At 68.4% G+C, this 42,299-nt stretch carries 46 protein-coding genes and 1 tRNA gene; 27 read left to right on the forward strand and 20 right to left on the reverse strand.

Features of this window, described 5'->3' with window-relative positions:
- The first annotated feature begins 560 nt into the window (after positions 1 to 560).
- From KME78_RS59905 to KME78_RS59920, 3 genes are all read left to right on the forward strand, one after another.
- Positions 561 to 968: a hypothetical protein gene (locus KME78_RS59905; protein ID WP_219539255.1), complete on the forward strand. Its 408-nt coding sequence runs from the start codon at positions 561 to 563 to the stop codon at positions 966 to 968.
- 240 nt (positions 969 to 1,208) lie between these two features.
- Positions 1,209 to 2,006, forward strand: coding sequence for a putative protein N(5)-glutamine methyltransferase (locus KME78_RS59910; RefSeq protein WP_219539256.1), 798 nt, complete (start codon positions 1,209 to 1,211; stop codon positions 2,004 to 2,006).
- A 301-nt stretch (positions 2,007 to 2,307) separates the two neighbouring features.
- Entirely contained in the window at positions 2,308 to 2,526 is a 219-nt protein-coding gene (locus tag KME78_RS59920; protein ID WP_219539258.1) for a hypothetical protein, read from the forward strand.
- A gap of 3 nt (positions 2,527 to 2,529) precedes the next feature.
- Here KME78_RS59920 and KME78_RS59925 read toward each other — a convergent pair whose 3' ends face one another.
- The 3 genes from KME78_RS59925 to KME78_RS59935 are packed head-to-tail and all read right to left on the reverse strand — an operon-like array spanning position 2,530 to position 5,199.
- The gene (locus KME78_RS59925; RefSeq protein WP_219539259.1) at positions 2,530 to 3,198 is read right to left on the reverse strand and encodes a response regulator; all 669 of its coding nucleotides are present in this window, start codon (positions 3,196 to 3,198) and stop codon (positions 2,530 to 2,532) included.
- The gene (locus tag KME78_RS59930; RefSeq protein WP_219539260.1) at positions 3,195 to 4,673 is read right to left on the reverse strand and encodes a sensor histidine kinase; all 1,479 of its coding nucleotides are present in this window, start codon (positions 4,671 to 4,673) and stop codon (positions 3,195 to 3,197) included. The genes KME78_RS59925 and KME78_RS59930 overlap by 4 nt, the downstream gene beginning before the upstream one ends.
- A 58-nt stretch (positions 4,674 to 4,731) precedes the next feature.
- The gene (locus KME78_RS59935; RefSeq protein ID WP_219539261.1) at positions 4,732 to 5,199 is read right to left on the reverse strand and encodes a group II truncated hemoglobin; all 468 of its coding nucleotides are present in this window, start codon (positions 5,197 to 5,199) and stop codon (positions 4,732 to 4,734) included.
- A gap of 162 nt (positions 5,200 to 5,361) precedes the next feature.
- On the opposite strand from KME78_RS59935, the gene KME78_RS59940 reads away from it, so the two are divergent.
- The 3 genes from KME78_RS59940 (at position 5,362) to KME78_RS59950 (ending at position 7,937) form a co-directional block, all read left to right on the forward strand.
- Positions 5,362 to 6,411, forward strand: coding sequence for a cellulose binding domain-containing protein (locus tag KME78_RS59940; protein ID WP_219539262.1), 1,050 nt, complete (start codon positions 5,362 to 5,364; stop codon positions 6,409 to 6,411).
- A gap of 63 nt (positions 6,412 to 6,474) precedes the next feature.
- Positions 6,475 to 7,098 carry a TetR/AcrR family transcriptional regulator gene (locus KME78_RS59945; protein WP_219539263.1) on the forward strand — a complete coding sequence of 208 codons (624 nt, stop codon included), beginning with the start codon at positions 6,475 to 6,477 and terminating at the stop codon, positions 7,096 to 7,098.
- On the forward strand, positions 7,098 to 7,937 hold the full coding sequence (locus KME78_RS59950) for an NAD(P)H-binding protein (RefSeq protein WP_219539264.1): 840 nt from the start codon (positions 7,098 to 7,100) through the stop codon (positions 7,935 to 7,937). The genes KME78_RS59945 and KME78_RS59950 overlap by 1 nt, the downstream gene beginning before the upstream one ends.
- Before the next feature lie 3 nt (positions 7,938 to 7,940).
- On the opposite strand, the gene KME78_RS59955 is transcribed toward KME78_RS59950, so the two are convergent.
- Genes KME78_RS59955 through KME78_RS59965 form a run of 3 tightly spaced genes read right to left on the reverse strand, consistent with a single transcriptional unit; the run spans position 7,941 to position 9,804 of the window.
- A complete protein-coding gene (locus tag KME78_RS59955) occupies positions 7,941 to 8,600 on the reverse strand; it encodes a class I SAM-dependent methyltransferase (RefSeq protein WP_219539265.1) in 660 nt (219 codons plus the stop codon).
- Positions 8,601 to 8,626: 26 nt separating this feature from the next.
- Positions 8,627 to 8,821 carry a hypothetical protein gene (locus KME78_RS59960; protein ID WP_219539266.1) on the reverse strand — a complete coding sequence of 65 codons (195 nt, stop codon included), beginning with the start codon at positions 8,819 to 8,821 and terminating at the stop codon, positions 8,627 to 8,629.
- A 44-nt stretch (positions 8,822 to 8,865) separates the two neighbouring features.
- Positions 8,866 to 9,804: an LLM class flavin-dependent oxidoreductase gene (locus tag KME78_RS59965; protein WP_219539267.1), complete on the reverse strand. Its 939-nt coding sequence runs from the start codon at positions 9,802 to 9,804 to the stop codon at positions 8,866 to 8,868.
- 195 nt (positions 9,805 to 9,999) lie between these two features.
- On the opposite strand from KME78_RS59965, the gene KME78_RS59970 reads away from it, so the two are divergent.
- From KME78_RS59970 to KME78_RS60015, 10 genes are all read left to right on the forward strand, one after another.
- Positions 10,000 to 10,575 (forward strand): helix-turn-helix domain-containing protein, encoded by a 576-nt coding sequence (locus KME78_RS59970; RefSeq protein ID WP_281429205.1) that lies wholly within the window; start codon positions 10,000 to 10,002, stop codon positions 10,573 to 10,575.
- A gap of 31 nt (positions 10,576 to 10,606) precedes the next feature.
- Positions 10,607 to 11,725 (forward strand): ABC transporter substrate-binding protein, encoded by a 1,119-nt coding sequence (locus tag KME78_RS59975; protein ID WP_219539269.1) that lies wholly within the window; start codon positions 10,607 to 10,609, stop codon positions 11,723 to 11,725.
- A 27-nt stretch (positions 11,726 to 11,752) separates the two neighbouring features.
- The gene (locus KME78_RS59980; RefSeq protein ID WP_308127571.1) at positions 11,753 to 12,604 is read left to right on the forward strand and encodes an ABC transporter permease; all 852 of its coding nucleotides are present in this window, start codon (positions 11,753 to 11,755) and stop codon (positions 12,602 to 12,604) included.
- Positions 12,601 to 13,398: an ABC transporter permease gene (locus KME78_RS59985; protein ID WP_219539271.1), complete on the forward strand. Its 798-nt coding sequence runs from the start codon at positions 12,601 to 12,603 to the stop codon at positions 13,396 to 13,398. The genes KME78_RS59980 and KME78_RS59985 overlap by 4 nt, the downstream gene beginning before the upstream one ends.
- Positions 13,382 to 14,494: an ABC transporter ATP-binding protein gene (locus tag KME78_RS59990; RefSeq protein ID WP_308127572.1), complete on the forward strand. Its 1,113-nt coding sequence runs from the start codon at positions 13,382 to 13,384 to the stop codon at positions 14,492 to 14,494. The genes KME78_RS59985 and KME78_RS59990 overlap by 17 nt, the downstream gene beginning before the upstream one ends.
- Positions 14,491 to 15,909, forward strand: coding sequence for an NAD(P)/FAD-dependent oxidoreductase (locus KME78_RS59995; protein WP_219539272.1), 1,419 nt, complete (start codon positions 14,491 to 14,493; stop codon positions 15,907 to 15,909). Before KME78_RS59990 ends, KME78_RS59995 begins: the two co-directional genes overlap by 4 nt.
- 30 nt (positions 15,910 to 15,939) lie before the next feature.
- Positions 15,940 to 16,290, forward strand: coding sequence for a cupin domain-containing protein (locus tag KME78_RS60000; protein WP_219539273.1), 351 nt, complete (start codon positions 15,940 to 15,942; stop codon positions 16,288 to 16,290).
- A 37-nt stretch (positions 16,291 to 16,327) separates the two neighbouring features.
- Entirely contained in the window at positions 16,328 to 17,170 is an 843-nt protein-coding gene (locus tag KME78_RS60005) for a hypothetical protein (RefSeq protein ID WP_219539274.1), read from the forward strand.
- A gap of 79 nt (positions 17,171 to 17,249) precedes the next feature.
- The gene (locus tag KME78_RS60010) at positions 17,250 to 17,765 is read left to right on the forward strand and encodes a SigE family RNA polymerase sigma factor (RefSeq protein WP_219539275.1); all 516 of its coding nucleotides are present in this window, start codon (positions 17,250 to 17,252) and stop codon (positions 17,763 to 17,765) included.
- A complete protein-coding gene (locus KME78_RS60015; RefSeq protein ID WP_219539276.1) occupies positions 17,762 to 18,964 on the forward strand; it encodes a TolB-like translocation protein in 1,203 nt (400 codons plus the stop codon). The genes KME78_RS60010 and KME78_RS60015 overlap by 4 nt, the downstream gene beginning before the upstream one ends.
- Before the next feature lie 118 nt (positions 18,965 to 19,082).
- Here KME78_RS60015 and KME78_RS60020 read toward each other — a convergent pair whose 3' ends face one another.
- Positions 19,083 to 19,616: an ATP-binding protein gene (locus KME78_RS60020; RefSeq protein ID WP_219539277.1), complete on the reverse strand. Its 534-nt coding sequence runs from the start codon at positions 19,614 to 19,616 to the stop codon at positions 19,083 to 19,085.
- Between the two features lie 106 nt (positions 19,617 to 19,722).
- Entirely contained in the window at positions 19,723 to 20,115 is a 393-nt protein-coding gene (locus KME78_RS60025; RefSeq protein ID WP_219539278.1) for a hypothetical protein, read from the reverse strand.
- A 150-nt stretch (positions 20,116 to 20,265) separates the two neighbouring features.
- On the opposite strand from KME78_RS60025, the gene KME78_RS60030 reads away from it, so the two are divergent.
- Together KME78_RS60030 and KME78_RS60035 are read left to right on the forward strand one after the other, a co-directional pair.
- A complete protein-coding gene (locus KME78_RS60030) occupies positions 20,266 to 21,087 on the forward strand; it encodes a helix-turn-helix domain-containing protein (RefSeq protein ID WP_219539279.1) in 822 nt (273 codons plus the stop codon).
- Positions 21,074 to 21,295: a DUF397 domain-containing protein gene (locus KME78_RS60035; protein ID WP_219539280.1), complete on the forward strand. Its 222-nt coding sequence runs from the start codon at positions 21,074 to 21,076 to the stop codon at positions 21,293 to 21,295. The genes KME78_RS60030 and KME78_RS60035 overlap by 14 nt, the downstream gene beginning before the upstream one ends.
- 500 nt (positions 21,296 to 21,795) lie before the next feature.
- Here KME78_RS60035 and KME78_RS60040 read toward each other — a convergent pair.
- The 5 genes from KME78_RS60040 to KME78_RS60060 all read right to left on the reverse strand — a co-directional run bounded on the left by KME78_RS60040 (position 21,796) and on the right by KME78_RS60060 (position 27,605).
- Positions 21,796 to 21,872 (reverse strand) — tRNA-Met (locus KME78_RS60040).
- 54 nt (positions 21,873 to 21,926) lie between these two features.
- Positions 21,927 to 24,899, reverse strand: coding sequence for a UPF0182 family membrane protein (locus KME78_RS60045; RefSeq protein WP_219539281.1), 2,973 nt, complete (start codon positions 24,897 to 24,899; stop codon positions 21,927 to 21,929).
- Between the two features lie 132 nt (positions 24,900 to 25,031).
- The gene (locus tag KME78_RS60050) at positions 25,032 to 26,078 is read right to left on the reverse strand and encodes a YlbL family protein (RefSeq protein WP_219539282.1); all 1,047 of its coding nucleotides are present in this window, start codon (positions 26,076 to 26,078) and stop codon (positions 25,032 to 25,034) included.
- A gap of 10 nt (positions 26,079 to 26,088) precedes the next feature.
- Positions 26,089 to 26,514 carry a molybdenum cofactor biosynthesis protein MoaE gene (locus KME78_RS60055; protein WP_219539283.1) on the reverse strand — a complete coding sequence of 142 codons (426 nt, stop codon included), beginning with the start codon at positions 26,512 to 26,514 and terminating at the stop codon, positions 26,089 to 26,091.
- A gap of 17 nt (positions 26,515 to 26,531) precedes the next feature.
- Positions 26,532 to 27,605: an NAD-dependent epimerase/dehydratase family protein gene (locus KME78_RS60060; RefSeq protein ID WP_219539298.1), complete on the reverse strand. Its 1,074-nt coding sequence runs from the start codon at positions 27,603 to 27,605 to the stop codon at positions 26,532 to 26,534.
- A gap of 79 nt (positions 27,606 to 27,684) precedes the next feature.
- On the opposite strand from KME78_RS60060, the gene KME78_RS60065 reads away from it, so the two are divergent.
- The 3 genes from KME78_RS60065 to KME78_RS60075 are packed head-to-tail and all read left to right on the forward strand — an operon-like array spanning position 27,685 to position 30,527.
- Complete coding sequence (locus tag KME78_RS60065; RefSeq protein WP_308127573.1) at positions 27,685 to 28,938, forward strand: zinc-dependent metalloprotease; 1,254 nt, start codon at positions 27,685 to 27,687, stop codon at positions 28,936 to 28,938.
- Positions 28,935 to 29,495: an NUDIX hydrolase gene (locus tag KME78_RS60070; RefSeq protein ID WP_219539284.1), complete on the forward strand. Its 561-nt coding sequence runs from the start codon at positions 28,935 to 28,937 to the stop codon at positions 29,493 to 29,495. Before KME78_RS60065 ends, KME78_RS60070 begins: the two co-directional genes overlap by 4 nt.
- 36 nt (positions 29,496 to 29,531) lie before the next feature.
- A complete protein-coding gene (locus KME78_RS60075; protein WP_219539285.1) occupies positions 29,532 to 30,527 on the forward strand; it encodes an endonuclease/exonuclease/phosphatase family protein in 996 nt (331 codons plus the stop codon).
- Here the strand turns inward: KME78_RS60075 and KME78_RS60080 are convergent.
- The 3 genes from KME78_RS60080 to KME78_RS60090 form a co-directional block, all read right to left on the reverse strand.
- Positions 30,514 to 31,101 carry a DUF2064 domain-containing protein gene (locus KME78_RS60080; protein WP_246654907.1) on the reverse strand — a complete coding sequence of 196 codons (588 nt, stop codon included), beginning with the start codon at positions 31,099 to 31,101 and terminating at the stop codon, positions 30,514 to 30,516. The two genes, KME78_RS60075 and KME78_RS60080, sit on opposite strands and share 14 nt — an antisense overlap.
- On the reverse strand, positions 31,095 to 31,610 hold the full coding sequence (locus tag KME78_RS60085) for a M48 metallopeptidase family protein (protein WP_219539286.1): 516 nt from the start codon (positions 31,608 to 31,610) through the stop codon (positions 31,095 to 31,097). Before KME78_RS60085 ends, KME78_RS60080 begins: the two co-directional genes overlap by 7 nt.
- A 68-nt stretch (positions 31,611 to 31,678) precedes the next feature.
- Positions 31,679 to 32,458, reverse strand: coding sequence for an enoyl-CoA hydratase/isomerase family protein (locus KME78_RS60090; RefSeq protein WP_219539287.1), 780 nt, complete (start codon positions 32,456 to 32,458; stop codon positions 31,679 to 31,681).
- Between the two features lie 97 nt (positions 32,459 to 32,555).
- Here KME78_RS60090 and KME78_RS60095 point away from each other — a divergent pair, with 97 nt between their 5' ends.
- The 3 genes from KME78_RS60095 (at position 32,556) to KME78_RS60105 (ending at position 35,349) form a co-directional block, all read left to right on the forward strand.
- Positions 32,556 to 33,698 (forward strand): ThiF family adenylyltransferase, encoded by a 1,143-nt coding sequence (locus KME78_RS60095; RefSeq protein WP_308127574.1) that lies wholly within the window; start codon positions 32,556 to 32,558, stop codon positions 33,696 to 33,698.
- 63 nt (positions 33,699 to 33,761) lie between these two features.
- On the forward strand, positions 33,762 to 35,096 hold the full coding sequence (locus KME78_RS60100) for an ABC1 kinase family protein (protein ID WP_219539289.1): 1,335 nt from the start codon (positions 33,762 to 33,764) through the stop codon (positions 35,094 to 35,096).
- Between the two features lie 10 nt (positions 35,097 to 35,106).
- Positions 35,107 to 35,349: an FCD domain-containing protein gene (locus KME78_RS60105; protein ID WP_219539290.1), complete on the forward strand. Its 243-nt coding sequence runs from the start codon at positions 35,107 to 35,109 to the stop codon at positions 35,347 to 35,349.
- 111 nt (positions 35,350 to 35,460) lie between these two features.
- Here the strand turns inward: KME78_RS60105 and KME78_RS60110 are convergent, their stop codons facing one another.
- A complete protein-coding gene (locus KME78_RS60110) occupies positions 35,461 to 36,108 on the reverse strand; it encodes a TetR/AcrR family transcriptional regulator (RefSeq protein ID WP_219539291.1) in 648 nt (215 codons plus the stop codon).
- 69 nt (positions 36,109 to 36,177) lie between these two features.
- Between KME78_RS60110 and KME78_RS60115 the strand changes: the two genes are divergently transcribed.
- Positions 36,178 to 36,777 (forward strand): hypothetical protein, encoded by a 600-nt coding sequence (locus KME78_RS60115; RefSeq protein ID WP_219539292.1) that lies wholly within the window; start codon positions 36,178 to 36,180, stop codon positions 36,775 to 36,777.
- Positions 36,778 to 36,868: 91 nt separating this feature from the next.
- On the opposite strand, the gene KME78_RS60120 is transcribed toward KME78_RS60115, so the two are convergent.
- Positions 36,869 to 39,100 (reverse strand): alpha/beta fold hydrolase, encoded by a 2,232-nt coding sequence (locus KME78_RS60120; RefSeq protein ID WP_219539301.1) that lies wholly within the window; start codon positions 39,098 to 39,100, stop codon positions 36,869 to 36,871.
- Positions 39,100 to 40,005, reverse strand: coding sequence for an ABC transporter ATP-binding protein (locus KME78_RS60125; protein ID WP_219539293.1), 906 nt, complete (start codon positions 40,003 to 40,005; stop codon positions 39,100 to 39,102). The genes KME78_RS60120 and KME78_RS60125 overlap by 1 nt, the downstream gene beginning before the upstream one ends.
- Before the next feature lie 156 nt (positions 40,006 to 40,161).
- On the opposite strand from KME78_RS60125, the gene KME78_RS60130 reads away from it, so the two are divergent.
- Together KME78_RS60130 and KME78_RS60135 are read left to right on the forward strand one after the other, a co-directional pair.
- A complete protein-coding gene (locus KME78_RS60130) occupies positions 40,162 to 41,322 on the forward strand; it encodes a sensor histidine kinase (RefSeq protein ID WP_219539294.1) in 1,161 nt (386 codons plus the stop codon).
- Positions 41,286 to 41,939: a response regulator transcription factor gene (locus KME78_RS60135; RefSeq protein ID WP_219539295.1), complete on the forward strand. Its 654-nt coding sequence runs from the start codon at positions 41,286 to 41,288 to the stop codon at positions 41,937 to 41,939. The genes KME78_RS60130 and KME78_RS60135 overlap by 37 nt, the downstream gene beginning before the upstream one ends.
- Before the next feature lie 10 nt (positions 41,940 to 41,949).
- Here the strand turns inward: KME78_RS60135 and KME78_RS60140 are convergent.
- The coding region (locus tag KME78_RS60140) for a hypothetical protein (RefSeq protein WP_219539296.1) at positions 41,950 to 42,299 on the reverse strand (350 nt) is incomplete at its 5' end.

Raw genomic sequence — 42,299 nt, forward strand, 5'->3', positions numbered from 1 at the left:
CGTCATCCACACCCGAAAGCATGGACATGACGGGGTTGTGCATCATGCACTGGCTTTTAACACACTGTTGAGTTCTCAAGAAACGGACGCGTACTCCCCAACCTGCGAGAGGCGCACATTTCGTTTTTCGTTCATTTCGTTGTGTCTTTATTCTTTCAGCCGCCCGATCCGGTGTCAAATTGACCCGATTCGCATCGACCTTCTGGAATAAACACCGCCCCGTTTCCGGGACAACCCCTCTAACTTACCAGCCCATCCGGATGGTACGAACCATCTGGATGAACCAGGAGGAAGTTGGGATGTGCTGAGCATCGTCCGGGGTTCCGTGAACCCCCGCGCCGCCCTGCCTGAGCAACTCTAGCAGCCGTCTCCGGCTGCTTCGTGCCGTACAGGTAATCATGAGGTCCTTCCCTGCCCACAAGATGCTCAAACCTGCCGATCTCGGACCGGCCCCGGGGCGGGCGGCCGACATGGCGGAGACAAGCCGAAAGCAAGTCATCCGCAATCGCCCCTGTGTACGAAGTAGCTACGAGCAATCTGCGTCCCTGGAGGTGTCCGCAATGACCCGCTCGGAGTTCGATGACATCCGTGCCTTCCTTGCCGACGACGCGACTCACGCTGGGGACCTCCTCCAAGTCGCCCGGACGCTGATCGACGACCTCGAGCACGCGCGTATGCGTGAGGCCGTCCTGCGGACGTACTACTTGCGGCTGCTCACCGCTGCCCGGGCCACCGTGGCGGCCGAGGCGGTGGACGCGCCCGACCCGCTGGCCTTCCTCAAGCACGAGCTCGCCGAACGCGGCCAGCTTCCCGAGAACGGTGAGGCCGTGCAGCGCATCCTGGCCGACGCCCGCGCGGCGGCCGCCTTGCTGGCGTGCCTGGAGCAGCAGCAGCCGGCTCAGGTGCGGCCGGCAAGAGGCATGCGGCAGCGCCGCTGCATCGGCACCGCCCGTACGCTGCCCCGCTGAACGCCTTCCCGTACGAGCCCATACGAGCAGCGAAGCGTCCGGTGCAAAAAGGCGGACGAGACCGGCCGTTGGCGTGCGGAACAGGACGTCCGGTAATGTTGCCGTCTCCAGCGATGGACCCGACCGAGGAGGTGAGACCCATTACCGCTGTAGCAGGCTGGGTGCTCCCGTCTCATGGTTGTGCGGTCCACCTGACGTAGGTGGCCTAGGGAGCGCTCATAGGCTTTCCGAAAGGCGCTCATGTCGGTTTTTCCGTCATCTGTCCACCAATCCGCCATCGTCATCAGGCTCCGGGCCGCCGGCTGTGTCTTCGCCGAGGACGAGGCGGAGCTGCTCATCTCCACGGCGAGGACGCCGGACGAGCTCACCACCATGGTCGACCAGCGGGTCGCCGGTCTCCCTCTTGAGCACGTTCTCGGCTGGGCGGAGTTCTGCGGGCTGCGGGTCGCGGTGGATCCCGAGGTGTTCGTGCCGCGCCGGCGTACGGAGTTCCTCATCAGCCAGGCCGCCGCGCTGGGCGGCCGGTCGGCCACCGTCGTCGTCGACCTGTGCTGTGGAACGGGCGCGATGGGTGCCGCGCTGGCCGCGGTCCTGGACGGGGTCGAGTTGCACGCCGCCGACCTGCACCCCGCCGCGGTACGGTGCGCGCGCCGCAACCTGGCGCCCATCGGTGGCCACGTGTACGAGGGCGACCTCTACGAGCCGTTGCCCGACACGCTGCGGGGTCGCGTCGACATCCTGATCGCCAGCCCACCGTACGTGCCCACCGAGGCGATCCGGCTGTTGCCCTCGGAGGCCCGCGTCCACGAGCCGCTGGTGGCGCTCGACGGTGGCGCGGACGGGCTCGACGTCGTGCGGCGGGTGATCGCGGAGGCGCCGCCGTGGCTGGCACCGGGCGGTCATCTGCTGGTCGAGACGAGCGAGGGCCAGGCGGCGCGGACGGCCGACGCCATGGCCGCCTGCGGGCTGACCTCGCGCGTGGCCCGCTCCGATGAGCTGTACGCCACCGTCGTCATCGGCACCAAACCCACCGAGTAGGGAGCGACCGTGCGTGCCGGCCGACCGGCACGCACGGAGAGCCCAGGTGACCAGAAGACGACCACTCACTTACCCAGCCTTGGTCGACCGGCTGTAAGACTGCGCATATGTGGCAGCGATGGTTCAACTGGGCAGCAATCGTCCTAGTCGGCGGTTTCAGCCTCGTGTGGCTAGGTGTCGTGATTTATGTGAACGACGGCTCCACCTTCTGGATGCGTGTCTTCCAGCTGGCCTTCGGTGTCGCGCTGGCCGCATGGACCGTACGCAAGACAACTCTGATGATCACCAAGGCGTGAGTCCCATGAGCGATCAACTTTACGAAATCAGTCACGACATGGGCGATGACGTACAGCTGTCCGCCACCGCCATGTACATGGACAGGCTCCCGCAACGTCACAGAATCGTCGAGATCGATGACGAGGCCGCGCGAAGCATCTCCAGATGGGTGAACGAGGAGGACCCCCGCGAGTCCGATGCGTTCGCGGACCCGTTGGAGGACACGTACTTCCCGCCGGAGTAGTGGCTACGGCTGGAAGCGGTAGCCCATTCCCGGCTCTGTCAGCAGGTGTACGGGATGCCCCGGATCGCGCTCCAGCTTGCGGCGTAGCTGAGCCATGTACTGCCGCAGGTAGTGGGTCTCCTTCACATACGAAGTCCCCCACACCTCTCTCAGCAACTGGCGCTGGCTGATCAGCTTTCCGGGACTGCGTACCAGCAGCTCCAGGAAATGCCACTCCGTTGGCGTCAGCCGTACCCCGCCAGACACCGTTTTCCTGGCGAAATCGATCTGGTGCTCACCCACACGCACGGCCGCGGGCTCGTCGGGAGCCGCCCCCATGCGGCGCGTCACCGCGCGGATGCGCGCGAGCAGTTCGTCGATGCCGAACGGCTTGGTCACGTAGTCGTCGGCTCCCGCGTCGAGCGCGTCCACTTTGTCGGGGCTGCCGGCCCGCCCCGAGAGCACGATGATCGGCACGCTCGTCCAGCCGCGCAGCCCGTGGATGACGTCCACTCCGTCCAGGTCCGGCAGCCCGAGGTCGAGGATGATCACGTCGGGGTGCCAGTCGGCGGCCTGGCGCAGCGCGGCGGTGCCGTCCGGCGCGACGGCCACCTCGTAGTTCCTGGCGGCCAGGTTTATGCGCAGCGCCCGCAGGATCTGCGGTTCGTCGTCCACCACGAGCACGCGGGTCAATGAGCCCTCCGCAGCGAAACGGTCATGGTCAAGCCCCCTCCAGGCGTCCGTTCCGGTGTGAGCGTCCCGCCCATGGCCTCCGTCAGCCCGCGGGACAGCGCCAGCCCGAGGCCCAGCCCTACGCCTTGCCGATCGCCCAGGCGCTGGAACGGCATGAACACCCGCTCCTGGGCCTCCGCCGGAATGCCGGGTCCCCGGTCGATGACGCGGAACTCGACGTGTTCGCCGTACGAGCTCGCGGAGATCACGACCTTGCGATCGGGTGGGTTGAAGCGGACGGCGTTGGACATCAGGTTGACCAGCACCCGCTCCAGCAGCGCCGCGTCGGCCATGAACTCCGGAACCTCACCGCTGAACCCGTCGTGGACGCGGTCGCGCAGCGGTCCGAGATCGGCGATCGCCTGGGGGACGACGTCCTCGACCGCCAGCGGCTCCAGCGTGACGCCGAGCACGCCGGCCTGCAGGCGGCTCATGTCGAGGAGGTTCGACACCAGCCGGTCGAGCTTGATGAGCGACTCGCCCGCCGTGGCCAGGAGTTCAGCGCGGTCCTCGGGGGTCCAGTCGACCTCTGTCCCACGCAGGCTGTCGACCGCCGCCCTGGCCGCGGCGAGCGGGTTGCGCAGGTCGTGGCTGACGGCCGCGAGCAGCGCGGTGCGCATCTTGTCGGCCTCGGCCAGCGGCTTGGCCCGCTCGGCCTCCTCGCGCAGGCGTTCCTGGCGCAGCGCCACCGCCGATTCGGCGGCGAACGCCTCGAGCACCTGCCGGTCCGCCTCGTCGAGCGGCCTCCCCCGTACGGCCAGCACCAGGTCGTCGTCGATGGGCACGTCGGTGTCGGCATGGCCCGGCGAGGTGGACGGCGGCCCTCCTGCCGTGGCCACGACCCGCCAGGAGTCGCCGTCGCGCTCCAGCAGCGTGACGGACTCCAGCCCGTACACCTCCTTGAGCCTGGCCAGCAGGGACGGCAGCGCCGCGTCGCCGCGCAGGACGTGGCCGGCGAGCGTGGACAGCACCTCGGCGTCGGCGCGCGCTCGGGTGGCCTCCCTGCTGCGGCGGGCCGCCTGGTCGACGACCGTGCTGACCATCGCGGCGACCAGGACGAAGGTGGTCAGCGCGAACAGGTTCTCCGGCGCGGAGATCGCCAGCGTGTGCAGCGGCGGCGTGAAGAACCAGTTGAGCAGCGCGAAGCCGAGCACCGCCGCGGTGAGCGCCGGCCACCTGCCGCCCACCAGGGCGACGGCGACCACCAGCAGCAGGAAGAAGAGGATCTCGCTCGGCAGCGTGAGCTGCTCGGCGAAGGCCAGCATGACGGCCGTGAGCAGCGGCAGCCCGAGCAGCGCCAGCGCCCAGCCGGCGATCCGCCGGTCTCGGGTGAGCGCGGCGGGCGGGCGGGCGGAGCGGTGCGCGGGCGGCGGCGGCGCGTTCGCGGCAACGCCGGGGGCCGCGCCTAGGTCGATGCGCAGCCGCCCGCGTGTCATGCCCCGCTCCTGGTGGTTTTGTCGGTGACCTCCAGGCTACGACCAGGGGTGTGCTGTCCTACGGCTGGTACGGCGGGGCGACGCCCCAGCCCCAGTGCGGCACCGGAGCCTTGGTCGGGGGCTTCGCGCCGGGCTGCGAGTTGTGCACGGCCAGCCGGGTGCCCCACTCGATGTAGCCGGCGAAGGCGGCCCGGAACTCGGGGTCGTCGGGCAGTCCCACGTCGTCGGCGGCGTCCATCAGCAGGTTGACCCACCTGCGCCGCTGCGGCTCGGTGATGCCCTTGCCGAGGTGCTGGGAGAGCATGTGGGGGTAGCCGCCACGCTCCTTGGTGTAGTGGTCGGGGCCGCCGAACACCTCACCGAGCCACATCGCCACGTATCGCGGATGGCCGGGATCCATGTGCGCGAACAGCGGCCCGATCAGGTCGTCCTTGCGTACCTGCTGGTAGAACGCCTCGGTGAGCCGCTCCAGCGCCTCTGCCCCGCCCGCCCATTCATATAAGGTCGGCACTGCCTCGTTATCCATGTAATCATGTAATCAGGTGCCAGGTTGGTCGGCAAGTTCTGAAAGTTACACGCCGTTCCGGGCAACGGCGCAGGTCGGAAGACTCGCCAGGACCGGCCGCCTTTCCGCCGCCCCGACGCGCTCCTACGCTCTCGGCAGACCCACGATCTTCGGGAGCTGACGATGTCGCGGACGAGCGCCTTGCTGATGGCCGTGCTGACCCTGATCGCAACGGTACTCTTCCTGACCACGACACCGGCCAGCGCCGCCGCCACCAGGATCATGCCTCTCGGCGACTCGATCACCGGCTCGCCCGGCTGCTGGCGGGCCCTGCTGTGGAACCGGCTGCAGAGCACCGGCTACACCAACATCGACTTCGTCGGCACGCTGCCGCCGCAGGGCTGCTCGGTGTCGTACGACGGCGACAACGAGGGCCACGGCGGCTTCCTGGCGACGAACGTGGCCAACCAGAACCAGCTCCCCGGCTGGCTGGCGGCCACCAGGCCCGACATCGTGGTGATGCACTTCGGCACCAACGACGTGTGGAGCAACATCGCGCCCGCGACGATCCTCAGCGCGTTCACCACGCTGGTGAACCAGATGCGGGCCAGCAACCCCGCGATGAAGATCCTGGTCGCGAAGATCATCCCGATGAACCCCGCCAACTGCGCCGACTGCGGGCAGCGCGCCGTCACCTTCAACAACGCCATCCCCGCCTGGGCCGCCGCCACCACAACCCAGCAGTCACCGATCGTCGTCGTCGACCAGTGGACGGGGTTCAGCACGAGCGCGGACACCTACGACGGAGTGCACCCGAACGCCTCGGGCGACCAGAAGATGTCCGACCGCTGGTACCCGGCGCTGGTGAACTTCCTCACCCCGGGCGGGTCCACGCCGACGCCCACCCCCACTCCCACCGTGACACCGGCGGGCGGTTGCACGGCGACGTTCAAGAACGTCGGGCAGTGGACGGGCGGCTTCCAGGGCGAGGTCACGGTCAAGAACACCAGTGCCGCCACAACGAACGCCTGGACGGTCGGCTGGACGTTCGCCAACGGCCAGCAGATCACGCAGATCTGGGGCGGCACGCTCACCGCGAACGGAGCCGCCGTGAGCGTGCGGAACCTCAGCTGGAACGGCACCCTGGCCACCGGAGCCACGACCACCTTCGGGTTCCTGGGCTCCTGGAACGGCACCAACACCGCGCCCGTCCCCACCTGTTCTCCCGCCTGATCTTCTTCAATCGTTCGAGTGACAGTTGTCATCCAACCGATTGAAGAACTACGCTCTCCAGGCATGGGAGCACGGCGGGCACCGCGCCCAGAAGATCGCGGCCAGGCGGCGGAGCAGACACGGGAGCGGATTCTGACCGCCGCCGTGGCCGAGTTCGGGGCGAAGGGCTACGCGGGTGCCCGCACGGCCGGCATCGCCGCCCGCGCCGGCGTCAACCAGCAGCTGATCTCGTACTACTTCGGCGGCAAGCAGGGGCTGCTCGACGAGCTGCGCCGGCGCTGGCAGGAGCTCGAGGCCGGCCTGGTCACGCCGGACACCTCGTTCGCGGACTCGATCGGCGCGCATCTGGACGCGACGCTCGACAATCCCGACTGGGCCCGGCTGACCGTCTGGCAGGCCCTTGGCGACTGCCCGTTCACCGATGAGGCGGACGGGCGGCAGTACGCGGATCGTCAGCGGGCCAAAATGGCGGACTCGGTGGAGAAGATCCGCCAACGGCAGGAGAACGGCGAGGTCACCGATGAGGTGGACGCCAGGTTCGCGCTCCTGACCGCCTACGCGGTGGTCTTCGCCCCGATCACGATGCCGCACTTCGTACGGGCCCTGTTCGGCGACGACCCTTTGTCACCCGAAACCCGTACCGAGCTCCGCAACCAGCTGATCAAACTTCTCGGGAGGTCCTCCTAATGGTCACTGTCGTCTTCGGCGCCCGGGGCAATGTAGGCCGCCATGTCGCCGCCGGACTGCGCGCGGCGGGCATACCGATCCGCGCGACGGGCCGGGATCCGCATGCGCCGGGGTTCCCGCCGGACACACCGGTCGTAGCAGCCGATCTCGACTCTCCCGAGACGCTGCCCGCCGCTCTGGAGGGTGCCGAGAAAGTCTTCCTGTACACCAAACCGGATGGCATCGAGGGATTTGTGAAGGCGGCGCGATCCGCCGGCGTACGACACGTGGTGCTGCTGTCGTCGGCGTCCGTCGTTCTCCCCAGCGCCGAACTCAATCCGATCGCCAAGTTGCATCGCGTCGTCGAAGCGGCCCTCGAGGGCTCCGGCATCGACTGGACGTTCATCCGGCCGGGGATGTTCGCCACGAACACCCTGTGGTGGTGGGCCCAGTCGATCCGAACCGACAACACCGTCCGTACGGGGTATCCCGATGCGCAGCTCTCCTCCATCCACGAGAAGGACATGGCCGCGCTCGCCGTCACCGCCCTCACCGAACCCGGCCACGCTCAGCGGGCCTACACGCTCTACGGCCCCGAGTCGCTCACCATCAGGCAGCACGTCGAGCACATCGGCGAGGCCATCGGCCGCAAGATCACGCTTGACGTGACCTCCGAAGAGGAGGCCCGGTCGGATCTGGCCAAGACCATGCCTCCGATCGGGGTGGACGGCATCATGCGCATGCTGGCAGCAAGTACCGAGCGCCCCGCTCCTACCTCGACGGTCGTCGAGGAGGTCACCGGCCGTCCCGCGCACACCTTCGCCCAGTGGGCCCAGGACCACGCCGACGACTTCCGGTAGGGCTCAGCGCGCGTACGCCCTGACGGCCAGGCGGTTGGGAATCGGCTGCTCGCCCGGTTCGTACACCCGCTCGATGGCGAGTCCCGCGTCGATGAACGCGTTGATCAGGTCCGGGAGCGGCACCTGGCTCATCCCCACCCGCTCCCGGACCCCGCCCTTGCGCCACCATGGTCCGCTCCGGTGCCAGCCCTTGACGCGGTACGTGGGATGGATGATCAGCGCACCATCCTCGCGGTTCTCGATGTGCGGGCCGTTGAAGCACGGGTGCGCCCCGTAGAACAGCAGCAGCCCGCCCGGGCGCAGCACCCGGGCGGCCTCCTTCAGCAGTCCGGGAAAGTCGCCGATGTCGGTCGACACCCAGAACGCGGCGACGGTGCCGAACACCCCTGCGGCGAACGGCAGCGCCGTGCCGTCACCCTGGAGCAGCGGCGCGTCGTCCCGGCGGCGGGCCAGGCGTAACTGGTCGCCGGACCGGTCGAGGCCCACCACGGTCCTGCCGGTGGCGCGGATCGCGTCGAGGTAGAGGCCGGTGCCGCAGCCCAGGTCCAGGCATGGTCCGTCGCCCGGTCCCAGCAGCTCGGCCACGTCCGACCGGTTCTCGGCGGCGGCGGGGGTGTTGAACTCGTCGTACCACTCGGCCTGGCCGTCATAGCGTGCGGTCATGATCCATCAATACCGCCTATTGCCAGCTATTGACCTTGTCGCTGACGTATTCCGAGGAATGCGAGCGCACCGCCGATGATGAGGACGACAGGGCCGATGATGGCCCACATGGTGACGCCGCTCATCACGCTACCGCCGACGATGCCCAGCCCCTGAAGCGTCCACAGGCCGCCGACCAGGATCAGGAGCACACCGAGTACGAGGAAGATCCATGCTTTCACTGCATTTCTCGTTTCTTGTCCTGGAGGGGGTAGGGAAAGCGCCTTCAGGATGACATGACCGCCCGGCCGAGGGCGATCAGCTGGTCGAGCTGTGTGTCGATGGTGGGGGCGGCGATACGGCAGACGATGTGCCGCGCGCCCGCCTCCGCGTAGCGGGCGAGCGTCTCCGCCACCTGTCCGGCCGGTCCTGCGGCCATCGCCTGGATCGTCCGTACGGTCTCGGACGGCAGCCCGTACGTGGCCCGGCAGTAGGCATCGAGCTCCCGCTCCCCCTGTTCCGCGTCGTCGCTGATCAGCACGGTGACGAACAGCGCCGGCGTGATCGCGTCCGGGAGACGGCCCGCGGCCGTCGCGGCCTGGCTCACGGACTTGAGGCCCGCCCGGTAGTCGGCGACGTCCGGCGGGTAAGGCAGCCACCCGTCGTAGAGCCGGCCGGTGCGCTCAAGCGCCGACGGGCTGCCTCCCGCGAGCCAGATCGGCGGGCCGCCCGGCCGGTAGGACGGCGTGGACTCCGGCAGGTCGTCATGGCGCAACACCTCGCTATGGAACGTACGCTCCCCCGCCCACAGCGCCCGCCACAGCGAGACCGTGTCGTCCAGTCGCCGGAACCGTCGCTCCCACGGCACCTCCGACACCGCGTACTCGATCTCGGACCGGCCGGGGAAGCCCGCGCCCACGGCCACGACGAGCCGTCCGGCTGACAGGTGGTCGATGGAGGCCAGCTCCTGCGCGGCCGTGACCGGCCGGCGGAAGGCGGGCAGCAGAGCCGCGGTGCCGAGCGTGACGCGTTCGGTGGCGGGGGCGAGGGCGGCGAGCATGGCCAGCGGCTCGATCCGCGCGCCGAGAAGGGTGTCGTTGGCCCAGACGGAGTCGTACCCGAGCCGCTCGGCCCGGACGGCGAAGTCGACCAGGTGCCGGGCGTCGTTCCACTGGGTGCGGTTGGTGGGGAGCAGGACTCCCAGCCGCGCACGAGTATCGGTCACTGCTTCTCCTTGGTACGCGTTTGACCTTGAGAAGCATCGAAGAAGGGCTGCGGCCGGGCAATTCCTCGGAAGGTATGCCGCCACCCTCGGTAACCCATTTGTTACATGCTGCCCCTTGCTGGGATTTCTTGTGCTATGTACGGTCCTTTCATTGCCACTTAACAACCTGTTCAGTGCAACCGATCAAGGGGTTCGATGACGGAGCCGGAGACCGCACACTTGGGTGAACGCATCCGGGCCTACCGGAACATGCGCCAAATGACCGTGCGCGGCCTTGCCGGCCAGGCCAAGGCGAGCGCCAGCTTCATCAGCCAGCTGGAGCGAGGACAGACCAGCGCGAGCATCGGGATGCTGCGGCGGATCGCCGGAGCCCTCGGGATCACGGTGGCCGACCTGTTCAACGAACAGGACGAGGTCGGACACCGGGTCGTACGCCGCGCCGAACGTCCGGCATTACCCACGAAATCCGGCACCCGCAAGTACCTGATCTCCCAACGTCCCCTGCAGAACCTGGAGATGTACGCCGGGGAATTAGACCCGGGTGCGTCCACCGGGGACGAGCCGTACACCCACGGCGACTCCCAGGAGATCTTCCTCATCCTGCGCGGCCAGGTCACGCTCTGGCTCGGGCCCGCCGATTCGGCCGCCCCGCACGTCCTCGGGCCGGGCGACAGCGTGGAATACCGCACGTCGATGCCCCACCGCGTCGTCAACGACGGCGACGAGACGGCCGAGGTGCTCTGGACGATCAGCCCGCCCACGCCCGCCTGACTTACCCCACCCTTATCAAGGGGGTTCAACCATGCCGACCTATCCCAAACGACTGCCCGGTATGGCCGCGATAGCGGCTTCGCTACTGCTCTCCGCCGCATGTGGCGCCGGCTCCGCGGCGCCCGCGAGCATCGATCTCGGCTCCGGCCCCGCCAAGTCCGGCACCGTCAAGAAGGACGCGCTCAGCGGCCTGAACATGACGTTCGTCTCCTACGGCGGCGCGTACCAGGAGGGCCAGCAGAAGGCGGCGGTCGATCCCTTCGCCCAGGAGTCGGGCGCGAAGATCCTCGAGGACGGCCCGACCGACTACGCCAAGATCAAGGCCCAGGTCGACTCCTCGAACGTCACCTGGGACGTGATCGACACCGACTCGATCTGGGCCGAGGCGCAGTGCGGCAAGCTGCTGCAGCCGCTCGACTACACGATCATCGACAAGTCGAAGGTCCCCGAGGGCCTCACCACCGAGTGCAGCGTCCCCGCGATGCAGTACGGCATGGTGCTGGCGTACAACAAGGACAAGTTCGGCGCGAACCCGCCCAAGGGCTGGAAGGACTTCTTCGACACCGCGAAGTTCCCCGGCAAGCGCGGCATCTCCGGCAACCCCGGCGACTCGGCGCCCGGGCCGTTCGAGGGCGCGCTGATCGCCGACGGCGTCGCCCCGGACCAGCTGTATCCCCTGGACGTGGACCGCGCGACCAAGAAGCTCCAGTCGGTCCGCTCGAACCTGGTGTTCTGGAAGACCGGCGCGGAGTCGCAGCAGTTGCTGGAGTCCGGCGAGGTCGACATGGCGATGCTCTGGAGCGGCCGCGCGTACGCCGCCGTCAAGAACGGCGCCCCGTTCGACGTCTCCTTCGACCAGTGGATGCCGATCATGGACTCCCTGACCGTGCCGAAGAACGCCAAGAACCCCAAGGCGTCGATGGCGCTGATCAACTACTACCTGGGCGCGCAGCAGCAGGCCAAGCTCACCGAGCTGACCTCGTACTCGCCGATCAACACCGACGCCAAGCCCCAGCTGGACGAGAAGGGGCAGGCGTTCCTGACGACCAGGCCCGAGGTGGCGGACAAGGCACTCAAGATCGACTCGAAGTGGTGGGCGGAACACCAGCCCGAGATGATCGAGAAGTGGTCGGCCTGGCTCGGCGGCTGATCCGAGATGGCCTCGACGCTCCAAGCGGTGTCCCTGCCGGCGACGGCGGGCAGGGATGACCGCGACCGCCGGCCGGCGCTGCTCATCCTGCCCGCGCTGATCGCGCTCGCCGTCTTCTTCCTCTATCCGCTGGTCTCCATGGTGATCAGCGCGTTCACCGATCCCACGCCGGGCCTCGGGAACTTCGCCTGGTTCTTCGGTGAGCCGCAGAACCTGAGAGTGCTCGGCCGTACGTTCACCACGGGCCTGTGGGTGACGGTGATCGCGCTGGTCGTGTCGTACCCGTACGCCTACGCCATGACCATCGCCAGGCCGCGGGCGCGCAGCGTGCTGACGCTGCTCGTGCTCGTGCCGTTCTGGACCAGCCTGATGGTGCGCACGTTCGCGTGGGTGATCCTGCTGCAGGACACCGGTGTGATCAACGGCGCGCTGCAGGCGATCGGGCTCGGGCCGTTCAACCTGATCCGCACCCAGACGGGGGTGGTCATCGGGATGGTGCAGTTGCTGATGCCGTTCATGGTGCTACCGCTGTACGCGGTGATGAACGGGATCGACCGGCGGCTGCTGACCGCGGCGGGGAGCCTGGGGGCGCATCCAGTCAAGGCGTTCGTGAAGGTGTATCTGCCGCTGTCGCTGCCGGGCGTCTCGGCGGGGTGCCTGACCGTGTTCATCAGCGCGCTCGGTTTCTACGTCACGCCCGCGTTGCTCGGCTCGCCCACCGATGCGCTGATCTCACAGCAGATCTTCACGCAGGTCAACGGGCTGCTCAAGTGGGGACGCGGTGGCGCGATGGGCGTGGTGCTGCTCGGGCTGACGCTGGCGATGATCGCGTTGCTCGCGCTCACGCTGCGCCGTACCGGAAGGAAGGTGGCCGGATGACCGCTCGCCTAGGCCGTGGCCTGCTGTGGGCGTTCTGCGCGCTCGTGGGCGTGTGGCTGGTCGCGCCGGCGCTGATCGTGGTGCCGCTCAGCTTCACCTCGAAGGCTTCGCTGAAGTTCCCGCCCGACGGTTACTCATTGCGCTGGTACGAGCACTTCTTCAGCGACCAGGCCTGGGTGTCCGCGCTGCTGACCTCGGTCGAGGTCGCGCTGCTCGTCACGGTCGTGGCCACGGTGCTCGGCACGGCCGCCGCGATCGGGCTGACCAGGGCGCGGATGCGCGGCCTGGCGCCGGCGCAGGGGGCGATGCTGGCCCCGATGATCGTGCCGGGCGTGGTGCTGGCCGTCGGGACCTACGCCGTGTTCCTGAAGTTGCAACTCGTGGGCACGCTGGCCGGGTTCGTCATGGCGCACACCGTACTGGCGCTGCCGTTCGTGATGATCCCGGTGGTCGCGTCGCTGCGCGGGTTCGACCGGCGGCTGGAGAGCGCGGCGGCCAGTCTGGGCGCCGGCCGGTGGGCCACCTTCCGGAGCGTGACGCTGCCGCTGGTCGCGCCCGGCGTCGCCTCCGGCGCGCTGTTCGCGTTCGTCACGAGCTTCGACGAGGTGGTCGTCTCGCTGTTCATCCAGAGCCCCTACCTGCAGACCCTTCCGGTCAAGATGTACGCGAGCGTCACCCGCGAGATCGACCCGACCATCGCCGCGGCGGCCACGATGATCCTCGTGCTGACCACGACCCTCGTGCTCGTCGCCACCTTCTTCGTCGCCAGGAGGTCCCGTGCCGCCAACCAGTAACGACCTCGCCGCCCGCGGCGGGGGCATCGAACTCACCGGTCTGACCAAACGCTACGGGGACTTCGTCGCCGTGGACGACGTCTCGCTGTCGATCAACCCGGGCGAGTTCATCACGCTGCTCGGACCGAGCGGCTCGGGCAAGACGACCACGCTGAACGTCATCGCCGGCTTCACCAAGGCGACCTCGGGCGAGCTGACCGTGGACGGCACCGCCATCGCCGCCACCCCGCCCCACAAGCGGGACATGGGCATGGTCTTCCAGCACTACGCCCTGTTCCCGCACATGACGGTGGCCGAGAACATCGCCTTCCCGCTGAAGCAACGCAAGATCCCAAAGGCGCGCAGGACCGAGCTGGTCCAGGCGGCGCTGGCCACCGTCCACCTCGGCGAGTACGGCCACCGCTACCCGCGCGAGCTGTCCGGCGGGCAGCAGCAGCGGGTCGCGGTGGCCAGAGCGATCGTCTACAGCCCGCGCGTGCTGCTGATGGACGAGCCCCTCGGCGCGCTCGACAAAAAACTGCGCGACTGGCTCCAACTGGAGATCAAGCGCATCCACGGCGAGCTCGGCATCACGTTCGTCTACGTCACGCACGACCAGGACGAGGCGCTGGTGCTGTCGGACCGCATCGCGGTCTTCAACCAGGGCCGCATCGAGCAGCTGGGCCCGGCCGACGAGCTCTACGAGCGGCCCGCGACGCTGTTCGTGGCCCGCTTCCTGGGCGAGTCGACGATCCTGCGCGGCGACGTCTCATCTGACGGCATCGGCGTCTGCGCGCGGCTGATGCGGGCGCCCGGTTCGCTGCCCGACGGGCCCGGCGCGCTCGTCGTACGGCCCGAGCGGCTGGCCGTACGGCAGGCGGACCACTCCCCCGAGACCGGCTGGAACGCGCTGCCCGCCACCGTCACCAGCGAGATCTACCTCGGATCCAGTCGCAAACTGGAACTGAGACTGCCGGACGGCTCGCCGGCGCTGGTCCGCGAACAGGCGGGCAGCCTCAGCGACGCCCGCCGCGGCGACGAGGTCACGCTCACCTGGCGCGTGTCCGACTCCGTACTCCTGGCTGACGAAAGCGATGTGGAGGCAGTACTCACGTGAAAGGCATCCCGCTGACCACGGACTTCGCCAACGGCGGCGTCTCGTTCTGGTATCGGCAGATCGGCCTGCCGGACCGCCGCGCGGCGCTGCCCGGCGCCCGCTCGTATGACGTGGTGATCGTCGGCGGCGGCTACACGGGCCTGTGGACCGCGTACTACCTGAAGAAGGCGCAGCCGGATCTGCGGATCGCGATCCTGGAGCGGGAGTTCGCCGGGTTCGGCGCGTCCGGGCGCAACGGTGGCTGGCTGTCGGCCGAGTTCGCGGGGTCGCGGAAGCGGTACGCGGCGGCGCGGGGGCGGGAGGCGATGATCTCCCTGCAGCAGGCCATGTTCCGGTCCGTCGACGAGGTCATCGGCGTGACCCGGGAAGAGGGCATCGAGGCCGACATCCACAAGGGCGGCCTGATCCACGTCGCGACCAACCCCGCCCAGCGCCGCCGCCTGCACGAGGAGCTGTCCGAACTGCGTACCTGGGGGTACGGGGAGGACGACCTCAGGCTGATGTCCCGGGACGAGCAGCGCGAACGCGTGCAGGTGGCCGGGACCCTGGAGGCCACGTACTCGCCGCACTGCGCGCGCATCCAGCCCGCCAAGCTGGCCGTCGGGCTCGCCTCAGTGGTCGCCTCGCTGGGCGTGGACATCTTCGAGAACACCACCGTGACCGAGATCCGCCCCCGTTCTGCCGGCGGGCAGGCCTCGGCGGTCACCTCGCGCGGCGTGGTCTCGGCCGAGTACGTCATCCGCGCCACCGAGGGCTTCACCGCCAGCCTCGCCGGGCAGCACCGGCAGTGGCTGCCGATGAACAGCTCCATGATCGTCACCGAGCCGCTGCCCGCCGAGGTGTGGAAGCACATCGGCTGGTCGGGCAGCGAACTGCTCGGCGACGAGGCGCACGCCTACATCTACGCCCAGCGCACCGCGGACGACCGGATCGCGATCGGCGGGCGCGGCGTGCCGTACCGGTACGGCTCGCGGACCGACGACCGGGGCGCCACCCAGGCCCAGACGGTGGCGCTGCTCTGGCGGATGCTGGTCAAGCTGTTCCCCGCCGCAGCCGACTCCCATGTCCAGCACTCGTGGTGCGGCGTGCTCGGCGTGCCGCGCGACTGGTGCTCGACCGTGCACCTCGACCACTCGACCGGGCTCGGCTGGGCGGGGGGTTACGTGGGCAGCGGCGTCACCACCACGAACCTGGCCGGCCGCACGCTGCGCGACCTGGTCCTGCGCCGCGACACCGAGCTGACGGCGCTGCCGTGGGTGGGCCGCCAGGTCAGGCAGTGGGAGCCGGAGCCGCTGCGGTGGACCGGGGTGCAGCTCATCTACGCGCTCTTCAGGTCCGCCGATCGGCACGAGAACGACCGGGGCACCACCACCTCGGCCTACGCGCGCCTCGCCAACCTCATCTCAGGCCGCTGACTTCCGTTACTTCTTTCCTTAGGACGACTCTTGATCCAGCTTTCCCACCTGGCGCACGCCCCGTCGGTCTCGCTGCCCGCCGCCGAGCCCAAGCCGACCAGCCTGACCGGCCAGTCGGAGTCCACGCTGGAGGTGTGGGCCGATTCTCACGCGGAGACGGGTGTCTGGGAGTGCGGGCCCGGCTCGTTCACGGCGGTCAGGGACGGCTATCACGAGATCTGCCAGATCCTGGTGGGGCGGGCGACGTTGACGGGTGAGGACGGCGCGGTCGTCGAGCTTGGGCCGGGCTCGACGGTCGTGCTGCCGGACGGGTGGCGGGGGACCTGGGACGTGCACGAGACCATCCGGAAGACGTACGTGACCGTCCGCACCACTCATTAGCCCCCTATGGGCGGATTTTTTTAGACATGATCTGAATATGAACGCAGCGGCGCGGGCGGGGCTCGTCGGGGCGGTGGTCGGACTGGTCCAGTTCGTCATCCTCTACTGGCGGAGAGACGACATAGGGTCACTCGACGCCATGGCGCTGATCGTCCTGCCGTACGGGCTGGGGTTCTTCCTGTCCTGGTGGGGCAGGTTACCGCGCTGGTGGGGGGTGGCCACGATGGGCCCGGCTATCACCGCGGTGTTCCTCCTCGCCAACATCTTCGTCCTGCGCATACCCGAGATCACGGATTTGGGCGACTGGCAGACCGCCCTGTGCCTCATGGCCCTGGGTGCGACCGCCTACCTGGCCGCGGGCGGCATATTCATGCCGGTGCACTGGGGACTTCGCGGCCTGCTGATCGCCGGCGTCGCCGCGGTATACCTGGCCGTGTGGTCGGCACCGGACGTCATCGCCGACGCGGCGCGGGCCAACCGGCTGTCCCGCGCCGAGGTTCCGCTCATCGCACCCACCCTGCCGGATCACCGACTGGTGTACCTGGACTACGTGGGTGGGCGGCTCGAACTCTCGTACGAGGGCCAGGATGATCGCTCGCGCGTCGACGTCTCCGTCGGCCCAGAGAGCACGGCGAGCCTCAAGGCTGCCTGCCGGAAGTCCGATCCGTGGGACGACATCCAGGAATACGAGAAGTGCCGACGGGTGCCACCCGGCGTATGGCTCCGTAGCGGTGAATACGGGAAGATCATCTTCGCCACGTACGGCGACGCCTTGGTGCGGATCGAAAGCCCAACGATGTCGGAGAAAGAGCTGATCGCCGTCCTGGACACGTTCCATCCCGTCGAAGCCGAGGAACTGGCCAGACTCGACGAGGGGTGAAGTCCCTCAGCCTTCGATGCAACAGTTCGCCGCGTAAGTCCATCTGGGAGGTGACACGGACGACGAAAGGCGAAGGCTGTTGGAAGCAGATCCCCGGTTCGCCGGGTTCGCCGCCGAACGTGGCGATGCGCTGTTGCGTTATGGCTACGTCCTGGCTGGGAACCCGCACGACGCGGCTGACCTGGTGCAGGAGGCGCTACTGAAGTTACGTGCCTCCTGGCCGAGACTGCGCGCCAAGGACAATCCGGAAAGCTATGTGCGTACCACCATGGCCAGGCTGCACACGGCGACCTGGAGGTTGCGGCGGCGCGAGCTGCTCGCCTGGGACCCACCAGAGCACGGCTACCACGACGCGCTGCCCAGCGAAGACGAGCAGGCGATGTGGGAGGCCCTGGCCGGGTTGCCGCGCAAGCAGCGGGTGGTGCTGGTGTTGCGCTACTACGAAGGGCTGAGCGACGAGGAGATCGCGGCGACCCTCGGGATCTCTCGCGGAACCGTGCGGAGTCAGGCGTCACGGGCGCTCGGCAAACTCCGTTCCGCAGTGGGCGAGCACATCGAGTCAGGCGTCGGGTCGGATCGCGGGGAGCGGCGATGAGCGGTATCGAGGAGCAGTTGAGCAGGACCCTGGGACACGCGGCCGAACAGGCGCCACGGCTGGCCGCCCCGGCGGCGGAACGGCTGGAGACCGGCTACCGACGGCGCAGGCAGAGGTCCCAGGCGCTGCTCGCGGCGGCGGCCGTGGTGGTGCTCGCCGGCGGGACCGTCGTGGGCCTGCGGACGGTCGGCGACACGAAGGCGCTGCCCGCGATCGGCCCGTCGGAAGTGCCGTCCGCGATGATCAGCGCCGCCACCACCACGAAACCCATCGAGAAGCTGTGGCCGCAGGCTGTGTGGAAGATGCCCGTCGAGGACTCTCAGGGCCGGGAACTACACCCCGTCGCACTGACCGACGACGGGAAGCTGCTGGTCAAGGCATGGCGCGAGGTCGAGGAGCCCGAGGTGCTCTACCTCTACGACCTGGCCGGAGGTGATCTGCGAAAGATCGCGGACATAGCCACGTCGAAGAAGACCGGGGTCGCCATGGGCTTCAGCATGGGTGAGGGCGTGGTGGCGTGGTGGACCTCGGCGAAGGCCTCCGCACGCCTCTGGACCGTGCCGCTGACCGGCGGCGAGGCCAGACAGGTGGCCGAGCACAAGACCGGAGACGACATGATCGATAGCCTCGCCGTGGCGAAGGGCGCGATCGTGTTCTCCTTGGGGAAGGGCGGGGTGTTCAGCGTTCCTGCTGGCGGGGGCCAGGTGACGCCGATCGACCGCGGGACCGATCTGCACCTGCTGTCCTGGCCGTGGGCGGGCTCGCCAGGCTCGTGGAGCCCCAAGGACGGAGCCCCGTTCACTCACCTGGTGAACCTGGAGACCGGGCAGACCAGCGACGCGGCCCCTGCCCGCCAGGGAGAGAAGTTGCTCGCCTGCGGTGTGGGGTCTTGCCTGTCGACGATGGGCAACGGCGCCAGGGCGTTCACCCGGGGGCGTGACGGCTCGGAACAGCAGGAGGTGCCGACCGGCTACCAGATCCCGGAGCCGCCCAGCCAGAGCCGCTTCTACGTGCGCAACCTCAGAAGTGACGCCCCGGGGCTGGGGCTCTATGACCTGAAGACCGGGGCGTTGGCGGACCTGGGCATCGGGGATGAAGCCAGTCAGGGCGAGGTGCCGGTCGCCGACCGGGCTGGACGGATGATGACGTACCGGATCAAGAGCGACAGGTACGTGATCGACCTGTCCAGGATTCCCTGACAGGGGCGGGCGCGAACAGTCCTCGGTAGTGAGGCGTCGTGGCAACACCAGCGGCGTCGGACTGTACGGTTTTCTTCTCGCAGTCCTTCGGGGCATGTCCTCTTCTGCCGCCGGACTCTTACGTGGAGTGTGAGGGCGGGGATGCGGGTTCCAGACTGCGGCTGAACCAGATGGTCTTCCCCGTACCGCAGGGGGCTGGTTCGTACCGCCATTCGTCCGTGAGAGCAGCCACGATCGACATGCCGCGACCGTGCTCTGAATCGTGCCGGACCGTGAGGCATCGAGGTCGTCCAGCGCCCTGGTCATAGACGTGCCCAGTCACCGCCTCAGGGGTTAGGTCCAAGCACAGCCTGATCGGAGGTGCTCCGTGGATCAGCGCGTTGGTGACCAACTCGCTGATGACCAGGGTGATGTCGTCGATCAGGTCGTGCAGATTCCACGAGGTGAGGGTGTCGCGGACCAGATCGCGAGCCTGCCCGATGATGACTGGATCATCGGGCAGGTCCCAGTGCAGGGCCTGCCCGACATGCGCGGGGCTCTCCATCAGGCCGCCCGGTGACCACGTCGGCTGGTAGCAAAGGTGCTTGGGCGCGGCATCTGACGTGCGGAAAGACCTGCGGAAGCGTTTGAGGAAGTTGAGTGTGAACGCCATGACCACGTACCGTTCGGTGGCTGTGAATAGGTGCGCTGGTAGCCCCCCGTCAGGCATGTGGGCACCACGGGGGCGTCCTGGTGCCCAGCGAGGGGCCTGTCGGTGTCTAGGGGCGCGGGTTGTGGGCGAAGTAGGCGGCTCGGCGCCATATCTCGCTGCCGGTTGCGGGTAGCAATTCGGCCAAGGGGCGACTGTCCAGTTCGTGGTAGTGGGTGGCGAGCCGTTCCGCTGCGGCCTGGACAGTGACGGCGTACGTCCATAGCGGTGTGGGGCGCTTACGGGCGTTGGGGACGAGCCACCAGAGCCGAGTTCCGTCGGTGTGGACCAGCAGGCCGATGTAGATCGAGATGGTGACCTGGTCGCCTCGTAGGGGCAGAGCGAACGCGAGGATGTTGTGCCGCCGAGCAAGGGTCTGGATGAGCTCGGCGGCGAACTCCTCCGCGAGTGAGGAGGTCGGCTGCGCGCCCACAGGTTGGACGGTGGGCTTGTGGGCGTTCACGTTCTTACCTCGCTCTCCGGCTGGGCTGGCCCTCACCAGAATGACGATCGCGAACAGAGAGTGACAGCAAAATCACCCCACAGTCACACCACACTCTTTGTAGGCTCGCTGCGTATCAACGCCAGCACGGAGAGTTACGATCGGAGGTCCATGTCCAGAACAGAGGAGATCGACCCAGACGAGAGCCCGAGAGCCGCGTTCGCCTACCTCCTGCGGCGGCTCCGCACCACGGGCGGACTGACACAACGCGACCTGGCCGACCGGCTCGGCTACTCCGAAAGCCAGATCGGCATGATCGAACAGGGCCGGCGCCGCCCCACACAGCACCTCGCCGACCTCCTCGACACCGAGTTCGGCGTCGAGGACTTCGGCCAGCTGTACGTCCGTACGACCTGGGCCGGCAGCCCCGAACATTTCCGCGCGTGGCTCGATGAGGAGCAAGAGGCCACAGCGCTACGCAGCTGGGAGCCGATGCTGGTCACCGGACTCCTGCAAACCGAGGCATACGCCCGCGCACTGTTCGCCGCCGAGCCCGGCATCACCCCCAAGGAGGTGGACGAACGCACCCAAGCCCGCATGCAACGCCAGAGAGTCTTGACCAGGGACAAGCCGCCCACGGTCACCGCCATCATGGACGAGGGAGTCCTGCGCAGACCGGTCGGGGGCACCGAGGTGATGCGCGACCAACTCGCCCACATCCTGGAACTGGCCCAGCATCGCCAGATCTCCGTACAGGTCGTGCCGTACAACGCCGGGGCATACGCAGGGCTGCTCGGCGGGCTGATCATCGCCGAGCGACACGGGACACCATCGACGGTGTACGTGGAGTCGCAACCACACGGCCGAGCGTATGAGGACCGGGCCATTATCTCCGGCGTCCTGCGGCGTTACGATTGCGTCCGCTCAGAGGCCTATCCGCACCATCTATCGTTGAACATCATCAAGGACGTGATGACGCATGGCCCACAATGACACCCCCGACCTCCAGCACGCCGAATGGCGAAAGAGCAGCCACAGCGGCGGGGACGGCGGCAACTGCGTAGAGGTCGCCACCAACCTCCCAGGAGTGATCGCAGTCCGAAACTCCCGGCACCGCTCCGACAAACCGTTGATCTTCACCCCCTCGGAGTGGGCCGCATTCCTCGCAGGCGTCAACGACGGCGAATTCGACATCGCCTGATCGAACGCTCCAGGCGACGGGGAACCTGGACTCCAGGTTCCCCGATCGCTAGCTCCGAGAGATCGAGGTCCGAGCGAATGATCATGACAATGACTCCACTCAACCGTGGCCGCTCGCTCTCGCGAAGCGCCAGTCGTGGGGGTTGCGCGCCGAAGGCGCGCCCGAGGAAGGCAGTCCGAGCGCAGCGAGGCCCTACAGGGGTCGCGGCTCCGGCGCGACTGGAAGAAGCGTCTAAGCCCGAAAGCGCGAAGCGCCAATGAAGCGAAGCCCTTTGTGCCCGGGGCGGGCGTCAGATGGTTAACCACCCAAATGGGTAACGGGTGGGCCCTTAATAGAAAGAACGCCCGGAGCGAAGCGGAGGCCCTCCAGGGGTCGCGGCTTCGGCGCGACTGGAAGCAACGTCTGAGCTCCGAAAGCGCGAAGCGCATCCATATGAAGCCCTTTTGTGCAGGAACATGCGAAAAGGCCCTCCAGGATTATCCTGAAGGGCCTTTTCGACTTGGTAGCGGGGGCAGGATTTGAACCTGCGACCTCTGGGTTATGAGCCCAGCGAGCTACCGAACTGCTCCACCCCGCGTCGGTGTGTGTCTAAAGACTATAGGTGGCGCGGGGTGGAAGCAAATCGCGGAAGCTACGAGCCGCCCGCCGGTGACACCGTGCCTGACGGCGACGCTGACGGTGATGCCGACGGCGACACCGAGGGTGACGATGACGGTGCCGACGACGGAGAGGCCGTTGGTGACGGCGTCGGAGTGGTGGTGGTGCTCGGCAGAGCGCCCAGCCCCTCCAGAGCCTTCAGCGCCTCTTCCAGCTGCTTCTGCGCCTTGCCGTACGCCTCCCAGTTGGGCGGGTTGCTCTGCAGCGCCTTCTGGGCCTCGGTGTAGGCGTTCTGGGCGTTGTCGATCGCCGCCTTCAGAGCCGTGGTGTTCTGGTTGGGTTTCACCTGCTCGTTGTTGGGTGGCGTCTGCTGCTGTTGGCCGTCGCCGAAGACCTGTTTCAGAGCTTCAGGAAGGGTCCGGGCAACACCGATCTTGCTGCCGAACGACACCAGGACGCGCTGCAGGATCGGGTACGGCTCCTGCCCGCCACCGGCGGCGACCTGGATGTACACCGGCTCGATGTACACCAGCCCGCCCGCATAGGGCAGAGTCAGCAGATTTCCGTAACGGACCGAGGAGGCGCCGACGCCCAGCAGGTTAAGTTCGCCGGCGAATCGGCTCTGGAAGGCGTTCTGTGCCTGGCCTGGGCCCGGGATGGGAGTGTTGGACGGCATTCGCAGGATGCGTAGCTTGCCGTAGTTGGGGCCGGCCACCGAGTCGACCGCCATGAAGGCCGCCAGGTTGGGTCCCTGTTTCGGGACGAACGTCGTCGTCAGCGAGAACGTCGGCGCCTGGTTCTGGACGGGCATCGTGGTCGTCACGTAGTAGGGCGGCTGCTTGGTGTTCTCGCCCTGTGACGGGTCGCTCGGGATGTTCCAGAAGTCCTGGCCGCTGTAGAAGGCGGCGGGGTTGGTGATGTGGTAGCGCGACAGGGTGTAGCGCTGCACCTTGAACAGGTCTTCCGGGTAGCGCACGTGGGCCTGGAGGTCGGGGCTCATCTTCGACTTCGGCTGGATGATGCCGGGGAAGGCCTTGCTCCACGTCTTGAGCACCGGGTCGTTCTCGTCCCAGCCGTACAGGGTGACCGTGCCGTCGTAGGCGTCGACGGTGGCCTTGACCGAGTTGCGGATGTAGTTGATCTTGTCTTGCGGCTGCTGGGCGACCACGCCGCGGGTGGTGGTGGTGTCGCTGGTCATGCCGCCCAGGCTCTCGCTCTGCGCGTACGGGTATTCGTTGGAGGTCGTGTAACCGTCGATGATCCAGGTGATCCGCCCGTCGACGATCGACGGGTAGGGGTTGCCGTCGAGGGTCAGGAACGGTGCGACCTTCTCGACCCGTTCGCGCGGGTTGCGCACATACAGGATCTTGGAGTTGTCGTTGATGTCACCCGAGAGCAGGATGTTCTTCTCGCCATACTTGGCGGCGTAGACGAGCCGGTTGAAGAACGAGCCGACTGGGACGCCGCCCTTGCCGGTGTATGTGGTGTTCTTCTGGCCGGTGCCGCCCGTTTCCGGGTAGTCGAGCTCCTGCGGGTTGTTCGGGTTGCCACCGGCGATGACGTACTCGTTGGACGCCGGGCTCTCGCCGAAGTAGACCCGCGACTCCTTCAGCTTGGTCGTGTTGACCAGCGGGCCCATGACCGGCATGTCCTTGGCGTCGTAGTCGGGCAGGCCGCCCGAGTCGACCTCGTTGCCGGGCGCCGCCACGATGCCGTAACCGTGGGTGTAGACGAGGGCGTTGTTGATCCAGTTGTTCTGGCCCTCGGGCACCCCGAGCAGCTCGCGGACGCCGACGACGTGGTCGACCGCCTTGCCGTTGGCGTCGGGGTAGCGGTCGACGTCGAGCTGGTCGGAGAAGCCGTAGAAGCCGCGGATGCGCTGGGTCTGCTCGTACGTCGCCGAGACCAGCGCCGGGTCGAGCAGCCGGACACCGGACACCGAGGCGTCGCCGTTGGTCTCGACCTTGGTCGGGTCGGCCTCCGCGGTGTAGGGCAGGATCTCCGTTTTGTCGACGTTGTACGAGGCCCGCGTCGCGTCGATGTTGCGCTGGATGTAGGCCGTCTCCTTGGCCTGCTGGTTGGGCTTGACCTGGAACTGCTCGACCAGCGCCGGGTAGACGCCGCCGATCAGGATGGCCGAGAGCACGAGCAGGCCGAAGGAGACGCCGGGCAGCATGCCGCCGGGCCGTATGACACCCGCGAAGAACAGCGCGGCGCAGATCAACGCGATGATCGCCAGGATGGTCTTCGCCGGGAGCACCGCGTTGACGTCCGTGTAGGAGGCGCCGTGCACGAAGCCGCGGTCCGAGAAGACCAGCCCGAAGCGGTCGATCCAATAGGCGATGGCCTTGAGCAGCACGAACACGCCGAGCAGCACCGACAGGTGGGCACGCGCCGCGCGCGAGGCGTGCACGCCGGGTGACTGCAGCCGGAAGCCGCCGTAGAGGTAGTGCGTGATCGCCGCCAGGATGATCGAGATGATCACGGCGGTGAACAGGAAGTTCAGGACCATCCGAATGAACGGGTAGTCGAACATGAAGAACGAGATGTCCATCCCGAACAGGGGCTCGGTCTTGCCGAAGGGCACCCCGTTGATGAACTCCAGCCAAGTCTTCCACTGCCCGGCGAACGACGAGCCCGCGAAGAGCGCGAGCAGGCCCATGCCGACGATGAAGATCAGCTTACGGTGGGGGTCGAGCGCCATCCGGTAACGGTCGGCACCGCTGCCGCCGCCGAACATCGCGGGGCCGAACATCGGCCGCATCCGGAAGGCCAGCAGCATGTTGCCGCCGGCGATGCCGATCATCAGCACCGCGCCGACCAGGAACAGCACGATCTCGGTCAGCAGGACGCCCGAAAAGACGGACGTGTAGTCGACGGAAGGGTCGACCGTGTCAAACCACAAAAAATCGGTATAAATCCCGGAAAATAGGAAAAATAGCGCCACAATCGCCACGAGTGCGATCGCGACCGGAAGAAGCAGTCGCGGTCGGCGGGGCAAACGCATTGCCCTGCCGCCGGCTCCTGGGGTCCGGAAGCTCAAGGCCAACCCCTCGTCGTGATGAACAAACGGTCCGTGTCTGGCAACCTACACCGCTACGCCAGCCGTACGGCTAACGCATGGCGATCGCCAGAAGTTTCATCCAGCAGCGCAAGCGGGCACATCGCCTTTACCGGTGCGTAGCGCGTCGAGCGCACTGACGGCAGCGTGCAGCGTCTCGGCCTTGACCAGGCGGAGCCCGTCGGGGACGGCCTTCATGGCCTCGGCGCAGTTGTCGGCCGGGGTCAGGAACACCGTCGCCCCGGACTTGCGGGCGCCGACCATCTTCTGGGCGATGCCGCCGATGGGCCCGACCTCGCCCGACGCCTGGATGGTGCCGGTGCCGGCGATGTCCTTGCCGCCGGTGATCTCGCCGGGGGTCAGCTTGTCGAGAATGCCGAGCGAGAACATCAGCCCGGCGCTCGGCCCGCCGACGTCACCCACGTTGATGTCGACCTTGAACGGGAACTTGTAGCTCTCCTGCATGACCACGCCCACGACGGCCTGCCCCGAGGGACCCGCCACGGTCGGCAGGCTGATGTCGGTCTTGTCCTTGCCCCTGATGACGGTGAAGGCCACGCTTTCGCCAGGTTTGTGCGCCTTGACCGCGTCGCTGATGATCTTGACGTTCGCGGCTGGTTTGCCGTCGACCGTACTGATCTCGTCGCCCTTGCGGAGCTTGCCGTCGGCCGGCTTGCCCTTCTCCGTGGACGCGACCGTGACGACCATGCCGAAGGGGATCTTGAGCTCGGTCAGCGCGGCCGCCGTGGCGAAGTCCTGGGAGTTGGTCATCTCGACCGTGTTCTCCTCCTCGACCTCTTTGGGCGAACGGGACTTGGGGAAGATGGTCTCCTCGGGAACGACCGCGACCGTCGGATCGACCCAGCCGCGCAACGCGGTCAGCAGATCGATCCTGCTGCTCGGCCCGCCCTGGTAAGCCACCGTGACCAGCCTCAGCGCACCCTTCGTCGGATAGGTCTGGTGCCCGCTGATCGTGATCACGGGCTTCTTCTCGACCTCGCCGATGGTGTTCTCGGTCGGTCCAGGACTCAGTACGACGTACGGGACGGGCAGGAAGGCCCCTGCGACACCGAGCGCTAGCACGAGGAAGCCCGCAACCAGCAGGGTCAAGGCGCGTCGCGACATGAGGACGAGCTTATTGGCAGGCACCGACCCACTCGGCCGAGCCGTCGGCGAAGATCTGGTGTTTCCAGACCGGGACCTGCGACTTGAGGTCGTCGATCAGCCTGCGTGACGCCTCGAAAGCCTCGCCTCGGTGGGGGCAGGCGACCGCGACGATCACGGCGATGTCGCCGAGCTCCAGATCGCCGACCCGGTGGACGGCGGCGAGCGCGGTGACCGGGAAGTCGGCGGCCACCTTCTCCGCCACCTGACGCAGCGCGTCGAGGGCCGAGGGGTGCGCCGAGTAGGAGAGCCTGGTCACGGGCTTGCCGTGATCCTGCTCTCGTACGGTGCCGACGAAGAGCGTGGTGCCCCCTGCCCCGTGGTCCCCCACGGCGGCCAGCACCTCGTCGACGGAGAGCGAAGTCTCGCGAATCCCGAGCAACCGGATGACGTCCACGAAAAGAGCCTACATATTCAGAGCCGGCGCTTCTTGCGCACCTGGCGGACGATGGCGGCGGTGCCGATGACCGCGACCGTGGCACCGGCGGCCGTGAGCGTGGCCTCCTTGACCGGCAGCCGCCTGCCGACCACGGTGGTCCTGTTCTCGCGCAGCTCAAGGAGCTGCTCGAACGCGGCCTCGTTGGTCCAGACGGGCTTCCAGCCCGCCTCACGCAGCGCCGTGCAGTCGACGACCCACGGGTAGACGACATAGTGCAGGTCCGTGGCGGGGGCCGGCGTGATGCCCAGCCGGTGCAGGCGCTGCGCCGTACCGAAGGTGAGGCCCGCGGGCAGCTCGAAGCGCCGCAGTCCGGACAGCTCCTCGACCTGATCCTGCTCCAGCCAGCCGTCGGAGCCGACGGCGGCCACGCCGGTGATCACGCCGCGCGCGGCCAGTTCCAGCGCCGAGACCAGGTCGTCGACGTGGCAGAACTGCCAGCGCGGTGAGCAGCCCTTGACCGTGAGCAGCCTGGGTGACTCGAAGTGGCGGGTAATGACTGTGTCGATGCCGGGACCGACCACGGCCGCGGGCCTCAGGACGGTCACTTCCAGTCCGGGGTGGCTCCGCGACGATCTGCGTACGAGCGCCTCGATCTCCAGATAGTCGCCCACGACCCCTGTGTCGGGCTCGGCGGCGACCGGGGCCGCCTCGGGCAGGGGCACGTCGTTCTCGGGCGCGGCGCCGTACACCATCGCGCTCGTGACGAGCACCACACGCCGGACGCGCGCGGCGGCGCTCGCGGTGAGCACCGTTTGCGCAGCTCGCAGATTGTACGCGCGCCGCTCGGCGGGGTCGGCGTCGACGGCGTAGTCACCGGCCAGGTGGACCAGGACGTCGATGTCGGAAATGCGGTTCGCCAAGAGCGGATCCCGTACGTCGATCACTCTCCAGGTGGCTTCCTGGACGTCACCGCGCTCCTCGTCAATGGCCACCACCCTGCGGAAATCCGCGGAGGACACGAGCTTTGCGAGCAGCTCCCGGCCTATGCCTGAGGCGGCCCCGGTGACGGCGACGACGGGGTGGCGCGGGCGTTTCGAGGTAGGCACCAGGTCCTCACTTTGCACTGATCCGCCGTAGGACGACTAACGTGGCGGATGTGGACTCCTCCATCCTGCACGAGGTAGAGCGGTGACTGACCTGCCAGGTCGCGAAAACGACCCCAACGAGAACCCGTTCGCCATGTTCGGCAACCCTGAGCAGATGGCTCAGGCGATGCGCCAGTTCGCCGACATGCTGTCGGCGCCCCAGGGCTCCGGCCCTGTCAACTGGGACATGGCCAAGAACATCGCCCGTCACGCCGTGGTCGCCGAGAGCGATCCCAGCGTCATGGAAGGCGAGCGCCGCCAGATCGTGGAGGCGCTGCGCCTGGCCGACCTGTGGCTGAACGAGGCGACGACACTGCCCAGCGGCGTGTCCAACCCGCAGGCGTGGAGCCGGTCCGAGTGGATCGAGAACACCGTCCCCGTGTGGCGCACGCTCTGCGAGCCGATCGCCGCACGCATGGTCGAGACCATGGGCGGCGCGCTCGGCGGCGCGGGCCTGCCTCCGGAAGCCCAGCAGATGGCCGGGCCGCTGATGGGCATGCTCAAGCAGATGGGCGGCATGATGGTCGGCCAGCAGATCGGCCAGGCCCTCGGCTCGCTCGCCCGCGAAGTGATCGGCACCACCGACATCGGCCTGCCGCTGTCCGACACCGCCGCGCTGCTGCCCGGCGGCATCGCGTCGTTCAGCGAGGGCCTGGAGCATCCCGCCGACGAGATCCGGCTCTATCTGGCGCTGCGCGAGGCCGCGCACCACCGGCTGTTCCAGCACGTACCGTGGCTGCGCGCCAGCCTGCTCGGCGCCGTCGAGGAGTACGCCAGGGGCATCACGGTCGACACCTCGGCGCTCGAAGAGCAGATCCGCGGGCTCGACATCAACAACCCGGAGGCCATCCAGGAGGCGTTGAGCGGCGGCGCGCTGCTCAAGCCCGAGGAGACCGAGCGGCAGAAGGCCGCGCTGGCCCGCCTGGAGACCATGCTCGCCCTGGTCGAGGGCTGGGTGGCCACCGTGGTGGACGACGCCGCGGACGGCAAGCTGCCCTCGGCCGTCGCCCTGGCCGAGACCGTACGACGGCGCCGCGCGACCGGCGGCCCGGCCGAGTTGACCTTCGGCACGCTCGTCGGGCTGGAGCTGCGGCCCAGGCGGCTGCGCGAGGCGGCGACGCTGTGGCGGGCGCTGAAGGAGGCGCGCGGCATCGACGGGCGCGACGCGCTGTGGGGCCACCCCGACCTGCTGCCGCAGGCCGACGACCTCGACGACCCCGACGCGTTCGTACGCGGCGAGGCCGCCTGGGACATCTCCCAACTGGACGCCAAGCCCGACGAGGACGACCAGAGTTGAGCCTGCGCCACGACGCGGTGGCGGTGCTCTCCGGCTGGGCCGCGCCCACGCCCGGCGAGGAGTCACTGCGCGCCGAGTTCCTCGACCACCTGCGTACGCACGACGACGCGATGTTGCGCGAGTGCGTGCCCGGGCATCTCACCGCGACGACCGCGGTGCTGTCGCACGACGGCGAGCGGGTGCTGCTGACGCTGCACCCCAAGGCGGGCATGTGGCTGCCAATGGGCGGTCATTGCGAAATTTCCGACACCTCCCTTGCGGGTGCCGCGTTGCGCGAAGCGGTGGAGGAGTCGGGCATTTCCGGCCTGGAGCTGTTGCCCGGCCCGCTGGCCGTCGACAAGCACCAGGTCTGGTGCCATCCCCCGCACAGCTGGCATCTCGACGTGGAGTACGCGGCCGTGGCGCCCGCGGACGCCGAGGCGGTGATCAGCGAGGAGTCCCTCGACCTGCGCTGGTTCCCGCTCGACGAGATCCCGGAGCTCTCCGATGAGGCGACCCGCAGGTTGGCCGCACGTGGCCGCGTGGCGCTTACGTCAAATACACGCGCTCTCGGTTAGAGTCCGCCTGGGCTTGTACCGTTCCAAGGGGGCCATGTGCACACCTCAGCCGAAGACTCGGTCGGCGGCACGATCGTCACGCCCCCTCGGAAACGCCGCAAATTCCCCAGCACCACGCTGACCTGGCTGGCCGTGACCCCGTTCGCGGCCTGGGCGGTGACCAGGGTGGCGGGGCTCGAACGCGGCTCGCTGGCCACCCAGCTCATGACCGCGACGCCGTACGCCGCCGCGGGCTCGGTGGTCCCCTTGATGATCGCCGCGCTCACCCGCAAGCGCGCCGCGGCCGCGGTGGCACTGCTCACGACGACCGCTCTCGGCTTCGCGGTCCTCCCCCGGGCCCTGGGCACGGCGGACGCCACGGTGGGCCGGCCGTTCCGGGTGCTCACCATCAACATGCTGTTCGGCAGGGCCGACCCGGAGACGATCATCGGCCTGGTGCGCCGGTTCGACCCGGACGTGCTGAGCACTCAGGAGCTCACGCCCCCCGGCGTCGAGGCGCTCGACGCGGCGGGGCTGTCCAGCCTGATGCCGCACCGGGTGCTTCAGGATGAATGGTCCGCGGGCGGCGGCGGGCTCTACTCCAAGCATCCGCTCAAGCCGCTCTATGACCTGATGCCGCAGACCGGGCACAACATGCCCGCGGCCATGGTCTCGCTGCCCGGCGGCAAGCCGGTCGAGTTCGTGGACGTGCATCCCTTCCCGCCGCTCGGTCCCCAGGTGACGAACTGGATCGAGGCCCTGGACGACCTCCCCGCCGCTTCGGGCGACACGGTGCGGATCCTGGCGGGCGACTTCAACGCCACGCTCGACCACACGCCCATGCGCCGGCTGCTGTCGCGCGGCTACAAGGACGCCGCCGACCAGGTCGGGGCCGGGCTCATCCCGACCTGGCCGGCCAACAAGCGGGTGCCGCCGATCATCACGATCGACCATGTGCTGGTGGACCAGCGGGTGGGCGTGAAGGAGGTCAGCGTGCACACCGTGCCCGACACCGACCATCGGGCGGTGTTCGCCGAGCTCAGCGTGCCTTGAGCAGCGCCCTGAGGTTGTCCCAGCCCTCCAGCCCGGGATCGAGGCGGGTGACGTCTTCGGGGGTGCGCAGGCGGTGCCAGCCGGGGCCGGTGGCCACCATGCGGCGACCGGGCGCCTGAGCGCGCAGGGTCGTTACCGGGTCGGGGTCGTCGAGATCGGGATCGGCCCATCCGGGCATGGGCAGGCCGCAGGCCAGGGCCACGGCTCCGCCGTCCTCGGCTGGACAGAGCGTGATCTGGGCCCGGCCGAGCTCGCGGAAGAGCTTGCCGACCAGCAGCGGCGGCAGGTCGGGCGCGTCGGCGCCGATCACCACGGCCTGGTCGCCGGCGAACCGGCCCATGATGGCCTTGAGCGGCTCGTCCTCATCGATCATGATCACTTCGGTGCCGGGCCAGACGATCTCGTCGAGGCCGGGGACACTGGTGACCAGGACGGGCGTGACGAGTTCGAGGCCGGCCACCATCTCATAGGTGTCTTCGGCCATGGCCTCCAGGAAATCGTCCGGGTCCATGCCCTCGGGGGCCGCCTGCGCCATGCTCTGCCGTACGAGGACCGCGGCGATGCGCGTCAACATTCCTCCGGTGCCGTGTGGGCGGCGGCGGAGAATCCTTCGAGGAACCCGCGCGCCCGTTCTGCTTTGGGATACTGTTCGACCAGCGCCCAGAACCTGGCGCCGTGGCTGGGAACGAGCAGATGAACGAGCTCGTGGATGATCACGTAGTTGATGACCCACTCAGGGAGACCCTTGAGGCGGGTCGAGATCCGGATCGTGCCGTTCTCCGGGGTGCATGATCCCCATCGATGCTGCTGATTGTCCACCCAGCGCACGCTGTCCGGCATGGCCCTGCCGTTGAGATACTTCGCCGAAAGCTCCTTGGCCCGCTCCAGGAGGATTTCGTCGGTCGGTCTTCGCCGGCTCTCCTTGGCCGCGAGCCGATCGAGCATCCGGCTCACCCATTCATCAGCGTCTTCGCCGCTCAGCCAGGCGGGCAGGAGCACGATCGTCTTGTCGCCGTCGCGGTAGGCGGAGACCGTACGCCGGCGACGAGAACTGCGACGGACCTCGACTGTCTCGGGGGGCACATATGCACGGTAGCCGAGACTGGCGGAATTCCACAGAGGGGGAGACGTTGTTTCTGCTGGTCAGATGATTAAGACCCGGTGAATTTGGGCATGCGCCTTTCCCGATGCGCGGCCAGCCCCTCGATCATGTCGGCGGATGCCATGGTCACCGGCTGGGCGAGGGACTCCCAGCGCAGCGCGGCTTCCAGGTGGGGATGGTCCTGGTTCAAGGCGACCTTGGTGAGTCTTGTGGCAATCGGGGCGTTCTGCGCGATGGCCTGGGCCAGGGCCGCTACTTCCGCCATTAGGTCATCTTTCGGGAAAGATTGATTTACCAGACCTTTAATCGCGGCTTCCTGTCCCGTGACGGTACGTCCGGTGAGCAGCATCTCCCTGCCGAGGGCGCCCGCCCTCTTCGGCAGCAGGTACGTGGCCGCCATCCCGGGGTGCAGACCGAGCTTCGTGAACGGGACCAGCAGCTTGGCGTCGTCGGCCGCGTACACGAGATCGCAGGCCAGCGCCACGCACAGGCCCGCCCCCACCGCCGGGCCGTTGACGGCGGCGATGGTCGGCACCTCCAACTCGGTGATGGCCAGCCAGGTGCGATAGAAGGCGAGCATCCGGTCGCGTAGCTCCGGCACGGTCTCCGCGCCGCGCTCGCCCAGCCAGGACAGGTCGCCGCCGGCGGAGAACGCGCTGCCGGCGCCCGTGACGATCACGCAGCGGACGCCGGTGTCGGTGGCCAGGGCGGCCATGGTCTCGCGCCACTCGCCGGTCATGCCGTCCGTCATGGCGTTGCGCCTGTCGGGACGGTTGAGGGTGATCAGTACGGTCCCGTCGTCTCTGCGGTCCACCAGGAGTTCGTTCATGGAGGGAGCGTAACGGCGGAGGGTTATCCACAGGCGGCTCGTAAGGCCATCGGGATCTTGGATCGGGGTGGCAGTCTTGCGCGCCATGAGGCCACGTGTGAAACCCACGCTCCGGCGGATCGTCCGTGACGAGCGGACCTTGCAGTTGGGGGCGCATCCGCTGCGTTCCGTGCTGGTGACGGGCTCGGAGCATCAGTGGGTGGCGGGGCTCGACGGCACCCGCGAGCTGGGGCAGGTTCTGCGTGACGGCGCCGACGCGGGACTGGGCGAGGCGGACTGCCGGGCGCTGCTGGATCGGCTCGCCGAGCGGGGGGTGCTGGATGACGCGGCGGTCCCGCCCGTTCGCCTTTCTCTCGGTGAGCGTGATCGTCTGGCTCCCGATCTGGATGTCCTCGATCTGGCCGGTGACGGGGCCGAGGTGTTCGCCCGGCGGCGGCGGGCGCGGGTGCGGGTCTACGGGGCCGGGCGGGTGGGGGCGCAGGTGGTGGGGCTGCTGGCGGCGAGCGGTGTCGGGGCGATCCGCGTCTTCGACGAGGGTCCGGTACGACCCTGTGACCTCGCGCCTGGTGGACTGACGTGGTCGGAGCTGGGGATGAGCCGCCAGGACGGGGCGGTGGCGCTCGCCCGACGCCTCACCTCCGGCGCCCCGCCACCCCCGAACACGCCGCCCCCGGACATAGTGGCCCCGGCCGACGACTCCGCGATTCCCGGGACGCCCTCGATGCCAGCGACGAATGCGCAGGCCGGTGGTCCCTTCCTGGGCGACGGCTACGACCGTCCCGATCTGGTGGTCCTGGCACCGGTCGCCCCGCTGGACGGCGTGCTGGTCAACGAGTTGACCGAGCTCGGCATCCCCCACCTGCTCGTGTCCGCGTTCGAGGGTCACGGGTCCGTGGGGCCGCTCGTCCTTCCCGGCGAGACCGCCTGCCTGCACTGCCTCGACCTGACCAGGCGCGATGCCGACCCCGCGTGGCCCATCGTCACCGCGCGACTGGGCGGCTACCCGCCCGGCGAGATCGCCTGCGACACGACCATGGCCACGCTGGTGGCGGCCTCGGCCACGGGCCACGCGCTCGCTCACATCGACGGACGCGACCCTGTTGTGACCAATGGCACATTGGACATCATGCCTGATTGGCGATGGAAAACCAGGTCATGGATACAGCAACCGCAATGTCGTTGTATGCGAAACCATCCCTATCGCCCAGAATGGTCATGTCAGTCACCAGCGATGGGCTGACGATGGGTCAGGGGAACCTCGAAGGGGGGAAGCGGTGTCTCAGCCAGGATGCCGCGCATCAGTGTGAGCGATCTGCCGCGCCGCGCCGTAACGCGTTCCGCCAAGCTGGCCACCCTTCCACTCGGCTTCGCCGGCCGTGCCGCCCTGGGGCTCGGCAAGCGGATCGGCGGCAAGCCCGCCGAGATCGTCGCCCAGGAGATCCAGCAGCGCACGGCCGAGCAGATCTTCAAGGTCCTCGGTGAGCTCAAGGGCGGTGCGATGAAGGTCGGGCAGGCGCTGTCCATCTTCGAGGCGGCCCTTCCTCAGGAGATCGTCGGGCCCTATCGCGCCACGCTCACCAAACTGCAGGAATCAGCCCCGCCGCTGCCGGTCGCCACGGTCCACAAGGTGCTCACCGAGCAGCTCGGTGACGGCTGGCGAGACTACTTCGAGTCGTTCGACGACCGGCCGACCGCCGCCGCCTCGATCGGGCAGGTGCACAGGGCGGTCTGGCACGACGGCCGCGACGTGGCGGTGAAGATCCAATACCCGGGTGCGGGCAAGGCGCTGCTCGGTGACTTCACCCAGCTGGCGCGGCTGGGCAAACTCTTCGGCGTGATGCTGCCCGGCCTCGACATCAAGGCGGTGCTGGCCGAGCTCCGTGAGCGCATCGCCGAGGAGCTCGACTATCTGCGCGAGGCCGAGGCCCAGCACGGCTTCGCGCTCGGTTTCCAGGACGACCCCGACTTCCACGTCCCCGACGTGGTCGCCGCCAACGAGATGGTGCTGGTCACGGAGTGGATGGACGGCACTCCCCTGTCCCGCATCATCGCCGACGGCACCAAGGAGCAGCGCGACCGCGCGGGCCTGCTCTTCGTCCGCTTCCTGTTCTGCTCACCGGCCCGGGTCGGCATGCTGCACGCCGATCCGCACCCCGGCAACTTCCGCATGCTCGACAACGGCAAGCTGGGCATCCTCGACTTCGGCGCCGTCAACCGCCTGCCGGACGGCTATCCCCGGTCCTTCGGCCAGCTGACCCGCATCTTCAACCAAGGCGACATGGACAGCGTGGTCGCGGGCCTGCGCGCCGAGGGCTTCATCCGCCCCGACATCGAGGTGGACGGCGACGCCCTGCGCTCGTTCCTGTCCCCCTACGTCGAGCCGACGGCGGTCGAGGAGTTCACCTTCAGCCGCGAATGGTTCCAGGCCCAGGCGGCCAACGTCACCGACCTTCGCCCCACGAACGTGGTCCGCCAGCTCAACCTGCCGGTCTCGTACGTGCTCATCCATCGCGTACACGCGGCGGGGGTCGGCGTCCTCTGCCAGCTGGGCACCACGGCGCGCTTCCGCGACGAGGCGATCCGCTGGGTGCCGGGCTTCGCCGACGACCCCGAGGACGAGGCAGTGCCGGTCAGCTGAGCATCGCGCGTTGTACGCGGGCTGCGGCAACCCCCTGCTCGTCAGCACCTTGGACGCCCTCCGCGACCAGACCGCGCTGATCTCCGCGGCTGCCTGGGTCCGGGTGCCGACCTGGGAATCGGAGGCCGAGGAGCACCGTCGGATCCGCCAGGCCGCCCAGTCCGGCTCCGCCCCGGAGGCCGCCGCCCTGCTCCGCGACCACATGCGCTGCTTCGTCGACCGCGTCAAGGACAGCGGCGGCCTGGCGGGATAGCAGGCTCGACCGGCGGCGACCAGTCAAGCTCCTGGGCAGCGGACCGGCCAGAATCTGTCTGGCGGCGGGCCCATCACGATCGGCCGCGCACGGTCGCTCCCGCTCAGCCGATCACGGCCGGTCGAGCAGCGGTCGATCACCGTCCGGTTGGCGCATTCCTCTGAGCAGGGTGCTCACCCCGTCGGCGAGCACGCGCCCGCCCTCCTCCCGCGAGTCGACGAACCAACCGGGCAGCGGGCTGCGCAGCGAGCAGGTGAGCTCGATGCTGACGAGGCCGTGGATCGTGGTCCACACCAGATAGGCCATCCGCGTGGGATCTTCCGATCCGGTGGCCCCGATGGCCTCCGTCAGCAGGCTGAACGTCCGCCCGAGCGCGTCCTGCCGCTGCTCGGGCGAGGGGTCGAAGTCGGGCAGCGGCCGCTCGAACATCAACGCGTAGAGCGCCGGATCGGCCAGCGCGAACTCCCGGTATCCGCGGGCCACCGCCATGATCCGAGCACGCGGCTCGGCGTGACCGTCGAGCGCGCCCAGCAGCATCTCTTGCAGCACGTCGAACCCGTACCGATAAACCGCCTCCAGCAGCCCCGCCCGGCCGCCGAAGCACGTGTAGATGCCCATCGTGGACGTCCGCGCCTCCTCGGCGACGCGCCGGAGCGTCAGGTGCGGCGCCCCTTGCTCGCGGAGGACGCGAACGGCCGCCTCCAGCAGGTCGCCGCGCAGCTCGCCGACTTCTTTCGAGGTGCTTACATCTCTCGGCACCCTCTCACCCTAACGGCTCATAACGCGCATGATAACGAGCGTTATCGCCTAACCAGAAGGGACTCCGAGATGCGTTCGTCGGCTCTCTACCGGGCCACCGCCACGGCCGGGTTCGCCTGCGCCGTGCTGCTGGTGATCAACGTCCTCCGCCGCGGGGGGCTGCTGCCGGAAACCACGCTCACCCACGCCATCGCCCCCTTCGGGGCGTTGACCGGCTTACTCGCGATCACCGGCCTCTATCTGCTCATTCGCGGCACGGCCGGCCCCCTCGGCCTGATCGGCTACCTGCTCAACGCCGCCGGGCTGGCCGGGGCCTACGCGATCGAGTACGCCCTGCACTACGTTTTCCCGCTCCTGGGCACCACGGCGGTGAACGGGCTGCTGGCCGGCGGCACCGGGCAGGCGTTCCTGGTCACCTCGGTCGTACTGCTGGCGGGGGTGCTGACCTTCAGCGCGGCGGCCCTGCGTGCGGGCACGCTACCGGCCCTCGCGGTCGTGCTCTACGCCGTCGGCATGATCCCCGGGGCGCTGCGGAACATGGTCCCGGTCCCGGTCTACCTGATCGGCCTGGTGGTGGCGGCGGTGGGAATCGCCTGGATGTCGGCCCGTCTCTGGTCGGCCCAGGAGGAACCGGCGCTCCTGCCCACCGGACGGCGGATGACCGCTTAGTTCGCCAGCGATATTCAGGGAGCACAGTGTCCGGTCCCGGTCCCGGCCTCGACAGGAGGCCGGGGATCGGACACCAGTCCTGCAACCCCAATCACTTGGCAGTCGGTGGCTCGCAAGTGGTCCCCTTTGCCGGCAGGCGGAGGGACGTGAGGTACCGGTTGGCGTATGAGATGGTGCACCGGTTGCCGGTGAGATAAAGGCCGTGTCCAGATCCGTTGTAACGGACCGTGGACGAGCCGGGCACTCGGCTCACGATGTCGGCGACGTCCGCGTGATCAGTCCAGGTGCCGGCCCCAAGGAATGGCGGCAGCCGGTCGGCGGGCAGCGGCTTGGCGGGATTGGTGACCGGCGCCGGCCAGCCCACGCAGCCGAGCGGATGCCAGAGCTCGTTTCCGGCGAAGTTCGGGGAGAGCTGCTGATCGAGCGCCTTCACCTGCTGGAACTCCTCGTAGCTGGCGAAGCCCAGCCCATCCGTGCAGTGAGTCGCGTCCATGCCCCTGAAGGAGGGAACCTTCTTGCTCTTCGTGGCTTGCTCAACGTAGTCGGCGAAACCTGAGGCGTCTCCCTTCACGGCCTCGTCGACGGCCCTGGCGAACCGTTGCCAGTTGGGGAAGTCAGGCGCGGGGCCGGGGCTGATCACATCGGGAGCGGCCGCGACCTTGAAGTCGAATCCGCTGTAGGAGACCTGTGTCCCCTTCACCGGAACGGGCGAATGGTCCGCGGCCGCGGTGAGGCCACGCCAGACGGCGCCGACGTCACGCCCCCGCAGAGCGCAGGCAGCGCTGGACTCGCACCAGGCGCTGAGCCGGGCGAACTGGCCCTCGATCGCCGCGTACCTCATCCGCAGGTCAGTAGCATGGTCGGCGAGGTGGTCGACGCTGCCGTCGACGTAGAGCGCGCGGACGGCGCCGGGGAACAGCCGGGCATAGGTCGTGGCGACGACCCCGCCGTAGGAGGTGGCCAAGAAGCTCAGTTTCTCTTCGCCCAGTGCCACCCGGATCGCCTCGATGTCTCTGGCGACAGAGCCCGAGTCGAGGTTGTCGAAGTATTCAGGGTCGGCCTTGCGGCACTGCTCAGCGTATTTCCGGTTCTTCGCGGCAAGCCTGTCGTATTCGGGACGATTGTCGGGCACGGTGATCCAGGCACCGGTGGCGAAGCAGTCGAACGGGATGACGCCCAGGTCGGTGGTATTGCGAGGCTCGAGGGTGACCACGTCGAATTGCTGTCGCAACTGGGTGAAGTTGCCGCCAGACTTCTTCAGATCGTCGATGCCCGAGCCGCCGGGCCCGCCTGGGACAGCGAACACCGTGCCGATCCTGCGGTGCGTCCCGGCGACCGGCAGACGGGCGATCCGGATGGAGATCTTCCGGCTCGACGGTTTCGACCAATTCACGGGCACCTGAACCGAGGCGCATTCGAGGTCGCCGCCGCACGCTTTCCACGGCAGAGTGGAGGCCGCGGCGCTGGACGGGATCGCCGTCACCGCGGCCAGCAGGGCGGCCAGCAGCCCGCCCACGACCAGCGGCCGGATCCCGCGCCCTCGGACGGCGATCGCTACCGCTCCCGCGGTGAGTGCCACGACCGGGTAGGCGAGCAGCAGGGCGAGGGCCGCGAGCGGGGTGAGGATGCCCGGTCCGTCCCCGGCGACGATCTGATTCGGCAGGTTTTCCACCATGAAGGAGCCGATCCGCCACCTCCACGGCGACGGCAGCGTCTGCGCCACCACCGGGAGCACAAAGAGGATCATGATCAGCGCGACCAGCGAGCCCGCCGTGGAGCGGATCACCGCGCCCAGGCCGAGCCCGACCATGGCGACCAGCGGCATGACCGCCCCGGCGACCAGCAGCTCGGCCGCCACTCCCGGATCCGTCAGGGAGGCGCCCAGCGTCCGGCCGTCGAGTAGGACCTGCCCCGCGCGATCTCCCAGCACGGCCTGCGCGGCGAAGTGCATGGCGAACACCAGCATTTCGCCCGCGACCAGCGTTACGGCCGCCAGCGCCGGGATCTTGGCGAACAGGAACAACTGCCGCCTCGGCACGACCACCAGACTCGTGCGGATCAGGCCGGTGGCATGCTCGGAGGTGATCGACAGAGCACCCAGCGCGGCCATCACAAAGTAGGCGACCGGTAAGCCGGTGCCCAGCCCCGCACCGACACTGGTGAAGACCAGCCTGTCATCCCCCGCCTGGTTGTCGAAACCGCGAGAAATCATGAACGCTATTCCGGCGCAGAGCAGCACCGACAGCACCGAGAAGACCAGCAGATACAGGTTGGACCTCAACGTGCGCAGCTTCAGCCACTCGGAGACGATGGTGTCGACCATCACAAGACCCTCCCCGCGCCGAACTCGACGCTATCCTCGGTCAACTCCATGAACGCCTCCTCCAGTGATGCGCTGCGCGGCGTCAGCTCGCTCAGCGCGATCCCGCGCGCCAGGGCCAGCTCGCCGATCCGCGTCGCGGAAAGACCACTCACCGACAGTCCACCGTCCTCCTCGCGCACGGTCGCGCCACCCGACCGCAGCACGTCGGCCAGCGCACGCTGAGCGGCCGCGCGGACCAGCACGCCGCGCTGGAACCGTTCGACCAGCTCGGACATGGTGGTGTCGGCAATCAGCCTGCCGCGCCCGATGACCACGACATGGTCAGCGGTGAGCGCCATCTCGCCCATCAGGTGGCTGGAGACCAGGACGGTGCGGCCCTCGCCCGCCAGCAGGCGCATCAGCTCGCGGATCCAGCGGATGCCCTCGGGATCCAGCCCGTTGACCGGCTCGTCGAACATCAGCACCCCGGGATCGCCCAGCAGCGCGGCTGCGATGCCAAGTCGCTGGCGCATGCCCAGCGAGAACCCGGCGATCCGCCGTCCGGCGACCTCGGCCAGCCCCACCTGCTCCAGCACCTCGCCCACCCGCCCACGACCGATGCCGTTGCTGCGGGCAAGACACCACAGATGCGCGGCGGCGCTCCGCCCGCCGTGCACCGCGCCCGCGTCGAGCAGCGCACCGACCTCGCGCATCGGCTTTCTCAGCGCGCCGTACGGCTGACCGGCCACGAGCGAGGTCCCGCTGTCGGGAGCTTCCAGGCCGAGTATCATCCGCATCGTCGTGGACTTGCCCGCGCCGTTGACTCCGAGGAAACCGGTCACCAGGCCCGGTTTCACCACGAAGGTCAGGTTGTCGACCGCGAGGGCGTCGCCGTACCGCATCGTCAGGCCGGATATTTCGATCATGAGATTCCCATCGTTCTCGGGTGCCGGCATCCAGCTTCGAGGCGCGGCTCGGATTGCTCCATCGGCCTCGACCCACCCTCGAAGGTGGGATTTCACCCCCGCCGTGGTAGGGCTGGGCCTACCGTCTTCGCGGTGCCGAGCAGGCAGAATGCTGGCGTGACCAAGCTTCGCCAGCTACTCGAACCAGCCGCCGGGCTGCTGCTCAACGCCGCCACGGGCGTGGCGGCCTGGCTGCTGTTCGCCTTGTTGGCAGGCTGCGTGATGCTGATCCCGGTAGGCGGGCTCGGCTTTCCTCTGCTGGCGCACGCGCTGGTCGCGGTCCGCGCCCTGACCCGCTTTCAGCGCGCCTGGGCCGCCCGCGTGCTCGGCTATGAGATCACCGGGCCGGACCGGCGAAGCCGGCGCGGCCGGACCAGGCGCGACCTGACCTGGCTGGCCGTCCACGCCCTCGTCGGGCCGTCCTGCGTGATCACCATCGGAACGTTGCTGTCCTTCGTCGGCGTGATCCTCAACCTGCACCCGCTGGAGAACAGCCGGTGGCAGACAATCACACTTTCGCTGACGATCCTGACCTTCGTGGCGATCGCTGTGGCGGCGATCCCGCTGATGAACAGAGCGCAGGCTCGCCTGGCAGAGCTCCTGCTACGACCGGCCTCCTCCCTGACCCAGCGGGTCTGGGAGCTGACCGAGTCCAGGGCGGCGGCCGTCGACGCGCAGGCCGCCGAGTTGCGCCGGATCGAGCGTGATCTGCACGACGGCGCGCAGGCCAGGCTGATCTCGGTGCGGATGAGTCTTGGGCTGATCAAGGGGGCGAACGACCCCGATCAGGTTCGCGCGCTGGTGCAGGAGGCGTGGGAGTCCGCCGGGCAGGCCCTCGTCGACCTGCGTGACCTGGTGCGCGGCATCCACCCGCCGGTGCTCGCCGACCGGGGACTCGCTGGCGCGATCCAGGCTGCCGCTCTGCTCTGCCCGATACCGGTGGAGGTCGACATCGACCTGCCCGCCCGTCCGGAGGCGCCCGTCGAGTCCGCGGTGTACTTCGCGGCCGTCGAAGCCCTGACCAACGTCACCAAGCACAGCCGCGCCGCCAGAGCGTGGGTACGGCTGCGCCACGAGGGCGGCATCCTGCGACTGGCGGTGGGCGATGATGGACGCGGCGGCGCCGATCCGGCGGCCGGGACCGGCCTCGACGGCATCCGTCGCCGCTTGTCGGCCTTCGATGGAACACTCGCCATATCCAGTCCCCCCGGCGGCCCAAGCCGACTCATCATGGAGTTACCGTGCGCGTTGTCATCGCCGAAGATCTCGCACTCCTGAGAGACGGCCTGGTCCGCCTGCTGTCGGCACACGACTTCGAGGTGGTCGAGGCCGTCGACAACGCGCCGATGCTGCTCGACGCGCTCATCCGACACCAACCGGACGTGGCCGTGATCGACGTACGGTTGCCGCCGACGCTGACGGACGAAGGGCTGCGGGTCGCTCTTGAAGCCCGCAAGAGGCTGCCGGGGTTGCCGGTTCTGATCCTTTCGCAGTACGTCGAGCAGCTCTACGCCCGTGAGCTGCTGTCCGACCACTCCGGCGGGGTGGGCTACCTGCTGAAGGACCGGATCGGCGACGTGGAGCAGTTCGTCGACTCGGTACGCCGGGTGGCGGCGGGCGGCACCGCGATGGACGCCGAGGTGATCTCCCAACTCCTCGTCCGCCGGGAGCGGGACGAGCCGCTCAGTGAGCTGACCCCGAAGGAACGCGAAGTGCTCGCGATGATGGCCGAGGGCATGTCCAACGCCGCGATCGCGGCCCGCCTGTTCGTCACCGACAAGGCGATCGGCAAACACACCAACAACATCTTCGCCAAGCTGGGGCTGCCCCCGTCCGACGATCACAACCGCCGGGTGATGGCGGTCCTGGCCTACCTCGAAGCCGAGCCCGGCTGATCGTTCTGTCTCATGAGGTTGACGGCTGCCATTTCCAATAACCCCACGCCAGGCTCCCAAATGCCACCTGCGTGCCGAAGCGGTCGAGCCGACGCGGCGGGACTGTACAGCAAGCGCTGGAGATGCCGCCAGAATCGGCCGGTAGCCGGTAGCCCGACAGGCGGCGGACATTCACAGCGCTGGAGGTGCCGTCAGAATCGGCCGGTAGCCGGTGGCCCGACAGGCGGCGGACATTCACAGCGCTGGAGGTGCCGTCAGAATCGGCCGGTAGCCGGTGGCCCGACGGGCGGCGGACATTCCCGTCGCGGGCAATCTCCGCCTCGGACACCAAAAGCGGCCGGGCGCTGGATGCGCCCGGCC

Source organism: Nonomuraea guangzhouensis, assembly GCF_019396345.1.
Classification (GTDB): domain Bacteria; phylum Actinomycetota; class Actinomycetes; order Streptosporangiales; family Streptosporangiaceae; genus Nonomuraea; species Nonomuraea guangzhouensis.

Excerpts from the sequence above, each read along its gene's own strand:
- KME78_RS59905 (WP_219539255.1), top strand. The coding sequence starts at position 561 with ATGACCCGCTCGGAGTTCGATGACATCCGTGCCTTCCTTGCCGACGAC.
- KME78_RS59910 (WP_219539256.1), top strand. The coding sequence starts at position 1,209 with ATGTCGGTTTTTCCGTCATCTGTCCACCAATCCGCCATCGTCATCAGG.
- KME78_RS59920 (WP_219539258.1), top strand. The coding sequence starts at position 2,308 with ATGAGCGATCAACTTTACGAAATCAGTCACGACATGGGCGATGACGTA.
- KME78_RS59930 (WP_219539260.1), bottom strand. The coding sequence starts at position 4,673 with ATGACACGCGGGCGGCTGCGCATCGACCTAGGCGCGGCCCCCGGCGTT.
- KME78_RS59935 (WP_219539261.1), bottom strand. The coding sequence starts at position 5,199 with ATGGATAACGAGGCAGTGCCGACCTTATATGAATGGGCGGGCGGGGCA.
- KME78_RS59940 (WP_219539262.1), top strand. The coding sequence starts at position 5,362 with ATGTCGCGGACGAGCGCCTTGCTGATGGCCGTGCTGACCCTGATCGCA.
- KME78_RS59945 (WP_219539263.1), top strand. The coding sequence starts at position 6,475 with ATGGGAGCACGGCGGGCACCGCGCCCAGAAGATCGCGGCCAGGCGGCG.
- KME78_RS59950 (WP_219539264.1), top strand. The coding sequence starts at position 7,098 with ATGGTCACTGTCGTCTTCGGCGCCCGGGGCAATGTAGGCCGCCATGTC.
- KME78_RS59955 (WP_219539265.1), bottom strand. The coding sequence starts at position 8,600 with ATGACCGCACGCTATGACGGCCAGGCCGAGTGGTACGACGAGTTCAAC.
- KME78_RS59970 (WP_281429205.1), top strand. The coding sequence starts at position 10,000 with ATGACGGAGCCGGAGACCGCACACTTGGGTGAACGCATCCGGGCCTAC.
- KME78_RS59975 (WP_219539269.1), top strand. The coding sequence starts at position 10,607 with ATGCCGACCTATCCCAAACGACTGCCCGGTATGGCCGCGATAGCGGCT.
- KME78_RS59985 (WP_219539271.1), top strand. The coding sequence starts at position 12,601 with ATGACCGCTCGCCTAGGCCGTGGCCTGCTGTGGGCGTTCTGCGCGCTC.
- KME78_RS60005 (WP_219539274.1), top strand. The coding sequence starts at position 16,328 with ATGAACGCAGCGGCGCGGGCGGGGCTCGTCGGGGCGGTGGTCGGACTG.
- KME78_RS60015 (WP_219539276.1), top strand. The coding sequence starts at position 17,762 with ATGAGCGGTATCGAGGAGCAGTTGAGCAGGACCCTGGGACACGCGGCC.
- KME78_RS60020 (WP_219539277.1), bottom strand. The coding sequence starts at position 19,616 with ATGGCGTTCACACTCAACTTCCTCAAACGCTTCCGCAGGTCTTTCCGC.
- KME78_RS60030 (WP_219539279.1), top strand. The coding sequence starts at position 20,266 with ATGTCCAGAACAGAGGAGATCGACCCAGACGAGAGCCCGAGAGCCGCG.
- KME78_RS60035 (WP_219539280.1), top strand. The coding sequence starts at position 21,074 with ATGGCCCACAATGACACCCCCGACCTCCAGCACGCCGAATGGCGAAAG.
- KME78_RS60045 (WP_219539281.1), bottom strand. The coding sequence starts at position 24,899 with ATGCGTTTGCCCCGCCGACCGCGACTGCTTCTTCCGGTCGCGATCGCA.
- KME78_RS60050 (WP_219539282.1), bottom strand. The coding sequence starts at position 26,078 with ATGTCGCGACGCGCCTTGACCCTGCTGGTTGCGGGCTTCCTCGTGCTA.
- KME78_RS60080 (WP_246654907.1), bottom strand. The coding sequence starts at position 31,101 with ATGTTGACGCGCATCGCCGCGGTCCTCGTACGGCAGAGCATGGCGCAG.
- KME78_RS60090 (WP_219539287.1), bottom strand. The coding sequence starts at position 32,458 with ATGAACGAACTCCTGGTGGACCGCAGAGACGACGGGACCGTACTGATC.
- KME78_RS60115 (WP_219539292.1), top strand. The coding sequence starts at position 36,178 with ATGCGTTCGTCGGCTCTCTACCGGGCCACCGCCACGGCCGGGTTCGCC.
- KME78_RS60120 (WP_219539301.1), bottom strand. The coding sequence starts at position 39,100 with ATGGTCGACACCATCGTCTCCGAGTGGCTGAAGCTGCGCACGTTGAGG.
- KME78_RS60125 (WP_219539293.1), bottom strand. The coding sequence starts at position 40,005 with ATGATCGAAATATCCGGCCTGACGATGCGGTACGGCGACGCCCTCGCG.